Annotated in this window: 63 protein-coding genes (2 of these 63 cut by a window edge); 37 read left to right on the top strand and 26 right to left on the bottom strand. The window is 69.3% G+C overall.

Annotation, left to right across the window (positions count from 1 at the left end):
- A protein-coding gene (gene dapD / locus F9C11_RS01840) for a 2,3,4,5-tetrahydropyridine-2,6-dicarboxylate N-succinyltransferase (RefSeq protein WP_409183224.1) crosses the window boundary here: on the bottom strand, nt 1-216 show its start. The gene continues 765 nt to the left of window position 1, outside the view; only the first 216 of its 981 coding nucleotides appear in the window; the start codon lies at nt 214-216; its stop codon lies beyond the left edge, outside the window.
- A gap of 29 nt (nt 217-245) precedes the next feature.
- Nucleotides 246-686, bottom strand: a complete 441-nt coding sequence (locus F9C11_RS01835) for a hypothetical protein (protein WP_409183223.1) — start codon at nt 684-686, stop codon at nt 246-248.
- Nucleotides 687-728: 42 nt separating this feature from the next.
- Here F9C11_RS01835 and dapE point away from each other — a divergent pair, with 42 nt between their 5' ends.
- Nucleotides 729-1802: a succinyl-diaminopimelate desuccinylase gene (gene dapE, locus F9C11_RS01830; protein ID WP_409183222.1), complete on the top strand. Its 1074-nt coding sequence runs from the start codon at nt 729-731 to the stop codon at nt 1800-1802.
- 417 nt (nt 1803-2219) lie between these two features.
- On the opposite strand, the gene F9C11_RS01825 is transcribed toward dapE, so the two are convergent.
- Both F9C11_RS01825 and F9C11_RS01820 read right to left on the bottom strand, forming a co-directional pair.
- Nucleotides 2220-3272, bottom strand: coding sequence for a chitinase (locus tag F9C11_RS01825; RefSeq protein WP_409183221.1), 1053 nt, complete (start codon nt 3270-3272; stop codon nt 2220-2222).
- A 190-nt stretch (nt 3273-3462) separates the two neighbouring features.
- Nucleotides 3463-5553, bottom strand: coding sequence for a M4 family metallopeptidase (locus F9C11_RS01820; protein WP_409183220.1), 2091 nt, complete (start codon nt 5551-5553; stop codon nt 3463-3465).
- Nucleotides 5554-5912: 359 nt separating this feature from the next.
- Here F9C11_RS01820 and F9C11_RS01815 point away from each other — a divergent pair, with 359 nt between their 5' ends.
- Together F9C11_RS01815 and F9C11_RS01810 are read left to right on the top strand one after the other, a co-directional pair.
- Nucleotides 5913-6698: a TIGR00730 family Rossman fold protein gene (locus tag F9C11_RS01815; RefSeq protein ID WP_409183219.1), complete on the top strand. Its 786-nt coding sequence runs from the start codon at nt 5913-5915 to the stop codon at nt 6696-6698.
- A complete protein-coding gene (locus F9C11_RS01810; RefSeq protein WP_409183218.1) occupies nt 6698-7240 on the top strand; it encodes a TIGR00730 family Rossman fold protein in 543 nt (180 codons plus the stop codon). Before F9C11_RS01815 ends, F9C11_RS01810 begins: the two co-directional genes overlap by 1 nt.
- Nucleotides 7241-7244: 4 nt before the next feature.
- Here the strand turns inward: F9C11_RS01810 and F9C11_RS01805 are convergent, their stop codons facing one another.
- Entirely contained in the window at nt 7245-7919 is a 675-nt protein-coding gene (locus F9C11_RS01805) for a lysophospholipid acyltransferase family protein (protein WP_409186787.1), read from the bottom strand.
- A gap of 54 nt (nt 7920-7973) precedes the next feature.
- Between F9C11_RS01805 and F9C11_RS01800 the strand changes: the two genes are divergently transcribed.
- Nucleotides 7974-8879 carry a glucosyl-3-phosphoglycerate synthase gene (locus F9C11_RS01800; protein WP_409183217.1) on the top strand — a complete coding sequence of 302 codons (906 nt, stop codon included), beginning with the start codon at nt 7974-7976 and terminating at the stop codon, nt 8877-8879.
- Between the two features lie 531 nt (nt 8880-9410).
- Here F9C11_RS01800 and cydC read toward each other — a convergent pair.
- Genes cydC through F9C11_RS01780 form a run of 4 tightly spaced genes read right to left on the bottom strand, consistent with a single transcriptional unit; the run spans nt 9411 to nt 14716 of the window.
- The gene (gene cydC / locus F9C11_RS01795) at nt 9411-11054 is read right to left on the bottom strand and encodes a thiol reductant ABC exporter subunit CydC (protein ID WP_409183216.1); all 1644 of its coding nucleotides are present in this window, start codon (nt 11052-11054) and stop codon (nt 9411-9413) included.
- A complete protein-coding gene (cydD, locus tag F9C11_RS01790; RefSeq protein ID WP_409183215.1) occupies nt 11051-12550 on the bottom strand; it encodes a thiol reductant ABC exporter subunit CydD in 1500 nt (499 codons plus the stop codon). Before cydD ends, cydC begins: the two co-directional genes overlap by 4 nt.
- Before the next feature lie 12 nt (nt 12551-12562).
- Nucleotides 12563-13552, bottom strand: a complete 990-nt coding sequence (locus tag F9C11_RS01785; RefSeq protein WP_409183214.1) for a cytochrome d ubiquinol oxidase subunit II — start codon at nt 13550-13552, stop codon at nt 12563-12565.
- 3 nt (nt 13553-13555) lie between these two features.
- Nucleotides 13556-14716 (bottom strand): cytochrome ubiquinol oxidase subunit I, encoded by a 1161-nt coding sequence (locus F9C11_RS01780; protein WP_409183213.1) that lies wholly within the window; start codon nt 14714-14716, stop codon nt 13556-13558.
- Between the two features lie 140 nt (nt 14717-14856).
- On the opposite strand from F9C11_RS01780, the gene F9C11_RS01775 reads away from it, so the two are divergent.
- Genes F9C11_RS01775 through F9C11_RS01755 form a run of 5 tightly spaced genes read left to right on the top strand, consistent with a single transcriptional unit; the run spans nt 14857 to nt 17203 of the window.
- Nucleotides 14857-15174 carry a helix-turn-helix transcriptional regulator gene (locus F9C11_RS01775; protein ID WP_043831991.1) on the top strand — a complete coding sequence of 106 codons (318 nt, stop codon included), beginning with the start codon at nt 14857-14859 and terminating at the stop codon, nt 15172-15174.
- Nucleotides 15171-15869, top strand: a complete 699-nt coding sequence (locus tag F9C11_RS01770) for a permease prefix domain 1-containing protein (RefSeq protein ID WP_409183212.1) — start codon at nt 15171-15173, stop codon at nt 15867-15869. The genes F9C11_RS01775 and F9C11_RS01770 overlap by 4 nt, the downstream gene beginning before the upstream one ends.
- Nucleotides 15866-16195, top strand: a complete 330-nt coding sequence (locus F9C11_RS01765) for a DivIVA domain-containing protein (RefSeq protein ID WP_409183211.1) — start codon at nt 15866-15868, stop codon at nt 16193-16195. Before F9C11_RS01770 ends, F9C11_RS01765 begins: the two co-directional genes overlap by 4 nt.
- Nucleotides 16188-16643, top strand: a complete 456-nt coding sequence (locus tag F9C11_RS01760) for an SRPBCC family protein (protein ID WP_409183210.1) — start codon at nt 16188-16190, stop codon at nt 16641-16643. Before F9C11_RS01765 ends, F9C11_RS01760 begins: the two co-directional genes overlap by 8 nt.
- Nucleotides 16640-17203, top strand: a complete 564-nt coding sequence (locus tag F9C11_RS01755; protein ID WP_409183209.1) for a DNA-3-methyladenine glycosylase I — start codon at nt 16640-16642, stop codon at nt 17201-17203. Before F9C11_RS01760 ends, F9C11_RS01755 begins: the two co-directional genes overlap by 4 nt.
- Nucleotides 17204-17489: 286 nt before the next feature.
- On the opposite strand, the gene F9C11_RS01750 is transcribed toward F9C11_RS01755, so the two are convergent.
- Nucleotides 17490-18284 (bottom strand): enoyl-CoA hydratase-related protein, encoded by a 795-nt coding sequence (locus F9C11_RS01750; RefSeq protein WP_409183208.1) that lies wholly within the window; start codon nt 18282-18284, stop codon nt 17490-17492.
- Between the two features lie 202 nt (nt 18285-18486).
- On the opposite strand from F9C11_RS01750, the gene F9C11_RS01745 reads away from it, so the two are divergent.
- The 3 genes from F9C11_RS01745 (at nt 18487) to F9C11_RS01735 (ending at nt 20334) form a co-directional block, all read left to right on the top strand.
- Nucleotides 18487-18654, top strand: a complete 168-nt coding sequence (locus tag F9C11_RS01745; protein WP_005155393.1) for a DUF3117 domain-containing protein — start codon at nt 18487-18489, stop codon at nt 18652-18654.
- 88 nt (nt 18655-18742) lie between these two features.
- A complete protein-coding gene (locus F9C11_RS01740) occupies nt 18743-20182 on the top strand; it encodes a leucyl aminopeptidase family protein (RefSeq protein ID WP_409183207.1) in 1440 nt (479 codons plus the stop codon).
- Nucleotides 20183-20211: 29 nt separating this feature from the next.
- On the top strand, nt 20212-20334 hold the full coding sequence (locus F9C11_RS01735) for a hypothetical protein (RefSeq protein ID WP_409183206.1): 123 nt from the start codon (nt 20212-20214) through the stop codon (nt 20332-20334).
- 193 nt (nt 20335-20527) lie between these two features.
- Here the strand turns inward: F9C11_RS01735 and map are convergent, their stop codons facing one another.
- Nucleotides 20528-21316 carry a type I methionyl aminopeptidase gene (gene map, locus F9C11_RS01730; protein WP_409183205.1) on the bottom strand — a complete coding sequence of 263 codons (789 nt, stop codon included), beginning with the start codon at nt 21314-21316 and terminating at the stop codon, nt 20528-20530.
- An 82-nt stretch (nt 21317-21398) separates the two neighbouring features.
- Nucleotides 21399-22307 carry a LysR family transcriptional regulator gene (locus F9C11_RS01725; protein WP_409183204.1) on the bottom strand — a complete coding sequence of 303 codons (909 nt, stop codon included), beginning with the start codon at nt 22305-22307 and terminating at the stop codon, nt 21399-21401.
- 51 nt (nt 22308-22358) lie between these two features.
- Here F9C11_RS01725 and F9C11_RS01720 point away from each other — a divergent pair, with 51 nt between their 5' ends.
- Complete coding sequence (locus F9C11_RS01720; protein WP_409183203.1) at nt 22359-23549, top strand: MFS transporter; 1191 nt, start codon at nt 22359-22361, stop codon at nt 23547-23549.
- A gap of 32 nt (nt 23550-23581) precedes the next feature.
- Here F9C11_RS01720 and F9C11_RS01715 read toward each other — a convergent pair whose 3' ends face one another.
- Nucleotides 23582-24238, bottom strand: coding sequence for an O-methyltransferase (locus F9C11_RS01715; protein ID WP_409183202.1), 657 nt, complete (start codon nt 24236-24238; stop codon nt 23582-23584).
- 224 nt (nt 24239-24462) lie between these two features.
- On the opposite strand from F9C11_RS01715, the gene sigE reads away from it, so the two are divergent.
- The 5 genes from sigE (at nt 24463) to F9C11_RS01690 (ending at nt 28834) form a co-directional block, all read left to right on the top strand.
- The gene (gene sigE, locus F9C11_RS01710) at nt 24463-25077 is read left to right on the top strand and encodes an RNA polymerase sigma factor SigE (RefSeq protein ID WP_037353366.1); all 615 of its coding nucleotides are present in this window, start codon (nt 24463-24465) and stop codon (nt 25075-25077) included.
- A complete protein-coding gene (locus tag F9C11_RS01705) occupies nt 25074-25748 on the top strand; it encodes an anti-sigma factor family protein (protein ID WP_409183201.1) in 675 nt (224 codons plus the stop codon). Before sigE ends, F9C11_RS01705 begins: the two co-directional genes overlap by 4 nt.
- Before the next feature lie 354 nt (nt 25749-26102).
- Nucleotides 26103-27632 carry a S1C family serine protease gene (locus F9C11_RS01700; protein WP_409183200.1) on the top strand — a complete coding sequence of 510 codons (1530 nt, stop codon included), beginning with the start codon at nt 26103-26105 and terminating at the stop codon, nt 27630-27632.
- Between the two features lie 194 nt (nt 27633-27826).
- Nucleotides 27827-28246: a Sec-independent protein translocase protein TatB gene (tatB, locus tag F9C11_RS01695; RefSeq protein ID WP_409183199.1), complete on the top strand. Its 420-nt coding sequence runs from the start codon at nt 27827-27829 to the stop codon at nt 28244-28246.
- Between the two features lie 81 nt (nt 28247-28327).
- On the top strand, nt 28328-28834 hold the full coding sequence (locus F9C11_RS01690) for a hypothetical protein (RefSeq protein WP_409183198.1): 507 nt from the start codon (nt 28328-28330) through the stop codon (nt 28832-28834).
- A 58-nt stretch (nt 28835-28892) separates the two neighbouring features.
- Here the strand turns inward: F9C11_RS01690 and F9C11_RS01685 are convergent, their stop codons facing one another.
- Genes F9C11_RS01685 through F9C11_RS01670 form a run of 4 tightly spaced genes read right to left on the bottom strand, consistent with a single transcriptional unit; the run spans nt 28893 to nt 32818 of the window.
- A complete protein-coding gene (locus F9C11_RS01685) occupies nt 28893-30038 on the bottom strand; it encodes an Mrp/NBP35 family ATP-binding protein (protein ID WP_409183197.1) in 1146 nt (381 codons plus the stop codon).
- A gap of 25 nt (nt 30039-30063) precedes the next feature.
- The gene (locus tag F9C11_RS01680) at nt 30064-30561 is read right to left on the bottom strand and encodes a DUF1003 domain-containing protein (RefSeq protein WP_409183196.1); all 498 of its coding nucleotides are present in this window, start codon (nt 30559-30561) and stop codon (nt 30064-30066) included.
- Nucleotides 30554-31855, bottom strand: a complete 1302-nt coding sequence (locus F9C11_RS01675; RefSeq protein ID WP_409183195.1) for a magnesium transporter MgtE N-terminal domain-containing protein — start codon at nt 31853-31855, stop codon at nt 30554-30556. The genes F9C11_RS01680 and F9C11_RS01675 overlap by 8 nt, the downstream gene beginning before the upstream one ends.
- Nucleotides 31856-31912: 57 nt before the next feature.
- Nucleotides 31913-32818, bottom strand: a complete 906-nt coding sequence (locus F9C11_RS01670) for an aminoglycoside phosphotransferase family protein (protein WP_409183194.1) — start codon at nt 32816-32818, stop codon at nt 31913-31915.
- Nucleotides 32819-32913: 95 nt separating this feature from the next.
- Here F9C11_RS01670 and F9C11_RS01665 point away from each other — a divergent pair, with 95 nt between their 5' ends.
- Entirely contained in the window at nt 32914-33810 is an 897-nt protein-coding gene (locus F9C11_RS01665) for a slipin family protein (RefSeq protein WP_409183193.1), read from the top strand.
- Here F9C11_RS01665 and F9C11_RS01660 read toward each other — a convergent pair.
- Together F9C11_RS01660 and F9C11_RS01655 are read right to left on the bottom strand one after the other, a co-directional pair.
- The gene (locus F9C11_RS01660; RefSeq protein WP_409183192.1) at nt 33795-34370 is read right to left on the bottom strand and encodes a DUF4190 domain-containing protein; all 576 of its coding nucleotides are present in this window, start codon (nt 34368-34370) and stop codon (nt 33795-33797) included. The genes F9C11_RS01665 and F9C11_RS01660 overlap by 16 nt on opposite strands.
- Nucleotides 34371-34428: 58 nt before the next feature.
- Entirely contained in the window at nt 34429-34773 is a 345-nt protein-coding gene (locus F9C11_RS01655; RefSeq protein ID WP_409183191.1) for a DUF4190 domain-containing protein, read from the bottom strand.
- A 166-nt stretch (nt 34774-34939) separates the two neighbouring features.
- On the opposite strand from F9C11_RS01655, the gene F9C11_RS01650 reads away from it, so the two are divergent.
- From F9C11_RS01650 to F9C11_RS01625, 6 genes are all read left to right on the top strand, one after another.
- A complete protein-coding gene (locus F9C11_RS01650) occupies nt 34940-36130 on the top strand; it encodes an acyl-CoA dehydrogenase family protein (protein WP_409183190.1) in 1191 nt (396 codons plus the stop codon).
- Nucleotides 36131-36205: 75 nt separating this feature from the next.
- Entirely contained in the window at nt 36206-36733 is a 528-nt protein-coding gene (locus tag F9C11_RS01645) for a general stress protein (protein ID WP_167442160.1), read from the top strand.
- 249 nt (nt 36734-36982) lie between these two features.
- Nucleotides 36983-38302, top strand: coding sequence for an ABC transporter substrate-binding protein (locus F9C11_RS01640; RefSeq protein ID WP_409183189.1), 1320 nt, complete (start codon nt 36983-36985; stop codon nt 38300-38302).
- Nucleotides 38299-39246 (top strand): carbohydrate ABC transporter permease, encoded by a 948-nt coding sequence (locus tag F9C11_RS01635; protein ID WP_409183188.1) that lies wholly within the window; start codon nt 38299-38301, stop codon nt 39244-39246. Before F9C11_RS01640 ends, F9C11_RS01635 begins: the two co-directional genes overlap by 4 nt.
- Nucleotides 39246-40088, top strand: a complete 843-nt coding sequence (locus F9C11_RS01630; protein WP_409183187.1) for a carbohydrate ABC transporter permease — start codon at nt 39246-39248, stop codon at nt 40086-40088. The genes F9C11_RS01635 and F9C11_RS01630 overlap by 1 nt, the downstream gene beginning before the upstream one ends.
- Before the next feature lie 3 nt (nt 40089-40091).
- Nucleotides 40092-41267: an ABC transporter ATP-binding protein gene (locus F9C11_RS01625; RefSeq protein WP_409183186.1), complete on the top strand. Its 1176-nt coding sequence runs from the start codon at nt 40092-40094 to the stop codon at nt 41265-41267.
- A 55-nt stretch (nt 41268-41322) separates the two neighbouring features.
- Here F9C11_RS01625 and F9C11_RS01620 read toward each other — a convergent pair whose 3' ends face one another.
- Entirely contained in the window at nt 41323-42228 is a 906-nt protein-coding gene (locus F9C11_RS01620) for a hypothetical protein (protein WP_409183185.1), read from the bottom strand.
- 138 nt (nt 42229-42366) lie between these two features.
- On the opposite strand from F9C11_RS01620, the gene F9C11_RS01615 reads away from it, so the two are divergent.
- Nucleotides 42367-42861, top strand: coding sequence for a DUF4265 domain-containing protein (locus tag F9C11_RS01615; RefSeq protein ID WP_409183184.1), 495 nt, complete (start codon nt 42367-42369; stop codon nt 42859-42861).
- A 143-nt stretch (nt 42862-43004) separates the two neighbouring features.
- Nucleotides 43005-43199 carry a PspC domain-containing protein gene (locus tag F9C11_RS01610; RefSeq protein ID WP_409183183.1) on the top strand — a complete coding sequence of 65 codons (195 nt, stop codon included), beginning with the start codon at nt 43005-43007 and terminating at the stop codon, nt 43197-43199.
- Nucleotides 43200-43313: 114 nt separating this feature from the next.
- Here the strand turns inward: F9C11_RS01610 and F9C11_RS01605 are convergent, their stop codons facing one another.
- The 4 genes from F9C11_RS01605 to corA form a co-directional block, all read right to left on the bottom strand.
- Nucleotides 43314-43661, bottom strand: a complete 348-nt coding sequence (locus tag F9C11_RS01605; protein WP_409183182.1) for a ClpX C4-type zinc finger protein — start codon at nt 43659-43661, stop codon at nt 43314-43316.
- Nucleotides 43662-43715: 54 nt separating this feature from the next.
- Nucleotides 43716-44555: a chromosome partitioning protein ParB gene (locus tag F9C11_RS01600; protein WP_409183181.1), complete on the bottom strand. Its 840-nt coding sequence runs from the start codon at nt 44553-44555 to the stop codon at nt 43716-43718.
- Nucleotides 44552-45205, bottom strand: coding sequence for a metallophosphoesterase (locus tag F9C11_RS01595; protein WP_409183180.1), 654 nt, complete (start codon nt 45203-45205; stop codon nt 44552-44554). Before F9C11_RS01595 ends, F9C11_RS01600 begins: the two co-directional genes overlap by 4 nt.
- A 197-nt stretch (nt 45206-45402) precedes the next feature.
- A complete protein-coding gene (gene corA, locus F9C11_RS01590; protein WP_409183179.1) occupies nt 45403-46491 on the bottom strand; it encodes a magnesium/cobalt transporter CorA in 1089 nt (362 codons plus the stop codon).
- A 329-nt stretch (nt 46492-46820) separates the two neighbouring features.
- Here corA and F9C11_RS01585 point away from each other — a divergent pair, with 329 nt between their 5' ends.
- Both F9C11_RS01585 and F9C11_RS01580 read left to right on the top strand, forming a co-directional pair.
- A complete protein-coding gene (locus F9C11_RS01585; protein WP_409183178.1) occupies nt 46821-47324 on the top strand; it encodes a MaoC family dehydratase in 504 nt (167 codons plus the stop codon).
- A gap of 26 nt (nt 47325-47350) precedes the next feature.
- On the top strand, nt 47351-48457 hold the full coding sequence (locus F9C11_RS01580; RefSeq protein WP_409183177.1) for a DUF2332 domain-containing protein: 1107 nt from the start codon (nt 47351-47353) through the stop codon (nt 48455-48457).
- 269 nt (nt 48458-48726) lie between these two features.
- Here F9C11_RS01580 and F9C11_RS01575 read toward each other — a convergent pair whose 3' ends face one another.
- Nucleotides 48727-49128, bottom strand: coding sequence for an NUDIX hydrolase (locus F9C11_RS01575; RefSeq protein ID WP_409183176.1), 402 nt, complete (start codon nt 49126-49128; stop codon nt 48727-48729).
- A gap of 167 nt (nt 49129-49295) precedes the next feature.
- Between F9C11_RS01575 and F9C11_RS01570 the strand changes: the two genes are divergently transcribed.
- The 8 genes from F9C11_RS01570 (at nt 49296) to F9C11_RS01535 (ending at nt 54222) form a co-directional block, all read left to right on the top strand.
- A complete protein-coding gene (locus tag F9C11_RS01570; RefSeq protein ID WP_037815868.1) occupies nt 49296-49481 on the top strand; it encodes a hypothetical protein in 186 nt (61 codons plus the stop codon).
- Between the two features lie 22 nt (nt 49482-49503).
- Nucleotides 49504-50064 (top strand): PH domain-containing protein, encoded by a 561-nt coding sequence (locus F9C11_RS01565; RefSeq protein ID WP_009072960.1) that lies wholly within the window; start codon nt 49504-49506, stop codon nt 50062-50064.
- 57 nt (nt 50065-50121) lie between these two features.
- On the top strand, nt 50122-50994 hold the full coding sequence (locus tag F9C11_RS01560; protein WP_409183175.1) for a PHP domain-containing protein: 873 nt from the start codon (nt 50122-50124) through the stop codon (nt 50992-50994).
- Between the two features lies 1 nt (nt 50995).
- Entirely contained in the window at nt 50996-51625 is a 630-nt protein-coding gene (locus F9C11_RS01555; protein WP_409183174.1) for a MarC family protein, read from the top strand.
- Nucleotides 51626-51677: 52 nt separating this feature from the next.
- On the top strand, nt 51678-52553 hold the full coding sequence (locus F9C11_RS01550; protein WP_409183173.1) for a RecB family exonuclease: 876 nt from the start codon (nt 51678-51680) through the stop codon (nt 52551-52553).
- A 473-nt stretch (nt 52554-53026) separates the two neighbouring features.
- Nucleotides 53027-53209, top strand: a complete 183-nt coding sequence (locus F9C11_RS01545) for a hypothetical protein (RefSeq protein ID WP_409183172.1) — start codon at nt 53027-53029, stop codon at nt 53207-53209.
- A gap of 18 nt (nt 53210-53227) precedes the next feature.
- Nucleotides 53228-53404, top strand: coding sequence for a hypothetical protein (locus F9C11_RS01540; protein ID WP_409183171.1), 177 nt, complete (start codon nt 53228-53230; stop codon nt 53402-53404).
- Between the two features lie 593 nt (nt 53405-53997).
- Nucleotides 53998-54222 carry a hypothetical protein gene (locus F9C11_RS01535; RefSeq protein WP_409183170.1) on the top strand — a complete coding sequence of 75 codons (225 nt, stop codon included), beginning with the start codon at nt 53998-54000 and terminating at the stop codon, nt 54220-54222.
- 7 nt (nt 54223-54229) lie between these two features.
- Here F9C11_RS01535 and F9C11_RS01530 read toward each other — a convergent pair whose 3' ends face one another.
- Nucleotides 54230-54447: the 3' portion of a hypothetical protein gene (locus tag F9C11_RS01530; RefSeq protein ID WP_409186786.1), read on the bottom strand. Its footprint extends 1114 nt past the window's final position; only the last 218 of its 1332 coding nucleotides appear in the window; its start codon lies off the right edge, out of view; it ends in the stop codon at nt 54230-54232.

The following is a 54447-nucleotide window of genomic DNA, read 5'->3' as shown; positions in this document are numbered from 1 at the left end:
ACCGCGGTCGGTGTCCGGGCCGAGCAGCGCGGCCGCGGACTCGCCGAGCAGCTCGGCGGTCTGCTCCGCGGTCAGCCGTTCGGTGCCGCTGGCGCCTGCTTCGACCAGCTTGGGATGCGGGTACCAGGTGTCCAGCACGGTTCCGTCGGACGTGACGGTGGCCAGCCCGACGCCGACGGCGCCGGTCGTTTCGGGGTCAGGGGTCTGCTCGCTCACGCCGGTCACGGTAGCCGAAGCGGGCCGGATCAACCCGTGGTGGCCAGCTGGTTCACCTTCTGCTTGACCTCGGTCAGCGCGGCCGAGATGGAGACGAGCGCCTGCGTGCACGCCCCGCCCGGGGCCGGCACGGTGGTGCAGCCCGCCTGGCGGAACGCGCCGACCGCCTGGTCGATCGCGGTCGCGTCGCGGTCGAGCGGCTCGTTGACCGTCTTGCCCGCTTTCGCCAGCTTGTGCACCGAACCGGCGGTGTTGCCGACCTCGGTGACGTATTTCTCACAGCCCTTGGGCAGCTGCGTCTGCGGCCCGGTGAAGCAGGCGTCGGCCGACAGTGCGTCGAGCTTGATCGGCAGGGCGTCCGGACCCGGATCGCCGGCTCCGGGACGGGCCTTGGGCCCGGCCTCGTTGCTGCAGCCGGTGAGGACGAGGGCGAGGACGCCGAGAGCGACCAGGGAGCTTCGCGTGCGCACGTCCTCACGGTAGCCCCCGCGCCGGCTGGGTACGGTGCCGGTATGACCTCCCTTGACCTGCGCGCCGATCCGGCCGACCTCACTGCTGCCCTTGTGGATGTGTTCAGCGTCTCCGGGGAGGAGGGGCGGCTGGCTGACCTCGTGCAGGCGGCGTTGGTGGAGCAGGCTCCGCATTTGGAGGTGGTGCGGAATGGGGACGCGGTTCTGGCGCGGACCAATTTGGGGCGTCCGTCGCGGGTGATTCTCGCTGGGCATTTGGATACCGTGCCGGAGAATGCCAATCTGCCTTCTCGTCGTACTGGGGCTGGGGACGACGAGGTGTTGCACGGGCTGGGGTCGGTGGACATGAAGGGCGGGGACGCGGTGTTTTTGCATCTCGCCGCTACCTTGCCGGAGCCTCGGCACGATGTGACGTTTGTTTTTTATGACAATGAAGAGGTCGAGGCGGTTCGGAACGGGCTTGGGCGGATCGAGCGGGAGTTGCCCGAGTGGCTGGCCGGGGATCTCGCGATCGTGGGGGAGCCGTCCAACGGGGTGATCGAGGCTGGGTGCCAGGGGACCTTGCGGGTCGAGGTTCGTACGGCTGGGGCTCGGGCGCATACTGCTCGGGCTTGGATGGGGGTCAATGCGATTCACGCCCTTGCGGAGCCGTTGGCGCGGTTGGCCGCGTATTCGCCTCGGGTAGTGGAGATTGACGGGCTTACTTATCGGGAAGGGCTGCAGGCTACTGGTATCGCCGGTGGGGTGGCTGGGAATGTCGTTCCCGATGCGGCGGTGTTGACGGTTAATCATCGGTTCGCGCCGGATCGCAGTGCGGAGCAGGCGGAGGCTCACGTGCGGGAGGTGTTTACCGGATTTGACGTGACCTTGGTGGATATGTCGCCGGGGGCGTTGCCCGGGTTGTCCGCGCCTGCCGCGGCGGAGTTGGTGGCTGCGGCTGGGGGGTCCGCTGCGGCTAAGTTGGGGTGGACGGATGTGGCTCGGTTCGCGGCGTTGGGGATGCCTGCGGTGAATTTCGGGCCGGGGGATCCTGCTTTGGCGCATACGCAAGGGGAGAATGTTCGGGTTGGGGAGATTCGGGGGGTTGCGTCTGTGTTGAGGGCGTTTTTGGGGTGAGGCGGCTCGTCGCCTGGCGGCGACATTGCCGGTTAGTGGTTGCGTGGGGCACCCCGAAGCCCGATTGTGCTGACGGTCGGTGGGTGCTTGTCAAGGCGGGAAAGATGCCTTGACAAGCACCCACCGACCGCAGGGAGGCTTCGTATCGGGGTGCGGGGGAGGGGCTGGGTGCCTCGCTGTTTGGGTGCAGAGGCTGCGGTTTTAGGGCTTGGGTGGCTCGCTTGTTGGGTGCAGTGGTGCGGTTTTAGGGCTGGGTGCCTCGATGTGTTTGTGCATCGGCGGCGGTTTGGGGCGTGAGGGAATCAGGTGAGGGTTCCCTCACGGCGAAGGGCCGCCGGGGGTCTCCTGGCGGCCGTGCGAGTGTTGGGCTGAGGCCGGGGCGGCGACGTACGCAGCACCCCGGCCCACAGCAGCTTTTTAGCGGCCTTGCAGCGATTTCACGTTGTCGCCGAAGGTCCAGCCTCGGGAGCCGTCCCAGTTGATGGACCAGTCCATCAAGCCCTTGAGGCCTGGGACGCTTTGGTAGGCCTGCGAGACCAGGCCTGGGTCCATGTAGCCGCCGCCTGCGCCTGGCTGGGCGGGGAGGCCGGGGACCTGTTTGTCCACCGGGACGCGGATCGTAGTGCCTTGTACGGTGAGGCCCTTGTCCAGGCACTGCGTCTGCACGGTGAAGCCTTGCACGGTTCCCGCTTCGTAGCTGTCTCCGGAGCAGCCGTACATCGAGCCGTTGTAGTACTGCATGTTCAGCCACCACAGCTGGCCGTTGTCCGCGTACTTCTTGATGATCGGCAGGTATGCGCCCCAGATTGATCCATAGGTTACCGAGCCGCCGGTTACGTATGCTGTTTCTGGGGCCATGGTCAGGCCGAAGCCGGACGGCATTTGCGAGAGTACGCCGTCGATGATGCGTTCCAGGTTTGCTTGCGAGGCGGACAGCGAATTGATGTCGCCGCTGCTCGACAAGCCCGTTTCGATGTCGATGTCGATTCCGTCGAAATTGTACTTCTTCAGGATCGGCACGATGGTGCTCACGAACTTGTCGGCGACCGAGCTGGAAGACAAATCAATGCCTGCTGCCGCGCCGCCGATGGACATCAGGATGGTGGCTCCGGCGTCTTTGGCCGCGCACATTTCCGCGGGGGTGGAGACCTTCACCGTCGAGTCCATGCCGTCTTCCCACTGCACGGTGCCGTCGGAGAGGATCACCGGGAAGGCGGCGTTGATGACGTTGTACCCGTGTGCGGCGATGCTGGGGTCGTTGATCGGCACCCAGCCCATGCCGGGGTGGACGCCGTTCGCGGCTCCGTCCCAGTTTTCCCAGTAGCCCTGCAGCACCGGGCCGGATGGTCTCGGTTTTACCGCGCAGGTGTCCGAGTTCGGCGCCGCTGAGGCGGGCGCGATTCCCGTCAGCGGCAGTGCGAGCAGGGCCGCCGCGGCGGTCCAGAACCAGCGCGATTTCCGTCCGTTCATCACGGCTCCCGTCCCCGGTAACGGTGTTGCCGCAACGGTAAGCGGCGGGCCGGGGGCTGCCTACCCCCGATCGTATGGTCTAGACAAATTTCGGGCTGTTGGTCTGGACAAGTGCGCGAAACGCGGACCAGCCGGGCACGAGGCGCCGTGCCCGGCTGGTTCAGAGAACAGCTATCCCGCGGTTGCTGCGTCAGCAGGCCCCGTTGTCGGTCCAGACGGCCCAGGAACCGGGTGCGCCCGGCTCAGCGCCGACGGAGTACCACGTCGAGGTCCACTTGTGGTTGTTGTACGAGACCACGTCGCCGGGGCCGTAGAACGTGTTCGCGTCCCACGCCGCGATGCCGCCGCAGCCCGGCGGGTTGCCGCTGCCCACGGTCAGCGTGAAGTCCGACGTGTGGGTGGCGTTCGCGCCGGTCGCGGTGATCGTGATCTTGCTGGTGCCCTTCGGCGTGCTGGCCGTCGTGGCGATCGTGACGGTCGCGGTGGCTCCGGACTGGATGGTCGCCGGGTTGAACGTCGCGGTCGCGCCCGAGGGCAGGCCGCTCGCGGTCAGCTTCACCTGCTGCGCCGCGCCGTTGGTGATCTTGGTGGTCACCGTGGACGTGGCCGACTGTCCGGGCTGGACGGTCGCGCTCGTCGGCGACAGCGCGACGGAGAAGTCGTTGTCCTTGGGCGGTTCGCCCGAGCAGGTGGCCTCGCCGGAGACCGCGCCGACCGAAACCGCGTCCCACGCCGCCTTGGTGGCGTTGAACTCGGTGCAGCTGCCCGGGAACAGGTCGACCGCCGCCTGCAGGGTGGCCTTGCGGGCCGCCTTGTGGTTCCAGGACGACGTCTTGTGCAGCAGGCCGTTGTAGAAGATCTTGCCCGCCTTCTGGATGCCGACGCCGGTGACGCTGCTGTTGTTGCAGGTCGGGCTCGACGGCTGGCCGTCCGACGGCGAGCTGCCCTCGGCGAGCAGGTAGAACCAGTGGTTCTGCGGGCCCGCGGCGGCGTGCACCTCGGTGTTCGGGATGGACGACGAGTAGCAGTTCGGGTCGCCGATCTGGCCCGGGTTGTACATGTAGCGGATCGGGCCCTGGCCGACCAGGTTGACGCCCTCGCCGACGGTGAAGTCCGGCTTGTCGACCGGGTTGTTCGCGTAGAACTCGGTCAGCGCGCCGAAAATGTCGCCGGTGGACTCGTTGAGCCCGCCGTTCTCGTTGCCCGAACCCGCGCCGCCCGGCGTGTTCTGGAAGATGCCGTGGCCGAACTCGTGGCCCACCACGTCCATCGACGTCGCCTGGCGCTGGTTGTCCTGCGAGTGGCCGAAGTGCGTGGACGAGCCGTCCCAGTACGCGTTGACGTCGTTCAGCCCGACCGAGGCGGGGAACCCGCGGCCGTTGCCGTCGATGCCGTTGCGGCCCAGCCAGTCCTTCAGCATGTTCCACTCGGTCTGCACGCTGTACAGCGTGTCGACGCACCCGGTTTCGAGGTCGGTGCCGCTGCCGTTGCCCCAGTTGTTGCTGGACTTCGTGAACACCGAGCCGTTCTCGCGGCCGCAGCTGATGCCCGACCGGTTCGGGTCGCGCATCGAGTAGGAACTGCCGGAACCGGTGGTGTCGATGCTGACCTGGCCGACGTAGTAGCTGTTGCCGTTGCCCGCCACGGCGGGGGCGGCGGCGTTCGCGGCCGACTTGGCCGGGCTTTCGGCCTTCACGTCGTCGCGCTGGTCGAGGACCTTGCCGGTGGCGGCGTCGACGAAGACGTGCAGGTTGCTCGGCGCCTTCGCGGTACGGCCCTTGACGACGACCTCGTAGGCCAGTTTCGGCTGTGCGCCGCCGAGAACGACCAGATCAGGCTTGCTCACCGCGCTCACGGTCGGCAGCTGGCCGCGGGCGACCGAAGCCGCGCGCGCCGCGTCGACAGTGGGCTTGGTGCCCACGGTGATGGCCGCGCTCTCGGCGGAGTCGGTGCCGCGCACGCGGCCCGTTCCGTCGGCGACGATCACCGCATCCCCGCCGACGACCCGGAGGCCGTCGTAGGTGCGCTCGTAGGAGTTGTAATACAGCCCGGCGTCGCCCAGGGTGGTGCTGACGCGGTGCAGGCTTTCGGCCGAGCTCTTGCGGAGCCCGACGGCGCCTGCGGCGGCAGCCCGGTCGGCGGCCGCGATCGCGGTGGCCTGCGGGTCTGCGGAAGGTTGGGCGGGGGCCGCGGATGCCGGGGTCACCGGCAGCGCGAGCAGGGAAAGGGCGAGACCGGCGACACTTGCGATGCCGGTGGCGAGCCCTCTTCTGGACGTCATCGACAGTCCTTTCGGGGTACACGATGGGGAAAAGCGCAACGCGTTGAGCTGGGCTGATCAGGCCGCGGACACCGTGAGTAAAAAAGCGCTCACGGGGGCGGTCAATGCGCTGAACGGACCAGCGGGACCCCGGGGGCGATCAGGACTATTCCCCGCAAGTGGCCTCGTAGCAGGGAAAACGCCGGTTTGGGACGGTCCGGGCGACTTTCGTAGGTAGTTGCCGACAACCGGCCATTGGTAGGAGGACCGGAACCCGCTGGTGGTCCGCTTTCCCGCGTTCAGCCGCGGGCAACCGAGCCGTCACGCTCTGGTGCCGACGCGGGCGCCCGCCTCGGCCGAACGGCCCGTAGGCTTGGCTGGTGAGCCAACAGTCTGAGTTTCCCGACGGCCAGTACCCCGAACGTCCGGTGGAGCGGCACAAGGGCCCGGTGGTGCTCCGGCGCGATCGGCGCGACCAGGGCAGCACGACCGACCAGCGGCTGCTCGACTCGCGGGGCCCGAGCGACTGGGTGCACACCGACCCGTGGCGCGTGCTGCGGATCCAGGCCGAGTTCGTCGAGGGGTTCGGCGCGCTCGCCGAGGTTCCGCGCGCGGTGACCGTGTTCGGTTCGGCACGCACGAAACGCGACAACCCGGAGTATGAACTGGGCCGCAAGATCGGCGCCGCGCTCGCCGACGCCGGCTTCGCGGTGATGACCGGCGGCGGTCCGGGCGCGATGGAAGCGGTGAACCGCGGCGCGAACGAGGCCGGCGGGTTCTCCGTCGGGCTGGGCATCGAGCTGCCGTTCGAACAGGGCCTGAACCCGTGGGTCGACCTCGGCGTGAACTTCCGGTATTTCTTCGCGCGCAAGACCATGTTCGTCAAGTACTCGCAGGCGTTCATCTGCCTTCCCGGCGGATTCGGCACGCTCGACGAACTGTTCGAGGCGCTCACGCTGGTCCAGACCAAGAAGGTGACGAAGTTCCCGGTCGTGCTGTTCGGCACCGAATACTGGGGCGGGCTGTACGACTGGATCGCGAAATCCGTGCTCGGCGGCGGGAAAATCGGCGAAAAGGATCTCGACCTGCTGCACTTGACCGACGACATCGACGACGCGGTGCGCGTCGTGCAGGAGTCTTATCAGGCTTGGGAGGACACGCACTGATGCGGATCTGTGTGTTCTGCGGTTCGGCGCGGGGCTTCTCGCCGGAGTACGCCGAGGCGGCGGCCGGCGTCGGAAAACTGCTGGCGCAACGGGGAATCGGCCTCGTCTACGGCGGCGCGAGCGTCGGCACCATGGGCGTGGTGGCCGACGCGGCGCTCGCCGCGGGCGGCGAAGTGTTCGGCGTGATCCCGGAAGTGCTGTCGGACGTGGAAATCGCGCACGGCGGTCTCACCGAATTGCACGTGGTCCCCGACATGCACCAGCGCAAAGCGAAAATGGCCGCGCTGTCGGACGCGTTCGTCGCGTTGCCCGGCGGGGTCGGCACCCTCGAGGAATTGTTCGAGGTGTGGACGTGGGCGCAGCTCGGGATCCACCGCAAGCCGATCGGGCTGCTCGACGTGGCCGGGTATTACTCGCCGCTGGTGGAGTTCGCCGATCAGATGCTGGAAAAGGGCTTCCTGCGCCCGGAAACCCGGCAGCTGATCAGTGTCGCCTCGGACGCCGAGAAGCTGATCGACCTCATGGCCCGTTCGGCCGGATAGCGGTTCACGACGCTTTTTCGTCCGGTCGTTTGTGGTAGGTGTCGACGTATTCCTGCCCGGACAGTTCGAGAATGGCGTACATGATTTCGTCGGTCACCGACCGGCGGATGGCCGAGGACGAGTCCTGGCCCTCGTACCGCGAGAAGTCCAGCGGTTCGCCGAACCGGACCTTGATCTTGGCGAGCCGCGGGATTTTCGCGCCGTTGGGCTGGATGCCCTCGGTGCCGAACAACGCGACCGGGACCACCTTCGCGCCGGTGGACAGCGCGAGCGCCGCGACGCCGGTGTGCCCGCGGTGCAGCCGTCCGTCGAGCGAGCGGGTGCCCTCGGGGTAGATCGCGAACACGCCGCCGTCGGTGAGCACCTTGCGGCCCGCCTCGAGCGCGGCGAGCCCGGCCTGTGCGTTGCCGCGTTCGACCGGGACGTAGCCGAGCGCGTCGAGCGACTTCGCGATGAACCGGCCCTTGAGGCCCTTGCCGGTGAAGTACTCGGCCTTGCCGAGGAACCGGACCTGCCGCGGGGTGGTGAACGTGATCACACCCGTGTCCAGCGCCGCCCGGTGGTTGGAGGCGAGCAGCACCGGGCCGTCTTCGGGGATGTTCTCCACACCCTCGACCTGAGGCCGGTAGAGCGCGCGGACCAGCGGTCCGAGCACGAAACGGACGAGCAGCGGCAGCAAGGGTTCTCCCTCCGGAGGATCGGGCACCTGCTCCAGCATGGCACGATCGCCTCCATGAGCTGGTTTCACCGTCGCACCTGGCAGGAGCCCGGGTGGAGCGCCGCGGACATCCTCGCCGCCAAACGCGGCCGGACGGTGTCGGTCGTGCTGCCGGCGCTGGACGAGGAGGAGACGGTCGCCGCGGTGGTCGCGTCGGTGCGCCCGCTGCTCGGCGGGGTCGTCGACGAGCTGGTGGTGGTCGATTCCGGCTCCACGGACGCGACGGCCGAGGTCGCTGCGGCCGCCGGGGCGCGGGTGGTGCGCCGCGAGGACGTCGTCCCGGAGCTGCCCCCGCGTCCGGGCAAGGGCGAGGTGCTGTGGCGCTCGCTCGCCGCGACGACCGGCGACGTGGTGGTGTTCCTCGACTCCGATCTGGTCGACCCGGACCCGGCGTTCGTGCCGTCGCTGCTCGGCCCGCTCCTCACCGAGGACGGCGTGCACCTGGTCAAGGGCTTCTACCGCCGCCCGCTGCGGCTGGAGAGCACCGGCGGCGGCCGGGTGACGGAGCTGCTGGCGCGCCCGGTGCTGTCCGCGCTGCGCCCGGCGCTGGGCGAGCTGGTGCAGCCGCTGGGCGGCGAGTACGCGGGCACGCGCGAGTTCCTCGAGTCGGTGCCGTTCGCCGGCGGGTACGGCGTGGAGATCGGGCTGCTGCTCGACGCCGAGGAGCGCTACGGGCTGGACGGATTGGCGCAGGTCAACCTCGGGGTGCGCAAACACCGCAACCGCTCGTTGCTGCAGCTCGGCGTGATGGCCCGGCAGATCCTCGGCACCGCGCTGGCCCGCTGCGGGATGCCGAGCGCGGAGGCGGCGCGGTTCACCCAGTTCGTGCAGGTGTCCGGCGAGTGGGTGCCGGACGTGACGGAGGTGCCGGTGCTGGACCGGCCGCCGATGCGGGAGGTGCTGGCCGCCCGGCAGCCGTAGTGTCCACAGAGGACACCAGCCGGGTTTCATCGAGAAGTCATCGGCGCGCGCTACCTTCGGGGACCGATCCGATTCGACGCGCGGGGGCGATGGACGTGGCCGACAACCAGCTGGACGCCGGGACCGTGAACCGGGTGAAACTGCGCGGCCTGGTGCTCCGGCAACCGGACCGGAATACCGTGCGGGTCTTCGCCGACGACGGCACGCGGGAGGGCTGCGCGATCGGCTGGGCCGAACTGGCTCCGCATCCTGAGCGCCGCCGCCCCGCGTGGCAGACGTTCTACCGCAGCGTGCCCGGCGACGATTCCAGCTACTGGAGCGGCGGGATCGCCCGCCGGGCCGGATACCAGCCGTTGGAGTACGGGGGAAGCGACGAACTCCGCTTGGCGATCGACGAGATCCTCACGCTCGCGCGCTGGGGCGATGTCCTGGCCGACCGCGAAGTCCGCTCCGGCCGGACCGGGAGTTACACCGCGACGATGGATCCGGCGCAGGCCGAGTGGCTGGCCGGGCTCGACGCGCCGAAGGGGGTCACGCATCTCGGCGGCGGGCGGGTGCGGCTGACCGCTGTGGTGGTCGCGCTTTTCCGGGGTTCGCCGGATCCGCAGCCGCATGTCGACGCCAACGACCTCTTCCACCTTGATCCGCTGGACGAGCCGATCCGGCTGGTCCGGGAGCGGTGAGCGCGCGACGCCCGTCCTCCAAGACGAGTACCTGGTCGAACCCGGCGACGTGCTCCGGCCGGTGCGTTACCAGCACGACAGTTCCCCTCGCCTGAGCGAGAACCCTCGCCAAGACCTCGTCGCCGTGCGCTGGGTCGAGGCCTTCCACTGGTTCGTCGAGGACCAGGACCGGCGGTGCGGCGAGCACGGCGCGGGCGAGGAGCAGCCGTTGCCGTTGCCCGCCGGAGAGGGCGTCGCCGTCTTGGCCGGTGTCCCGGTCGAGCGGGAGGTCGAAGCCCGCGGTTTCGCAGGCTGCGCGCAGGTCGTCGTCGGTGGCTTCCGGCCTGGCCAGCAGCAGGTTTTCGCGGACGGTCGTGGCGAAGACATGTGCGTCGGCGAGGGCTCCGGAGATCACGGCGGGGTGTGGTCCGGCCACGGGACGGCCGTCGACGGTGATCGAGCCGGACGTGGGGGAGACGAAGCCGAGCAGGACGTGCAGCAGGGTCGTTTTTCCGGCGCCGGACGGGCCGAGGACGCCTAGGCGGGTGCCGGGCGGCAGGTCGAGATCGATGCCGTCGAGTGCGGCGCGGCGGCCGGGATGCTGGACGCGGACGTCGGTCAGCCGGAAATGTCCTGGGCCGGCGATCGGTTCTGGGGCTGGTTTTGGTGCGGCGAGAACGGCGCGTACCCGGCGCAGCGAAGCCCGGATTTCGGGGATCCGTTCGGCGGCGGTGAGCAGCGGCAGGACCAGCTCGAACAGCGCCATCGTGGTCAGGGTGAGGGCAGCGGTGACCGGGAGGCTCGCCGGGCTGAGCAGCGCGACCGCGGCGGTGGTAGCGAATTGCACGGCGATTCCGGCAGCGGTGGTCAGGGCGAGGCGGGCGCCGGCGCGGCGGGAGTCCGCGGCCAGTTTGCGGATGACCGTGGTGGCGCGGGCTTTTTCCCGGTCTTCCCAGCCGTAGGCGATCAGTTCGTCGCGGCCGAGGACGAGTTCTACGGTGCGTTCAGCGAGTTCCTGCCGCGGCTCGGGTGCTTTGCCGCGCGGAATGCACAGGAGGCTCGTCGCGAGCAGTCCAATGAGGACGATCCCGGCGAGCGGAAGGCTTACCAGCGCGGCGAAAATGACCACGGCGAGACCGACGGTGGCTGCCACGATGGCTGGTAGCGCGAGCCGGAGGATAGCGTCCTGTACAGCGTCCACATCGGACACCAGACGGGTGACCAGGTCCGCGCCGGAGTGTTCGGCGACCCGGCGGGGGAGAAGCGCCTGGTACACCCGCGTCCGGAGAGCGCCGAGGTAGCGGAGGACAACGTCATGTCCGGCAAGGCGTTCGGCGTAACGGAGCCCGCCGCGCGCCAATGCGAAGACTCGCACGGCGACGATTGCCAGGGTAAGCGCGGCGAGCGGGGGTTGTTCGGCGGCGCGCAGGAGCAGCCAGGCCGCGGTGCCGGTCAACCCGAGTCCGGCGAGTTCGGCACCGACGGCGAGCAGGGTCGCGCGGGCGAGTTTCATCTGGTCATCCCGTGTTTGAGTTCGACCGTCCGCGTCGCGAGCGCTGCCAACGCCGGTCGGTGCGCGACCAGGACCGCGGTGCGGCCGGGCAGCAGTTCCTTGGCACCGGCCAGCACGGTCGCTTCCGTTCGCGCGTCGAGGCGGGCGGTGGGTTCGTCCAGCAGGACCAGTCCGGCTTCGGTACGGGACAAGGCGCGCGCCAGGCCGACGCGTTGCCGTTGCCCGGCGGACAGTCCTGCGCCGAGTTCGCCGAGCTGTGTCGCGTAACCGTCGGGGAGGTCGGTGACGATGTCGTCGACCCGGCGGCCGCCGGTGTTTTCCATCAGGGAGCCGCGGAACAACGTCGGACGCTGGGGCAGCCACGCGGTGTCGCGCAGCCACGACGAGTGGTCGAGGGTGCGCAGGTCGACGCCGTCGATCAGGACCCGGCCGGAGGTCGGCTCGACAAAGCCCAGCAGTACCGCGAGCAGGGTGGACTTGCCGGAACCGCTCGGTCCGACCAAGGCGAGATGCTCGCCGGGCGGAATAGCCAGGTCTACTTCGGACAGTGCGCGGGTTTCGCCGTAGTACACGGAAACCTGGTCGAAAACGATCTCCGGCGGGCCAAGGCGACGGGTCTGCGTGCCGGATCGGCGGACTGCCGTGGGCGCGCTGAGGATCTCTTTCAGCGCGGTGAGTCCTTCGGCGGCGGCGTGGAACTTCGCTCCGGCGGCGCGCAGCGGCAGGTACGCCTCGGGAGCGAGAACCAGGATCAGCATCGCGGTGTGCGCGGTCATCGAACCGGACAACAGTCGGAACCCGATCGGTACCGCGACGAGTGCGATCGACAGTGTGGCAACGAGTTCCAGCACCAAGGCGGATAGGAAGGCGACTTTCAGTGTCCGGATGGTCGCGTCGGCGTGCGCATCGGCCATCTCGCGCACGACGCGGGTCTGGGCTTGTGCGCGGCCGAACAGCTTGAGCGTTGGCAGGCCGCGGACGACGTCGAGAAAGTGCCCGCCGAGCCGGGTCAGCAGTGTCCACTGTGTACGCGCCTTCGTGTGCGCGCCGATCAACGCGCCGAAGAGCGGGATCAGCGGAACGGTCGCGGTGACGATCAAGGCGGAAGTCAGGTCGGCGGCGAAAAGCCTGGCCAGTACTGCGATGGGCACTACCGCGGACAGCACCATCGCGGGCAGGTAGCCGGTGAGATACGTGGCGGTGGCGTCGACCCCCTTGGTGATTCGGGTGGCGGTCACGCCGGGGTCGCCGGTCGCGTCGAGCAACCGGCAACGCAAGCCCGCTTGGGCTGAAGCCGCGAAGCGACTGGTGAACAGGCCCTGCGCGACGACGAGCAGAAGCCGCGCACCGACCGCGACGCACAGTGCGACTGAAACGCCGCCGCCGGTGAGCAGGGTCGCCAGCCCGTCAGCCTGAACGAGCACGAGAACAGCGGTGCCGACGGCCAGCAGGGCGAGCGTCGCGAGGTAACCGCGGAGACCGGGGAGAGCGGGCATGGCGAGGCTCCTTCAGAAGTGCAGCAACGACTTCTCGGTGACCGGACGGCGATGGGCTCGCCAGGTCAGCCACTGCACGACGATCAGTACGAGGAGCGTGGGCGCGGCGAACCAGCCGAGCACCGCGGCCATGTCCGGGGTGGTGGCGGCCTGGTCGACGGTCAGCTGGTAGCCCGTGGTGGAGAACAACACGGTCGGGAATCGCAGCACGCCGACCAGCAACGCCGGGCAGGCGCTCAGCAGCATGGCCGCGGGCAAGGCCAATCGCGGGCTGCGGAGTCCGAAAAGGACGGTTAGGTATGCCGCGAAGGCGAGAACGACCACCGCTAACGCGGCCCACGAAGCGCCGGAAACCGAGAGAGCGCCCCAAACTGTCGCTGTCACCAGGAAAACCCCGACCGGGAACAGGAACGACCGAGCCAGCCGTCGAACGCGTCCGGCAATCTCCGCCGGACCGCGCACCGCGAGAAAAGCCAGGCCCTGCAAGCAGAACAACGCGACGAACCCGAGCCCCCACAACACCGCGTACGGATTGAACAACGCCAGCACGTCGTCCAGCGGGCGACCTTGCGCGTCCAGCGGCAGCCCGCGCACGAGATTGCCGAGGAACAGGCCCCACGAAACCGCCGTGACCAGCGCTCCCGCGGTAATGGCGAACGTCCACCCGCGCCGGTCGCCCCCGGGACGCCGGCTCCGCAACTGCACCGCCGCGGTGAACGTGACCAAACCCAGCAGCAACAGCACGACCAGCACGTAAGCCCCGGCGAACACCCGCCCTTCCAGATGCGGGAACGCCCCGAACAGCACGCCGACCGCCGCGACCAGCCACACCTCGTTGGCCAGGAAGAACGGCCCGACCGCGCCGAGCACGCGCCGTTGCCCGGCCTCGTCGCGCGAGCGGGAGAGCGCGGGCAGCAGCATTCCGACGCCGTAGTCGTAGCCCGCCAACGCGAAGTAACCGCCCAGCAGCAAACCGAGCACACCCCACCAGATCGTCACCACGGGTCACACTCCACTCAGGACAGGAAATTCAGTTTCGGCGGCGGCCGCCGGACCGCGTTTCGCGATCCGGGCGAGCAGCACCCCGTCGGCGATCGCCAGCACGAGGAACAGCAGCGTGAAAGCGATGAAGGAGAACAGGATCTGCCCGCCGCTGACGTCGGCGACGGCGTCCGCGGTGCGCAGCTTGCCCCACACCAGCCACGGCTGACGGCCGATCTCGCGGACCAGCCAGCCCAGGATCGCCGCGAGGAACGGCAGTGCGATCCCCGGAACCATCAGGAACAGCACCAGCCGAGCCCGCAGCAGCAGGTCGCGGTACAGCAGCACGGTGCCGATCAACGCCGCGAAGAACGCGAAAAAGCCGACGTTGATCATCATCCCGAGCGGCAGCCCGACGGCCACCGAGCCGGTGAACTTGCCCGGCTGATACCCGGCGACCTCGGCGAACTGCGAGAATCCGGCCTGGACCACCAGCACGCTGCCGAGCAGCGACGTCACGACGCCGATCCGCAGCGACCGGCGGAAGAAGTCGATCTCGCTGGTGCGCTTGAGAAAGTGGTACGCGCTGACCCCGGTCACGAAGAACCCGCCGGTCAGCAGCGCGGCCCCGAGGACGTGCGGCAGCGCCGCGACCAGCGCCGGATTGGTGAACAACGCGCCGAAGCCGTCCAGCCGCAGCACGCCGTTCTCCATCCGCGAGCCGACCGGGTTCTGCAGGAACGAGTTGGCGACCATGATGAACAGCGCGGAGGCGTACGCGGTCAGCGTGACCATCCACAGCACCGCCAGGTGCAGCCACTTGTTCATCCGGCCCCGGCCGAAGAGCCACACTCCGAGGAACGTCGATTCGAGGAAAAACGCCACCAGCGTCTCGATCGCGAGCGGCGCGCCGAAAACGTCCCCGGCGAACGCGGAAAGCCCGGTCCAGGTCATCCCGAACTGGAATTCCATCACGATTCCGGTGACGATTCCGAGTGCGTAGTTGACCACGTACAGGCGGCCCCAGAACGCGGTCATCCGGTGCGGCTGCTCGCCGCCGCGGAGTGTCGCGCGGGTCTGCAGGATCGCCACCATGGTCACCAAACCCAGGGTGAGCAGCACAAACAGGAAGTGGAACGAGGTGGTGGTCGCGAACTGGAGTCTCGCGATCGGCAGTGGGTCCATGCCGACGGAGCCTATAGGTAGCGAGGCTACATGTAGCGGGGAAACCCATGAGATCGGGGTGATCTCAGGGTTTTTCCCGGACGATCGTGCGGGCTTCGGGGATTAGCCTGCCAAGGTCAAGATGAGTAGACTGGCGACCTATGAAAGCGGACACGTTGCGCGGACACCTCGACGCGTTGCTGCTGGCGGTCCTCGACGGCCGCAAGCTGCACGGCTACGCGATCATCGAGGCGCTCGCGCTGCGCAGCGACGGAGCGCTCGACCTGCCCACCGGCACGGTGTACCCGGCGTTGCGCCGGCTCGAGCGCGCGGGCTGGCTGGCCAGCGAGTGGGATGTGGTGTCCGGCCGCAAACGGCGCACCTACCGGCTCACTCGCGCCGGGCAGCAGGCGCTGGCCGCGGAACGGGCGCAGTGGCGGGAGTTCACCACGGTGATCGGCGGAGTGCTGGAACCATGACCACGACAAGCCAGACCGCGCTCGGTCCCGTCGAGACCTACCTGGCCGAACTGGACCGCGCGCTGATCGGCCGCCGCGGCCCGAAGGCGGACCTGCTCGCCGAAGCACGCGACGGTCTGCGGGACGCGGCCCAGGCGTACCGCGAAGGCGGTTGGAGCGAACTCGAGGCGCAACGCCGGGCGATAGCGGATTTCGGTCAGGTCCGCGAGATCGCCGGTGACTACCAAGCGGAACTGAGCATGCACAACGGCGTGCGGACGCTGTGGCTGCTCGTGCTCGGAGTGCCCGCGATGCAGACGTCGTGGGAGCTGGCGCGCGTTTTCACCTACGGCGCCTGGTCGCGGCTGACCACGCCGAACCCCGGCTGGTACCTGTACGTCACGCAGTTCACCCACGCCGCGATCTACGCCGTGCCCGCGCTCGGCCTCCTCGCGCTGCTGGGCACGCGGTTCCTCAGCCGCCGCTTCGACGGGGTCCGCACGGCCAGGTTCTGCCGGGCGCTCGGCGCGATCGCGGTGGGCCTCAACCTGTTCTCCGTGCTGCTGCTGGTCGGAGCGACCGGGGTGGTCGACGCCGCGCGGCTGTTCCTCAGCGGTCCGTGCGGCCTGCTGATGGTCGCCTGGGTGGTCCTGTCGTTCCGACTTGTCGTGCTAGCGCGACGTTCCTGGCGGCGGTGTGCCACGATCGTCGCGTGACGACCGCGCTGATCTACCTCGTAGTCATGCTGCTGGTGGCCGCCGTGGTGTTCCTCCTGGCCGCTGTGGTGTTCGGCCGGGGCGAGGAACTGGCGCCGCTGCCGCCGGGCAGCTCGCCCACCCGCCTGCCCGCCGAGGACATCACCGGCGAGGACGTCCGCCAGGTGCGCTTCCAGCTCGTGTTCCGCGGCTACAAAATGTCCGAAGTAGACTGGGTGCTGCGCAGGACCGGGGTGGAACTGGACGAACTGCGCGAACGGGTCGCCCGGCTCGAGGCCGCGCTGCAGCCGCGCGAAGGGGCGCACCGGAGGCCGGCGGGTGAGTGACCTGGTGCTGTCGGTAGACGTCGCGGCACCGGCTGGCACGACCTGGCTCGCACTCACCGACTGGGCCCGCCAAGGCGAGTGGATGCTCGGCACGTCAGTACGCGTCATCGAGGGCAACGGCCGCAGCGTGGGCTCGAAGCTGGCGGCCTTCACCGGCTTCGGCGGCATCGGCTTCACCGACACGATGGAAATCACGACCTGGGAACCGCCGCTGCGCTGCACGGTGCGCCACCTGGGCAGCCTCGTACAGGGAACCGGAGTGTTCCAGGTGCTGGCCAAGGGTGCCGGACAGTGCACCTTCGTGTGGGCCGAACACCTCAAACTCCCGTTCGGCCTCCTCGGCCGCGCCGGCTGGCCCCTGGCGCGCCCGGCGTTCGCCCTGGGAGTACGCCATTCGCTGCGGCAGTTCGCGAGGTTCGCGGAAAACTATTCAATGGGGGAACAATGACGGATCTGCTGGGCGAAGACGGCGTCGCCCGCTGCAGCTGGGGCAACTCGGCCCCGGACTACGCGGTGTACCACGACGAGGAGTGGGGAGTCCCGCTCCACGGCGAGGCGGAGCTGTACGAACGCCTGTGCCTGGAATCGTTTCAGTCCGGCCTGTCCTGGATCACCATCCTGCGCAAACGCGAGAACTTCCGAAAAGCCTTCCGAGGCTTCGTGCCGGAGAAGGTCGCCCGCTTCGGCGAGAAGGACATCGAACGCCTGATGCACGACGCCGGAATCGTCCGCAACCGCGCGAAGATCGAGGCAGCGGTGAAAAACGCCCGCGCAGTAGCAGACCTGGACATCCCGCTGGACAAACTGCTGTGGTCCTTCGCCCCGGCAAAACACCGCCGCCCCCGCACCATGGCAGACGTACCGGCAATCACCGACGAGTCCAAGGCAATGGCAAAAGACCTGAAGAAGCGCGGCTTCGCCTTCCTGGGCCCAACCACCTGCTACGCCCTGATGCAGGCGACCGGCATGGTAGACGACCACGTAAAAGGCTGCTTCCGCGCAACCTAAAGGCCCGCGAGGCCACCCTCACGCCCGCGGAGCCCCCGAGGTTCCCCCCCAGGCCCCTAAAACCGCAGCCGCTGCACCCAACGAGCGTGGCACCCAGCCCCTCCCCCGCACCCCGATACGAAGCCTCCCTGCGGTTTGGGGGTGCTTGTCAAGGCATCTTTCCCGCCTTGACAAGCACCCCCAAACCGTCAGCACAATCAAGCTTCGGGGTGCCCCACCGCAACCTTCTTTTCCGCGGCGAAGCCGCTCATCTTTTCAGCGGCGAAGCCGCTGATCCTCAAAACCTTCACTCCCCCCGAAACTGAGGCTTCCTCTTCCCCACAAACGCCTCCACCGCCTCCGCATGATCCTTCGTCCCACCCAGCTCAGTCTGCGCAGCATCCTCCGCAGCCAACGCCTCCTCCAGCGAAGACTCCGCGGCCACCGCCAACACCCCCTTGATCTTCGCGTAAGCCACCGTCGGCCCGGCCGCGAGCTTCGCCGCCACCTTCTGCGCCCGAGCCGCCAGCTCCTCGTCCGGCACGACCTCCCCGACAAGCCCGATCCGCAACGCCTCGGCCGAGTCCACCGTCCGAGCCATCAACATCAGCTCAGCAGCCCGCCCGTACCCAATCAGCCGCTGCAACGTCCAAGACGCCCCCGAGTCCGGCCCCAGCCCCACGTTCGCGAAGGCCATCAAGAACGACGACGACTCAGCCGCGATCCGCAGGTCACTGGCATACGCGAACGCCGCCCCGGCCCCGGCCGCGGTGCCGTTCACCGCCGCGACGACCGGCTTCGGCATCCCGGTGATCGCCTTGACGATCGGGTTGTAGTGCTCGCTCACCGTGTGCAGCGGGGCCGGGTCGTTCGCCTGCAGCAGGCCGACGTGCTCCTTGAGGTCCTGTCCGGCGCAGAACGCCTTGCCGGTGCCGGTGAGCACCACCGCGCGGACGTCCGGGTCCTCGGCGGCCGCGCGCAGCTCGGCGAGCAGGCGCTCCTTGAGCTCGACGGTCAGCGAGTTGTACGCCTCCGGCCGGTTCAGGGTCAGGGTGCGCACGCCGTCGGCGTCGGCGGTCAACAGGACGTCGGATGTGGTCACGAAATGCTCCTCTGAAGCTGCGGCTCGGGTTCTCGGTACTGAGTCTCGCACCCTCGGCGGGCGGCATACCAGCACCGATGCGGCGGCAAATGATCGGTCCGCGTTCGCGCCCGGGCGCTGATGAGGGACAATGGGGGACGAGACCCGGCTGGCATGGGAGTGCGCGACCCGGGCGCGCCGGTTGAGACGGAGGGAGCACGCTATGGCGGCCATGAAGCCCCGGACCGGAGATGGTCCCCTCGAAGTGACCAAGGAGGGGCGGGGCCTCGTCATGCGGGTGCCACTGGAGGGTGGCGGCCGGCTGGTCGTCGAGCTCTCCGCGGAGGAAGCGAAGGACCTCGGAGCCGCACTGCAGGAGGTCACTGGCTGACCTGCGCTCTCCCCGCTCTGTCCACTGTGCACCCCGGTCTCCTCTTGGAGGCCGGGGTCGGTTCGTCTGCGCCCTAAGGTTGCTCGCTGTGCGTAACTCGCTACCACCCGTTCCCACGAAGCTGCCCGAAATCGAGGTCGTCGCCGCGACGCGCCGCGGAGTGCCGCGAGCAGTGCTGGTCGCGCCGGCCGAGGCGGAGGAAGGCGCGTCGTACGGGGCGAGCGGACGCACCGCCGAAGTACGCGAAGTGCCCGAAGACGGCGATGGTCCACGCTGGGTGGCCGGTATCGGCGAAGGCGCGCCGAAGGACTTTCGATCGACCGGTGCCGCGTTGGCGCGCGCGTTCCGCGAAGCGGCGGAGAACAGTCCGATCCGGACAGTCCAGGTCGTACTGCCCGAGGACGCGACAGCGGAGCACGCCGCGGAGTTAGCGGTGGGACTGTCGCTGGGCGGGTATCGGTTCGTGGTCACCACGACAGAGCCGAAGCCGCCGGTGCCCGCCGTACGCCTGGTTGTCGCGCACGAGCGCGCTGTGCCCGCGTACGCGGACGCTGTCGCTCGCGTACGCGTTCTCGCGGCGGCTGCTGCCTTTACGCGCGACCTCGCGAACACGCCGTCGAACATCAAGAACCCGGCGTGGCTCGCGAACACCACGGCGAAGGTGCTGGGCCGCACGGTCGACGTGACGGTGCGAGACGAGAAGTGGCTCGCGGACAACGGGTTCGGCGGAATTCTGGCAGTCGGCGGCGGTTCGGCTTCGCCGCCGCGGCTGATCGAAATGACGCACAGTCCGCGCGGCGCGACGAAGCACCTGCTGTTCGTGGGCAAGGGGATCACCTTCGACACCGGCGGCCTTTCGCTGAAACCGGCCGACGGCATGCACCTGATGCGCACCGACATGGCGGGCGGCGCGGCCGTGATCGCCGCGATGCGCGCGATCGGGGAGTTGAACCTGCCGGTGCGCGTCACCGCGCTGGTGCCCGCGGCGGAAAACCACGTCTCCGGCGGCTCGTACCGGCCGGGCGACATCGTGCGGCACTACGGCGGCCAGACCACCGAGATCGGCAACACCGACGCCGAGGGCCGGATGGTGATGGCCGACGCGCTCGCCTACGGAATCGCCCAGCACAAACCGGACCTGATCGTCGACGCCGCCACCCTGACCGGCGCGATGAAGGTCTCGCTCGGCCTGCGCACCGGCGGCTTCTTCGCGACCGACGACGACCTCGCCGAACGCCTGCTCAAGGCCGGGGCCCGCGCCGGGGAGTCGTGGTGGCGGATGCCGCTGGTCGAGGACTACGCGACCGGCATCGAAGGCGAACTCGGCGACGTCCGGCAGGCCCCCAACGGCCCAGGCGGCATCATGGCGGCCCTGTTCCTGCGCGAGTTCACGGCGGGGCTGCCGTGGGCACACCTGGACATCGCGGGCCCGGCACGCGCGGACAAAACGTACGACGACGTGGTGCCCGGTGCTTCAGGTTTCGCGGCGCGGACGTTGGTGGAGTTCGCGGCTTCGTACGAGGGTTGATCCTGCGGGTTGCCGGGCAGGTCCCGCGCGTGCGCGAGGGACGTATGACGACGTTGCGCGGTTTCCTGCGCGGGCTGATCCCGGAGCTGTTCTTGCGGGAGTTCACGGCCCGGTCTCCGGACGCACCTGGGCATCGCGGGCAAGACGTCTGACGACGTGGTGCCCCGTGCGCGGTTTCCGCGGGGCTGCCCTCGCTCCGGACGGGGGCACCATTCCTGCGGGCGCGGCGCATCCGGGTTCACGGCGCGCGGTTTCCTGCGCGGGCTGATCCCGGAGCTGCCCTCGCTCCGGGAGTTCGCCCTCCCCGGCCCAGGCTGGAGCTTCCGCCGCGGCAGTCCGCCCGTGCTACTTCTTCCCCGCCAGCTCGTCCTCGCGACGCGTCAGCACGATCGGGTCCCCCTCGGTGATCGCCACCGTGTGCTCCGAATGCGCGGTGCGCGAGCCGTCGGCGGAGCGGATGGTCCAGCCGTCCGGGTCGTAGACGATCTTGTCCGTCGTGGCGGCCAGCCAGGGTTCCAGCGCCAGCGTCAGGCCGGGGCGGAGTTTCATGCCGCGGCCTGCCTTGCCGCGGTTGGACACGTGCGGGTCGCCGTGCATCGTGCGGCCGATGCCGTGGCCGCCGAACTCGGTGTTGACCGGGTAGCCGTAGCTGGTCGCGACCGCTTCGATCGCGGCTGAGATGTCGCCGAGCCGGTTGCCCGCGCGCGAGGCCTCGATCGCGGCTTCGAGTGCTTCCTCGGTGGCCCGGATGATCCGCTGGTCCTCCTCGGCGGGCGTGCCGACGATGACTGTGCGCGCCGAGTCGGCCGCCCAGCCGTCGATGGTGACCGCGATGTCCGCGGTGAGCACGTCGCCGTCGCGCAGGGTGTAGTCGTGCGGCAGGCCGTGCAGGACGGCGTCGTTGACCGACAGGCAGATGACGTTGCGGAACGGGCCCTCGCCGAATGACGGCGCGTAATCCCAGTAGCACGAGACGGCCCCGCGCCGCTTGATCATGCCGCGCACGTGGTGTTCGAGGTCCATCAGGTTGACGCCGACGTCGGCGAGCTTGCCGACCTCGGTCAGCACCTCGGCGACGAACCGCCCGGTCACGTGCATGCGGTCGATTTCCGCAGGCGTCTTCAGCTCGATCACGACTACCCTCGCGTCTCAGGTTCCGGTATTTCTATACCGGAAACGGTAGCACGGCACCGGGATACAAATACCACCCTGGCCGCTAGCCCGTCCGGCCGAGCACGTGGTCGCGGAACGCTTGCACGGCGGGCGAAAGCGGTTCCCCGGCACGCCAGCCGAGCCCGATCGTCCGGTGCACCGGCGGGTGCAGCGGTACCTCCGCGACCCCGGCCGGCGAACCCGGCTCGAAGCGCGGCAGGAGCGCGACGCCCAGCCCGGCCCCGACGAGCCCGCGGACGGTGTCGGATTCCTGGCCCTCGAAGGCCACCTTCGGCGTGAAACCGGCGGCGGCGCAGAGGTCGTCGGTGATCCGGCGCAGGCCGTAGCCGTGTTCGAGGAGCACGAACGGCTCGTCGGCCAGCTCCGCCACGCGCACGCTGCTCCGTCCGGCCAGCCGGTGCCCGGCGGGAACCGACAGGTGGATCGGCTGCCGGTCGAGCACGACCGTCTCCAGGCGTTCGTCCTCGACGACCGGGGCGAGCAGGGCGAGATCCAGTTCCCCGGACGCGAGCCGGTCGACTATGTCCTGCAGCGAACCCTGCACGAGGGAGAACCGGACGGCCGGGGCCTGCTCGCGATACGCGCGCAGCAATCCCGGCACGAGAGACCGGCCGAGCAGGTGCAGAAACCCGAGCACGACGTGGCCGCTCGCCGGTTCGATCTCCTCGCGGGCGAGGCGGGCTCCGGCGTCGACCACCGGCAGTGCGCGTTCCGCCGCGTCGGCCAGCAGTTCGGCGGCGCGGGTGAGCCGGACGCCGCGGCCGTCGGGCACGGTCAGCGGCGCGCCGAGGGCCTGTCCCAGCGCGGCCAGCCGCCTGCTGACTGTGGGCTGCGGCACTCCGAGGATCTCGGCCGTGCGAGTGACGTTTCCGGTGTTTCGCAGCGTGGCCAGCAGACACAGGTGCGGGACGAGCTGCGCGGTGAGGCTCTCATTCGGCACGGTATGAATCATCGCAGATCGACGTATTAGACGTATTGATTAGCAAGGCTTACTTTCGGGCTCATGCTCTCCTCTGCTCGCCGGGTGAAGGTCGCGGTCGCCGCCGCGGGATTCACGTCGTTCGCCCTGCTCTACGCCCCGCAAGCGGTCCTGCCGCAGCTCGCCGGCCAGTACCGGCTCGATCCCGGCGGCGCGGCGCTCACGGTCAGCGTGGCGACCGGCGCGCTGGCGATTTCGGTGCTGCCCATCGCCGCGCTGTCCGAAGCGATCGGGCGGCGGCCAGTGATCATCGCGTCCGTGGTGCTCTCCTCAGTGCTCGGCCTTCTGCTGCCACTGATGCCGAACTACTCCCTGATGCTGGTGCTGCGCGCGGTGCAGGGTGTCGCGATCGCCGGTTTTCCCGGCGTGGCAACGGCTTACCTCGTGGAACGGCTCGGCAAGACCGGCGTCGCGGCCGCGGTCGGGGCGATGATCGCGGGCAACACCATCGGCGGCATGACGGGTCGGCTGGCCACCGGGTTCACCGCCGGTCCGTTCGGCTGGCGCGGCGCGCTGTACGTGGTGGCCGGGCTATCGCTGGTCTGCGCGGTCGTGACCGTGGTGCTGCTGCCGCCTTCGCCGGTCAAGACAGGGGAGCGGCAGGGCCTTCGCGACATCGGCGTCGGTCTGCTTTCCGCGGTGCGCCGGCCGGTGTTGCTCGCGCAGTACGCCGTCGCGCTGCTGGCCATGGGTTCGTTCGTCGCGCTCTACAACGCGGCCGGGTTCCGGCTGACCGGCGAGCCGCTGAACCTGTCGCCGGCGATCGCGTCGCTGGTGTTCGTGTCGTACGCGCTGGGCTCGGTTTCGTCGGCCACGGCCAACCGGCTGTCCGCGCGGATCGGCCGTCGGCAGGCGTTGGTCGTCGTGCTGGTGCTGACGGCGGTCGGCGCGCTGCTGACGATCCCGGATTCGCTGCCGCTGATCGTCGTCGGCTTCCTCGTGCTGACCACGGCGTTCTTCGCCGCGCATTCGATCGCGAACAGCTGGGCCGCGGCCGACGCCCCGGAGAACGCGCGCGGCCAGGTCGGCGGGCTGTACATGCTGATGTACTACCTGGGCAGCAGCGTCGGCGGCGGGATCGGCAGCGTCGTCTACGGGAGGGCCGGGTGGAGCTGGCTGATCGTGGCCGTCGCGGGGTGGCTGGTGCTGGCCGTGGCGGCGGTGCTGGTGGGCACCAAGGCGCGGTGGAGGGAGCGGGTGCTGGTGGGGTCGTGAGTGCTCATCGCGGTTCTAACCGTGATTGCCGCTCACGAGCACGCCGTGGCCACCAGCAGGCCTCCGCCGACCGGCAGCAGCGCCGGGATCAGCCGGGCGTCCTCGCGGACGGCCCGCGCGACCTCGCGCAACGCCATCGTCTCCGGATCGCGCCGGGACGGGTCGGTCAGCCGCCCGCCCGCCAGGACCTGGTGGAACACGATCACCCCGCCGCGGCGCAGCAGTGCGACGCCCTGTTCGTAGTAGCCGGGGTACTCGATCCGCGCGGCGTCGACGAACACCAGGTCGTACCCGCCCGGCGTGAGCCGCGGCAGCACGTCCAGCGCGCGGCCGACGATCAGCCGCATCCGGCCCGGCGGATAGCCCGCTTCGAGGAAGGTCTTGCGCGCCGCCCGCTGGTACTCCGGCTCGACGTCGATCGAGGTCAGAACGCCGTCGGGAGCCATCCCGCGCAGCAGGTACAGCCCGCTCACGCCGGAGCCGGTGCCGACCTCCACGACCGCCCGCGCGGCGACCGTCGCGGCGAGAAACCGCAGCGTCGTGCCTGCTCCGGGGGCCAACGGGGCGCAACCGAGGTCCGCCGCGCGCATCCGCGCCGCGGCCAGCACGTCGTCGTCGGGCAGGTACCCGTCGACCTGCTCGGCGCCGACCGCCCCGGTCTCGGCCGCCGCCTCTGTCCCCGAACTCACGCGCGAAGGTTAGCGCTGGTTGTCGATAAATCAGCGAAGGCTCCCTGGTATGCGCCTTCCGGCCCCGGTTAAGCCCCCGAAAACCGGGTAAAGGCCAACTTCTCAGGCTGCTCTCAGATCGGTCTCATGAGTTCCATAAGGAAGGCCGACAAACTGAGTCTCAACCGCACGGGAACACCGTGTGCCCGGCCCGCGTTGGCAGAGGTGAAGAGGAGTTGACCCAGATGGAGGTGCCTGCTCCCCTGATGCAGAACGCCGAACTGCCGGAAGCCGCTCCGGTGACCGTGGACGCAGCCGAGGCGGCCTGGACGCCGCCCTCGTGGGACGAGGTCGTGCGCGAACACGCCGACCGCGTGTACCGGCTCGCCTACCGCCTCACCGGCAACACGCACGACGCCGAGGACCTGACCCAGGAGACGTTCATCCGCGTCTTCCGGTCGCTCGCGTCGTACAAGCCCGGCACCTTCGAGGGCTGGCTGCACCGGATCACCACGAACCTGTTCCTCGACATGGCGCGCCGCCGCTCGCGCGTGCGCATGGAGGGACTGCCCGAGGACACCGACCGGATCGTCGGCGACGACCCGAGCCCGGAGCAGCACTACAGCGACACCCACCTCGACCCCGACCTGCAGGAGGCGCTCGACGAGCTGCCCCCGGAGTTCCGGGCCGCGGTCGTGCTGTGCGATGTGGAAGGACTGTCGTACGAGGAGATCGGGGCGACGCTGGGCGTCAAGCTCGGCACCGTGCGCAGCCGCATCCACCGCGGCCGCTCGGCGCTGCGCGCGTCGCTCGAGCGCCGTCGCGCGACCCGGGAGGAATCTGCGAAGGTGTCCGTATGACCGGCTGGCGTTTCGCCGAATCCCACCTCATGCCCGACGCGGTAGTCGCACTGGTCGACGGCGAGCTGACGCCGGCCGCCCACGACCGTGCCCTCGCGCACCTCGCGCGCTGCCCGGACTGCGCGGCCGAGGTGACCGCGCAGCGGCAGGCGGTCGCGGCGGTGCGGGAGGCCGGTGCGCCGTCGATGTCGGCTGGGTTCCTGGCCAGTCTCCGCTCGATTCCGGAGCACACCGAGCTGCCGGGGTCGCCGGACAATCTCGCGGTGACCGCCGACGGCCAGCTGGTGGCTATCCAGCGGCCGGACCGGGTGGCTGGGCTGCGGGACGCCGGCGTGCTGGGAGGTGCGGCGCCGTTGGGAACAACCGCGCCGCTCGGGCAGTCGGCGACCGTGCTCGGCGGCGGGAGGTTCGCTTTCAGCCGGAAGCGGGCGGCGCAAGGAGCCGGGGTCGTGGTGTCCGGGCTCGTGCTGAGCGCGCTCGCGCTCGTCGGGACCGCGGCGGATAGCGGGGAAGGGACTGCGGGGACCGGGCCTGCTCGGGTGCCCAATGCGAATTTGCTGCCGGCGCGGATGGCTGTGCCTCAGGGCGGGGCTTCGGCTGAGGAGTCGCAGGCGCCGGGTGCTGGGGAGTCGGATGTGGTTCGGGCTGGGGCTGCGTTTGCTGGTCGGTGAGTCTTTCGGCTCGTCGCCTGGCGGCGACATTGCCGGATTTAGCGGGTGCGTTGGCCCCCCGATTTTTTAGTGTGACTACGGCGCTGGGGTGCTTGTCAAGGCGGGAAAGATGCCTTGACAAGCACCCCAGCGCCGTGTTTTTGGCTGTGTATCGGGGGTGGGGGAGGGGTGGGTGCCTTGCTTGTCGGGTGCATTGGTGCGGTTAGTGAGGGCGTTTGGGTTCTTGGGGGCTGACGCCCCAAGCGGTATGGGTCGGGCGGGGCAGGCAACAGGCATTTCACTGCGGTCTGGGCACACTCTCCCTAGGCTTGGGTATCGTCGTCCCAGCCGAACTGAACCGCATCCCGGGGAATGATGACCGACCAGCCGAACGCTAATTCTGATCAGTCCGGTGCCGTCGGAACGGACCGGCTGGGGCCTCGGCCGCTTGAGCGGCCCGCGGTTGACCAGCAGCAGGCTGCCGTCTTCGGGCGTCCGCACGGGGTCGAGGGGGCGTTCGACAAGCTTTACACCCCGGTGCCCAACGGGAACGGGCAGAAGCTCAATCTCGCGCCGCCCACGCCGGAGTCTCTCGCGGAGGCGTTCAGCCGTCCTCCGGGGGCGGAGGGCGTGCGGTTGCAGCGGCCGCTCGAGGCTTCCGGGGACAGCGCTGCTTCCGAGGATCCGTTGTGGACTGACCCCAGCGATCCTTGGCGGGATCCGGCGTCCGGGGCGGTGCTGGCGGGGCCCGCGGTCGTTCCCGAGGAAGACAAGTCTGAGGGGCCGAAGCTGCCCAGCGGGGCGCGGTTGAGCCTGCCGGAGGTGTTGTTCGGGCGGCGCGTGCAGCCGAAGGCGCTGGCCATGCTCGGCGTCGTCGCGTTGCTGATCGGCGCGGTGGGCGGGCTGGTCGGCTGGTGGGTCGCGGACACGGGATCCGCGTTGACCGGCAGCGCCACGATTTCCGAGGCCGAGGCGGCCAAAGAACGGCCGCCGGGATCGCTCGCGGACATCGCGCGGCGGGTGGCGCCGGCGGTGGTTTCGCTCGAGGTGGTCAAGCCGGGCGCGGACAGCGGCGAGCAGGGTTCTGGCGTCGTGATCGACCCGCAGGGGTACGTGCTCACCAACGAGCACGTGGTCGCGAGCGCGGTCGGCGACGCGGCCACGAAGATCACCGCGGTCTTCAACGACGGGACGCGCACCGAGGCCAAGATCGTCGGCGCGGATCAGAAGACCGACCTCGCCGTGGTGAAGGTCAACGTGACCAACCCGGTCGTGATGCAGGTCGGGAAGTCGTCCAACCTGCAGGTCGGGGACGCGGTGATCGCGGTCGGCTCGCCGCTGGCGCTGCAGAACTCGATCACCGCGGGCATCGTCAGCGCGCTCGACCGGCCGGTCACCGCGGGCGGCGACAACGGGGCCGCTCCGGTCACCTATTCGGCGATCCAGACCGACGCGGCGATCAACCACGGCAACTCGGGCGGGGCGCTCGTCGATTCGACCGGCGCGCTGGTCGGCATCAACTCCGCGATCCGCTCCTCCAGCTCCGACGGCGGCAGCATCGGCATCGGGTTCGCCATCCCCAGCGACTACGCCATCAAGATCGCCAAGGCGCTGATCAAGGACGGCAAGGTCAAACACGCCGACATCGGGATCAACGCGGCCTCGACGGTCGCCGGCTCGTCCACGATGGGCGCGCAGGTGCGCAACGTCGCGCCGGGCGGACCGGCGGCGTCCGCGGGGATCAAGGAAGGCGACGTGATCACCAAGGTCGGCGACCACGTCGTGCGCGACTCCGCCGAGCTGACCGTCGCGGTGCGCAGCCACGACCCCGGCCAGGTCGTCCCGGTGCAGCTGGCCCGCGACGGCGCGCTGCTGGTGGTGGACGTCACGCTCGGGGCGGACTGACACTCGTTCTTGCTGACCCGGTCACAGGCAGGCCGACCCCCGCGCGGCACGCAACCGGCGAAGCCATCCGGCCGGGACGGTGGTCGGATCAGCAACGATCGGCACAGCAGCTGTCGTGCGACGTTCGGGCCTGCCCGGACCCCAAACGGCCCGGGTAGTCTTGGGCGGGGCAGCACCGAGCGGAGGTTTCACGGGTGTTCGACAGTGTCGGCTGGGGCGAGATCCTCGTGCTCATCATCGCCGGGCTTTTCATTCTCGGACCCGAACGGCTGCCCGAGGCGGCGGCCTGGATGGCGAGGAGCGTCCGCAAGGCCCGCGACTTCGCGACCGGCGCGCGCGAGCAGCTGCGCGAGGAAATGGGGCCTGAGTTCGACCAGTTGCGCAAACCCCTCGAAGACCTCCGCGGCCTGCGCAACCTCGACCCGAAGCGCGTCGTCACGCAGCATTTGTTCGACGGGGATTCGGATCCGCTCGGCCTCAACGGATTCAAGAACGACCTCAACGGATCGAACGGCTCCCACGGCACGCCGACGATCAAGCCGCAGACCGCGATCCCGCAGCCGGAGCCGCTGAAACCGGGCGAGCGGCCGCCGATCGACCCGGACGCCACCTGAGCGGCGAAGCCGACGCGCGACGCGCTGATCAGGCTGGGTAGCCTCAGGGCATCAGCTCAACCGACCCTGGAGGTTCCCGATATGTCACGCCGTGCGGCTGCGCTGGCCGGAACGATCGCTGCGGCCGCCCTCGCCGTCGCCGGGTGCAGTGCCGACGACGAGCCCAGCACCAAGGCGCCCGCTACCTACACTTCGGTGCCCGCCCCGGCGATGCCGTCCTCTTCGGCCCCGTCGAACGCTCCGTCGAGCGCTCCCGGCAACGGCGGAGCCACCGGCGAGCAGCCGAACGTGAAGCGCGGCGCGGAGACCGGCGAGGCAGGCGTCGACGTGCTGGTCACCGTCTCCTACCAGGGCGGGAAGGTCACTCCTCCGGCCGGGGTCGTCGACGTCAAGGTCGGCAACAAGGTGAAGATCAAGGTGACCTCGGACAAGTCGCAGAACATCGACGTCCAGGGCCTGCCGGACAAGTCGGCCGACGTGTCCGCGCAGAAGCCCGAGGACATCGACTGGACGGTGACGAAGCCGGGCGACACCAAGGTGACGCTGCGCGAATCCGGCACGCTGCTGGTGACGGTGCACGCTTCCTGAGCGCACGAACAGAGGCGTGCACCTGGAGAAGGTGCACGCCTCTTGTGCTGCGGGAGAATCAGCGCCCGGCGGGGCTGACGTTCAGCATCATCCCGGCCAGCCCGCGCGCCCGGACCGACAGCTGCTTCGCCGCGTCCTTGAGCACCAGCGAAGCCGGCGCGTCCGGTTCGGCCAGCACGATCGGCGTGCCCTCGTCGCCCTGTTCGCGCAGCCGCGGGTCCAGCGGGACCTGGCCCAGCAGCGGCACCGTGGAGCCCACCGACTTCGACAGCGAATCCGCCACCGTCTGGCCGCCGCCCGCGCCGAACACCTCGATGCGCTCGCCGGCCGGGGTCTCCAGCCACGACATGTTCTCGATCACGCCCGCCACGCGCTGCCGCGTCTGCATCGCGATCGCTCCGGCGCGCTCGGCCACCTCGGCGGCGGCCTGCTGCGGCGTGGTCACCACGAGGATTTCCGCGTTCGGGATCAGCTGCGCCACCGAAATCGCGATGTCGCCGGTGCCCGGCGGCAGGTCCAGCAGCAGGATGTCCAGGTCGCCCCAGAACACGTCGGCGAGGAACTGCTGCAGCGCGCGGTGCAGCATCGGCCCGCGCCACACGACCGGCGTGTTGCCCGGCGTGAACATGCCGATCGAGATCACCTTCACGCCGTGCGCCTGCGGCGGCATGATCATCGTGTCGACCTTGGTCGGCTTCTCGCGCGCGCCCAGCATGCGCGGCACCGAGTGGCCGTAGATGTCCGCGTCCACCACGCCGACCGACAGCCCGCGCTCGGCCATCGCCACGGCCAGGTTCACCGTCACCGACGATTTGCCGACGCCGCCCTTGCCCGATGCCACGCAGTACACCCGCGTCATCGAACCCGGCTGCGCGAACGGAATGACCGGCTCCGCCGCGTCGCCGCGCAGCGATTTGCGCAGCTCGGTGCGCTGCTCGTCGCTCATCACGTCCAGCTCGACCCGCACGTCCGCGACGCCGGGGAGCTTCGAGACGGCCTTCTTGGTGTCCTCGGTCAGCGTCGCCTTCAGCGGACAGCCCGCGACCGTGAGGTAAATCCCGACGGTGACCAGCCCGTCGTCGCCGACCGCCACGTCCTTGACCATGCCGAGGTCGGTGATCGGTTTTTTGATTTCCGGGTCGTACACGTCCTTCAGCGCGGTGCGGACGTCGTCAACGCTGGGGAGCTGCTGTGTACCAGTCACGCTTCCATCGTACGTACTGCCCAGTTCAGCTTTGCTTCGCCTTGCGCGGCTTGGGGTCCACGTCGAGATCGTCGCGCAGCCGGTCGAGTTCGCTGCGCAGGTAGTCGCGGGTCGCGACCTCGCCGATCGCCAGCCGCAGCGCCGCCAGTTCGCGGGCGAGGTACTCGGTGTCGGCCTTGGTCTGCGCGACGCGCGTGCGGTCCTCCTCCAGCGACACCCGGTCCCGGTCGTCCTGGCGGTTCTGGGCGAGCAGGATCAGCGGCGCGGCGTACGCGGCCTGCGTCGAAAACGCCAGGTTGAGCAGGATGAACGGATACGGGTCCCACCGCAGCGACACCGCGGCCAGGTTCAGCGTGATCCAGACGACCACGATGAGCGTCTGCCAGAACAGGTACTTCCCGGTGCCGAGGAACCGCGCGATCCGCTCGGTGAACCGGCCGAAGGTGTCCGGGTCGATGTTCAGCCGCAGCCGGGCCTGGCTGCGCGGCTGGTCGAGCCTGCGGCCGGTCCTGAGTTCAGCCACGGTCGGCCTCCTGGAGATCAGCACCGTCGGCGACGTCGTGCAGTCCGGTTTCGCGCCAGTCGTCGGGCAGCAGATGGTCGAGGACGTCGTCGACGGTGACGGCGCCGAGCAGGTGGTCCTCGGCGTCGACGACCGGGCCGCACGCCAGGTTGTACGCCGCGAAGTACCGGCTGACCTCGGACAGCGTCGCCTCCGGGCGCAGCGCGGTGAGGTCGGTGTCCACCGCGCTGGCCACCAGTTCGGCGGGTGGTTCGCGCAGCAGCCGCTGGAAGTGCACGACGCCGACGAACCGGCCGGTCGGCGTTTCGGTCGGCGGACGGCACACGAACACCATGCTGGCGAGCGCGGCGGGGAGGTCGGCGTTGCGGATGTGCGCCAGCGCCTCGGCGATCGTCGCGTCCGGCGTGAGCACCACCGGTTCCGGCGTCATCAGGCCGCCGGCGGTGTCCGCCGAATACGCCAGCAGCCGTTTGACCGGCGCGGATTCCTCCGGCTCCATCAGCTCCAGCAGCCTGCTCTGCTCGGCCGGGGCGAGTTCGGCGAGCAGGTCGGCGGCGTCGTCCGGGTTCATCGCCTCGAGGATGTCGGCGGCGCGTTCCTCGGCGAGATAGGCCAGCAGTTCCTTCTGGTCGTCCTCGGGCAGCTCCTCGATGACGTCCGCGAGCCGCTCGTCGTCCATCGCGTCGGCGACCTCGTGCCTGCGCTTGATCGGCAGGTCGCGCACGGTCGCGGCGACGTCGACCGCGCGCATCGTGTCGAACAGCATCAGCAGCTGGGCCGCGCCTTGCGGCTGCCCGGTCAGGTCGGTGAGGCCGAGCCCGGAGACCTCGCTCCAGGGCAGCACCCGCATCGCGGTGCGCCGCCTGCCCAGCGCGAGCCGGGTCGACCGCTCGCGCACGGCGAGCTTGGCCAGCACCCAGTCGCGGGTGCGGGTCGGCTCCATCGCCGCGTCGACCACGGTCACCCGGGTGTCCGCGCCGGTGAGCGTCGCGTGCGCGTCGAGGAGCTGGCCGCACACGAGAACCTCGTTGGGCCGCTGGTGGAAATGCCGCATGTTGACCGAACCAGTGGCCAGCGTCACGGCGTTCGGTTCGATCGAGGTGACCCGCAGCATGGGCACGAAGACCCGCCGCCGGGTCGCCAGCTCCACGACCATGCCGAGGATCCTCGGCGGCTGCTGGTCCAGCCGGAGCCCGGCGACGACGTCGCGGACCTTGCCGATCGACTCCCCGTCGGGCCCGAACACCGGCAGACCCGCGAGCTGTGCTGCGTAAACCCGGTTTGTGCCTGCCATGGGGCCGACACTATCGGCTGGCGCCCGAGTGCGCTCGCGCCGCGACTCGGCGAATTCTCAGCCGGCCATCGCCCATCGGGTCAGCACGGGCAGCGCGTCGGCGGAGGGACCGTCGTCGTCCTCGGGCAATCCGCCGAAATCCACCAGATCCTGGGCGTGCCACAGCCGGTTCTGCACCGCGCGGACGAGCGTCCAGGCCTTGGCGCGGTCGCGGTCCAGACCGCTCGCGGCGAGCTTCGAGTCCAGTGTGGATTCGCTGAACCGGTTCCACAGCAACGAAAGCGCGCCGAATTCGAGATCGCCCGCGATCGGCTTCGGGTCGATCACCAGCCACGGTTCGCGCGTGCCGGACAGCACGTTCTCGTAGTGCAGATCGTCGTTCACCAGCGCGTTTCCAGATTCCGGACCGAGATCGCGGCAGACCTCCAGTGCCGCGTCCAGCTCCCGCCGGGGGAGCGGTTCGCCCAGGTCGCGCCACGATCGCGGCAGCTGTTCGAGCAGTTCCTCCGCGACGCCGGACAGCGTGCGGGTGAGCGCGGCGGGCGCGGGCACGGCGAGCCGCCGCGCGAGTTCGCTCAGGATTTCGACGGCGGGCAGCAGCGGTTCGCCCTCCAGCGTCCGGCTGTCGTCGAGCCGTTCCAGCAGCATCGCGCCGTCCTCGGGCGCGGATTCGTGCAGCAGCACCGCTCCCCGACCGGCCCACGTGGACAGTGCGAGCGGCTCGTCGCGGGATTCTTCTTCCACCCAGCCGAGTTTCAGCACGACGCGGGAGCCGTCCGCGCGCCGGGCGGGCTGGACGACGCCGACGTAGCCGTGCCGGGCGGTGTCCTCGAACTCCAGCTCCCACTTCCGGGCGTACCGCCGCGCGAGCGAGGGCAGCGACGCGAGCCACGGAACGGCTTCCGGACCGAGCACCTTGGGGGCGCGTTCAGCGAAGGCGGGCGGGATTTCCAAAACGGTCACAACGCCCATCCTGGTCGGCCGCGCAAACCGTTTCCGGGGCTGTCGCGCGCGCGTACAGTGAACGGACAAGGGTTTTGGCGAACCCGGGAGCTGCCATGATCGTCGAGGTTGCCAGCGCAGTGGCCGTCGCGGGCGGGGTCTGGCTCGCCTCCGCGGTCCGCGTGGTCAAACAGTACGAACGCGGGCTGGTGTACCGGTTCGGCCGGGTGCGGCCGCTGGTCCGCGAGCCGGGGCTCGCCTTCCTGCTGCCGGTCGCCGACCGCCTGCAGAAGGTGAACATGCAGGTCGTGACGATGCCGGTGCCCGCGCAGGACGGGATCACCCGGGACAACGTCACGGTCCGGGTGGACGCGGTCGTGTACTTCAAGGTGGTCGACCCGGTGCTGGCCGCGGTTCACGTGCAGGACTACCGGTCGGCGATCGGCCAGGTCGCGCAGACGTCGCTGCGGTCCATCATCGGCAAGAGCGACCTGGACGACCTGCTGTCGAACCGCGAGCGGCTCAACGAGGGCCTCGAGCTGATGATCGACAGCCCGGCGCTGGACTGGGGCATCCACATCGACCGGGTGGAGATCAAGGACGTCGCGCTGCCGGAGTCGATGAAACGCTCGATGTCGCGCCAAGCCGAGGCCGAACGCGAGCGCCGCGCCCGCGTGATCTCCGCGGACGGCGAACTGCAGGCGTCGCACAAACTCGCCCAGGCCGCCGCGACGATGGCGGACACCCCGGCGGCGCTGCAGCTGCGGCTGCTGGAGACGGTGGTGCAGGTGTCGGCGGAGAAGAACTCGACGCTGGTGCTGCCGTTCCCGGTGGAGTTGCTGCGGTTCCTGGACGCGCGGACCGACCCCGCGGCGAAACCGGCCGCGAAACCGGCCGCGAAACCGCCGGAACCGCGGACGTCCGCGGAGTCGGAACCGGAGAAGGTCGGCAACGGCCAGGTCGCCCCGCGCGAGGGCGAGGCCAGCGACGTGCCGGATCAGCTGTCGAGGTAGCCGTTGAGGCCGAGGACCAGCAGCGTCCCGAAGAATCCGACCCACAGCGCGAGCGCCACGTAGCCGAGCACGACGGCCGCCAGCGCCATGGTGCGTCCACCGGCTTCGTTGCGGCTGGCCTTGGCCAGCGCGACGTGTCCCATCGCGAGGCCGGGGACCGCGAGAACGAAGGTCGCCAGGCCGAGCAGCGAGCACACGAGCGCGCCGGTCGCGAGCCCGCTGTCGCTGGTGCGCGGGTACGGCTGGTAGGCCGCGCCGTACGGGGGCGGGGCCGGGAATCCCTGGTACGCGGGCGGCGGCGCGAACGGATCCGGTTGCGGCGCAACAGCCTGCGGCACCGCGGCGGGAACCGGTGGTTCGCCGGGCAGCACCGCGACCGGGCCGGGGTCGGGCGCGGTCCAGCCCGGCGGCGGAACGGGCGAGCCGGCCTCCGCGGTGGGCGAGAGAGCGTCCGCCGGGGCCTCGTACGGCGCGGGCTCGGCCGGCGGCTCGTACGGAGCGGGGTCCGCGGTCGGCGGCGGGTCGTACGGCGCCGGATCGCGGTCGGACGGAGTGGTCATCGGGGCTCCCTCGGGGTGCCGGGTTCGAAGGACGACGCTACCGGGAATCGCGGCGGCATCAGTCGAAAATCCCGGACTGGACCAGTGCGCGCACGATCAGCGGAGTGACGATGCTCCAGACGATCAGCGCCGCGTAGCCGATCACGAATCCGGCGAGCGCCAGCGCGCCGCCGGCGCCGCGGCCGCGCCGGGCCCGGTGGAACGCGACGTGCCCCATCACGATCCCCGCGACGGCCATCGGCGCGCACAGCACGAATCCGGCGATCGAGCAGATCAGCGACCCGAGGGCGAGCCCCGCGCCGGGCGCTGGACCCCGCGGCGGATAGGGCTGATGCTCGTAGGACGGGTGCACGTAGCTGTCGCGGCCGGAGGGCTCGTCCCGGTCCTCGCTGGCCTCGCTCATCGGGATCCTTCTCGCGGTTTCGGGTGGATCAGCGCCTTGTCCGCACCTTAACGGGGGAAACCGGGGCGCGGCGTGAGCACCCTCATAGCCGCTCCGGCGGGAACCAGTCATACTCCCCGGTAACCCAGCGCCGGGAGCCGGCGTCGCCGCCGAAGGGAGCCCAGTGATGGCCCGTCTCGCCCGGACCGCCGGCCTGACTGACGTGCAGCAGGAGATTCTGTCCACGGTGCGGTCGTTCGTGGACAAGGAGATCATTCCGCACGCGCAGGCTTTGGAGCACGCCGACGAGTACCCGGCGGAGATCGTCGAGGGCATGAAGGAGATGGGCCTGTTCGGGCTCACCATCCCGGAGGAGTACGGCGGCCTTGGCGAATCGCTGCTGACCTACGCGTTGGTGGTGGAGGAGATCGCGCGCGGCTGGATGAGCGTGTCCGGTGTGATCAACACGCATTTCATCGTGGCGCACATGATCACCCGTCACGGAACGCCGGAGCAGAAGCAGCATTTCCTGCCCCGGATGGCGACCGGCGAGGTCCGCGGGTCGTTCTCGATGTCGGAGCCGGACCTCGGTTCGGACGTGGCGGCGATCAAGACCCGGGCGCGGCGCGACGGCGACGATTACGTGATCGACGGCGCGAAGATGTGGCTGACCAACGGCGGTTCCTCCAACCTGATCGCCTTGTTGGTGAAGACGGACGAGGGCGCGGAGAAGGCGCACCAGAACCTCACCACATTCCTGGTGGAGAAGCCGTCCGGGTTCGGCGAGGTGCTTCCGGGGCTGACGATCCCGGGCAAGATCGACAAGATGGGCTACAAGGGCGTCGACACCACCGAAGCGGTGTTCGACGGCTTCCGCATCGGCGCGGACAAGGTCCTGGGCGAGGCTCCGGGGAAGGGCTTCTCGTACATGATGGACGGCGTCGAGGTCGGCCGGGTGAACGTGGCCGCGCGGGCGTGCGGGATCGCGATCCGGTCGTTCGAGCTGGCGATCGCGTACGCGCAGCAGCGTTCGACGTTCGGCAAGCCGATCGCGCAGCACCAGGCGATCGCGTTCAAGCTGGCGGAGATGGCGACCAAGGTCGAGGCCGCGCACCTGATGATGGTGAACGCCGCCCGGCTCAAGGATTCGGGTGCGCGCAACGACGTCGAGGCCGGGATGGCGAAGCTGATCGCCAGCGAGTACTGCGCCGAGGTGACCCAGGAAGCGTTCCGGATCCACGGCGGCTACGGCTACTCCAAGGAATACGAGATCGAACGCCTCATGCGCGAGGCCCCGTTCCTGCTCATCGGCGAGGGCACCAGCGAAATCCAGAAAACCATCATCAGCCGCGGCCTTCTGCGGGATTACAAAGCCTGACCCCGCTTCGCCGGAGTTCGCGCGCTCCGCCGGTTCTTGACAAGATGGAACCCTCGGACCGGACGAGCGCAGGTGATGATGGTGAGCAGTCCCTTTGGTGGCGGTCAGGGCCCGGCCGGGCTGCCGCGGCTCCCGACGCCGCCCACCGGCTGGCCGATCGGGTCGTACTCGACCTACGGCGAGGCGCAGCAGGCCGTCGACTTCCTGGCCGAAAGCGAGTTCGCGGTCACCGACGTGACGATCGTCGGCGTCGACCTGATGCTGGTCGAACGCGTCATCGGCCGGCTGTCGTGGGGCCGGGTGCTCGCCGCGGGCGCGATGTCCGGCGCGTGGTTCGGCCTGTTCGCCGGACTGCTGCTGGGGATGTTCGTCAACCAGGGCGGATTCACGCTGCAGCTGCTGACCGGGCTCGTGCTGGGCGTGCTGTCCGGGCTGGCGTTCTCCGCGATCGGCTACCGCGCCTCGCGCGGCCGCCGCGATTTCTCGTCGGCCAGCCAGCTGGTCGCCGGCCGGTACGACGTGCTGTGCCAGCCGCGCAGCGCCGAGCAGGGCCGCGAGCTGCTCGCGAAGCTGGCGCTGCGCCCGCCGCCCGCGACGGCATAACCGCCCACGGGACTTTTTCACCCGTCTTCCCGATGGTTCGCGCGCACCTGGCTGAATCGTTACCGACCCTGCTTGCGGCCGGTGATCGCCGGGCATAGGTTGACCGACACCGGTTGGCCGGTCGTGTCCTCCAGCGCGGCCTGCCGGCAACTGGCACGTCGGGGTGCTGGCTCGGGTCCGCCTCGCCGCGGCGTGCTTTCTGGGGGCGGTGTCGGAAGACGCCGGGTGCACATGGGCGAGGAGGCTTGGATGGGGAAGAAACGGCCCAGCGGAAAGAAACGGGGGCCTACGCGCGCGGCGGCACTGCTCGCCGCGGGCTTGGTGAGCACCGGCCTGGTGGCGGGGTGCGGAACGGCTTCGGGGACGACGATCAACGTCTACTACTCCCCGGAGGACCATTTCCAGACGGTCGTCGACAACTGCAACAAGACCGCCGCCGGGCGGTACCGGATCGTCTACAACAAACTGCAGCGCGGTTCGGACGACCAGCGGATCCAGATGGCGCGCCGGCTCGCCGCCGGCGACACGTCGATGGACGTGCTCGGCCTCGACGTCACCTGGGTCTCGGAGTTCGCCGAGGCGGGCTGGATCGACGAGTGGACCGGGGAGCACAAGGCGGCCGCGTCCGAGGGCGTGCTGAAGGGCCCGCTGGAAACCGCGACGTATCAAGGAAAGCTGTACGCCGCGCCGAAGAACACCAACGTGCAATTGCTCTGGTACGACGACCGCATCACCCCGTCCCCGCCGAAGACGTGGGACGAGATGATGCAGATGTCGCAGCGGCTCAAGAGCGAGCACAAGCCGTATTCGATCGTGTTCACCGGCGCGCAGTACGAGGGCCTGGTCGTCATCTACAACACGCTGGTCGAATCGCTCGGCGGGCACATCCTGTCCGACGACGGGAAATCCGTCGTGATGGACGAGGGCGCGGTGCAGGCGCTGGAGCTGCTGAAGAAGATCACGTCGTCGGGCATCACCGACGCGTCGCTGACGAACCAGAAGGAGGACGACGTCCGGCGGACGTTCCAGCGCGGCGACGCCGCGTTCGAGCTGAACTGGCCGTTCGTGTACGCCTCCTACGCCGAGGAGAAGCCGAAGGACCTGTCGCACTTCAAGTGGTCGGTCTATCCGCAGGCGAAGCCGGGCATTCCGGCGAAGAGCACGATCGGCGGGTTCGACCTGGCGGTGAGTGCCTACTCGCAGCACAAGCCCGAGGCCTACGAAGCGGCGTTGTGCCTGCGCAGCAAGGAAAACCAGAAGGTGTCCGCGATCAACGACGGGGTGCCGCCGACCATCGAGTCGGTGTACCACGACGACACCCCGGTGGACCCGGCCAAGCCGGTGTCGGCGGACAACCCGAACATGGCCGAGAAGTACCCGATGCGCGACGCCATTCTGTCGGCGCTGAAAACCGCCGCGGTGCGCCCGCTCACTCCGGTGTACCAGAACGCGTCCACGGTGATGTCGAAGATCCTTTCCCCGCCGTCGGCGATCGATCCGCAGACGACCGCGCAGAAACTGCGGGAACAGCTCGATGACGCGCTCCAGTCGAAGGGAGTGATCCCGTGACCGTCCAGGATCCCGCCGCGCCCGCCCACGAAGCGGCGCACCGCAAGGGAAAGCCCGCGCTTTCCGAGGGCAAGAAGGCCGAACGGCGGCTCGGGCTGTGGCTCTGCGCGCCCGCGTTCCTCGTGATGATCGCGGTGACCGGGTACCCGATCATCTATTCGGTCTGGCTTTCGCTGCAACGCTACGACCTGCGGTTCCCGGCGAAGCACGAGTTCATCGGCTTCGACAACTACGCCGCGGTGCTCACGAATTCCTACTGGTGGACCGCCTTCGGCACCACGATGTTCCTCACCGTCGTGTCGGTGGCGATCGAATTCGTGCTCGGCATGGGGCTCGCGCTGATCATGCACCGCACGCTCGTCGGCCGCGGACTGGTGCGCACCGTCGCGCTGATCCCGTACGGCATCGTGACGGTGGTGGCCGCGTTCTCGTGGTACTTCGCCTGGACGCCCAAAACCGGGTACCTGGCGAACCTGCTCGGCGAAGGCGCCGCGCCGCTGACCGACCAGTGGCCGTCGCTGTTCATCATCATCCTCGCCGAGGTGTGGAAGACGACGCCGTTCATGGCGCTGCTGCTGATGGCCGGGCTGGCGCTGGTGCCGGACGACCTGCTGAAGGCCGCGGCGATGGACGGCGCGACCGCGTGGCAGCGGTTCACCAAGGTGATGCTGCCGGTGATGAAACCGGCGATCCTCGTCGCGCTGCTGTTCCGCACGCTCGACGCGTTCCGCATTTTCGACAACATCTACGTGCTGACCGGCGGCGCGCAGGACACCGGATCGGTGTCCATGCAGACCTACGACAACCTGGTCAAGGGGCTCAACCTCGGGATCGGCTCCACGATGGCGGTGCTGATCTTCATCACGGTGGCGATCATCGCGTTCCTCTTCATCAAGGTGTTCGGCACCGCCGCGCCCGGCACGGACGACGGGGGGAAGCGCTGATGGCCATCGGAGGTGCGGTCACCACCGGCCGCAAGGTCGGCTGGGGCCTGCTCGACATCCTGGTGCTGGTGTTCGCGATCGTCCCGGTGCTGTGGGTGCTTTCGCTGTCGTTCAAGACGAAAGCGACGCTCACCGACGGCAATTTCATCCCGACGGAATGGACGCTGCAGAACTACGCGGACATCTTCCAGACCACGGAGTTCCTGCACGCGCTGGTGAACTCGATCGGCATCGCGGTGATCTCCACGGTCATCGCGGTGGTGCTGGGCACGATGGCGGCGTACGCGATCGCCCGGCTGGATTTCCCCGGCAAGCAGGTGCTGGTCGGGCTTTCCCTGCTGATCGCGATGTTCCCGCAGGTCTCGCTCGTCACCCCGCTGTTCAACATCGAACGCGGGCTCGGCCTTTTCGACACCTGGCCGGGGCTGATCCTGCCCTACATCACGTTCGCGCTGCCGCTGTCGATCTACACGCTGTCCGCGTTCTTCCGGGAAATCCCGTGGGAGCTGGAAAAGGCGGCGAAAATGGACGGCGCGACACCGGCCCAGGCGTTCCGGAAGGTGATCGCGCCGCTGGCCGCGCCGGGCGTGTTCACCACCGCGATCCTGGTGTTCATCCTCTGCTGGAACGACTTCCTGTTCGCCATCTCGCTGACGTCCACCGAGTCGTCGCGCACGGTGCCCGCCGCGTTGTCGTTCTTCACCGGGTCCTCGCAGTTCGAGGACCCGACCGGCCAGGTGTGCGCGGCCGCGGTCGTGATCACGGTGCCGATCATCCTGTTCGTGTTGTTCTTCCAGCGTCGCATCGTGGCGGGGCTGACGTCCGGTGCGGTGAAGGGCTGACCCATGGCTGAAATCGTTCTCGACAAGGTTTCCAAGCGCTATCCCGACGGCGCGCTCGCGGTGTCCGAAGTGGACATCACGATCGCCGACGGGGAGTTCATCATCCTGGTCGGCCCGTCCGGCTGCGGGAAGTCGACCACGCTCAACATGGTCGCCGGCCTGGAGGACATCTCCTCGGGCGAACTGCGCATCGACGGCAAGCGGGTCAACGAGAAGGCCCCGAAGGACCGGGACATCGCGATGGTGTTCCAGTCGTACGCGCTGTATCCGCACATGAGCGTGCGGGAGAACATGGCCTTCCCGCTTCGGCTGGCCAAAGTGGACGACAAGATCGTCCGGTCCAAAGTGGAGGAAGCGGCGAAGATTCTCGACCTGACCCAGCATCTCGACCGCAAACCGGCCAACCTGTCCGGCGGGCAGCGGCAGCGCGTGGCGATGGGCCGGGCGATCGTCCGCAACCCCAAGGCGTTCCTGATGGACGAGCCACTGTCCAATCTGGACGCCAAACTGCGCGGGCAGATGCGGACATCGGTGTCGAAGATCCAGAAGCAGCTCGGCACGACCACGCTGTACGTCACGCACGACCAGACCGAGGCGATGACCCTCGGCGACCGCGTCGTGGTGCTGCGGGCCGGATACGTGCAGCAGATCGGTTCGCCGCAGTTCCTCTACGACAACCCGGCGAACCTGTTCGTGGCCGGGTTCATCGGCTCGCCGTCGATGAACTTCGTTCCCGCGACGCTGGAGAACGGCCAGCTGCGCAGTTCGCTGGGCATCACGCCGCTGACCGACCGGATCCGCCGGATGGCCGAGGCGGCGAACGCCCCGCGCGAGGTGATCATGGGCATCCGCCCGGAACACTTCGAGGACGCCGCCCTGGTCGAATCGGGCCGCGAGGGCGCGACCTTCACCGCGCACGTGGACGTGCTGGAGTCGATGGGTTCGGAGAAGTTCGCGCACTTCACCGTGGACGGCGAAACCGCGACCTCGGCCGAACTCGCGGAACTGGCCGCGGACAGCGGTTCGGCCGACGTCCCCGGCGCGGAATCGCTGATCGTCGCCCGGCTGTCGGCCGAATCGGCGGCCGCGGAGAACCAGGACCTGCAGATCTGGTTCGACGCGGACAAGGTGAAACTCTTCGACCCGTCCGACGGCCGGAACCTCACCTACTCCGACTGACCTAGCGGTCCGGGAGGGGCTCCTTGAAGGAATTCACGGAGCCCTTCCCGGACGCTCAGGGGATCCGCGAAAAGATCGTCGCCGCGGCGGTGCGGGCGGCGGGGCAAGCCGCCTCCCCGCCGGCGCCGCTGGTGTCGACCACGCTCACTGTCGCCTGCTCCGCGCGCCCCGGCGTGGCGGGGGAGGGCTGCACCGTCCGCACCCGGCAGAACGCCCCGTCTGCCGCCACCCGGGCCACCCGGTTGCCGAGCGTCTCCGCCGGCCCCGCCGGAGCCTGCCGCACCACCGCGAACTCCAGGCTCACCTTGTCGAGGATGCAGGAATGCCCGGCGAGCCCGGCCGTCGCGTCGCCGCCCTGCGCCCCGGACGCGCTGAGAATCGCGCACGAATCCACCCGCCCCCACGAGCGGTCCGGCAGGTGCGGATGCCGCACCCGGTTGCCGGTCACCGCGTCGAGCACCCCGCCGACCACGTCGTCCGCGGCGGTGCACCGGTCCTCGGCGCTGCCGCGGTCGTCGCCGTCGGTGATCGAAACGGCCAGCCGGACCCCGTCGGCGAACGTGATGGCCCGCCCGCACGTGCGTTCCGGCACGAAACCGGCCTGCTGCACGGAAACGCCGTCCGGCACCTTGCCCGGATACGCGTAGGCCTGCACATTGGGATCGCGTTCGGCGGCGAGCGGACCGATGGTGACCGTCCGGGGGCGCCCGGCCTGCACGAAATCCGCCTGGCACGCGGTGAACGACGAATCGGGCGTGTCGGCGGTGGAGTTCTTGAGCCGCTTCGGGTCCAGCAGGCTGCAGTAGTCGAGCGTGGCGAAGTCCCCGAGCGCCGAGATCGCGGTCAACGGCACCGGCGCGGACTGCGCCTGCTCCGTCGTCGGGGCAGACTCCGCGGAACATCCGGCTCCCGCGAGAAGCACCGAACAGCCGACGGCGAGGACTCCGAGTGGGTTACGCACGGGGTGCAGTATCACCGTGAGTGGCGAAAAATCCAGCCCCCGCCGGGAAATCCCACACTTCGCTGAGTCATCACCGCTGGTGGGAGAGGTGCCGACGGAACCAGTTTCGCCGCACGACGGCGATGGCAAGCTGCTGCGGTGCCCCGTGCTCTCGATCAGCCGTCCCCCGTCAAGGTCGTGTTCCACCTCCCTTCCGAGGACGACGATTGGCCGCCGGTGAGCCGGGAAGGGCTGTGGGCGGTTCCGCTCGACCGCCCGGACCACGTCCGGCTGGCCAACGTTCCCTGGTTCGCCCGGAACGCCGCCGAGGGCGACGTTTTCCGCGTCGAACGGGACGAGGAGGGCGTGCTGCGGCCGGTCGAACGGGTGGAGTGGTCCGGGAACTGCACGATCCGGTTGATTGTCCGGGCGGACGGCCCGTTCGCGGGCGACCTGGGCCGAGTGATCGACCACTTCGCCCCGTTCGGCTTCGAGGGCGAAGGGCTCAGCCAATTCGCCATGGTCGGGTTCACGGTCCCGCCGGGAGCGGACCTCGCCGGCGCGAAGCGCGCGCTCGAAGCGGGCAAGGCGGACGGTTCCTGGGCCTACGAGGAGGGCTGCGTCAGTGAGGAATGGCTGGCGGCAGGCCGCTGACCTGCGAGTTCCCGCATCGACCCCGAGGTGCTCCCCCTACCGGACCCCACCCCCTTAGGGGTCCGGATCGTCCCGCGGAGCGATGTGCCCGGCCGCCGCGCGTGGTGACATAGAGGTACGAACCCAAACGGGAGGGGAACACGATGTCCGCACCTGTCACCAACCGGCTGAGCCGGCCGCGAGAGGGGCGCATGATCGGCGGCGTCTGCGCCGGGCTCGCCCGTCGCTTCGGGACCACGCCGGGCAAGGTCCGGGTGCTCGCGCTGCTGTCGTGCCTGCTGCCGGGGCCGCAGTTCGTCGCGTACCTGATCCTGTGGGCCGTCATCCCCAGCGACTGACCTGCCGACGCGAGGCCGGGCGAGCTGCCTTGAGGGGGGACGGCTCGCCCGGCTGGCCACCAGCCACTGAGAACGATCGGCCCTCTTCCGCTGACACACGGGAGGGGGCCGGTCTCATTTCCGCTCGGCGGAGAACCGCTCCCAGGCCGATTGCCGCGTCACCCCGAGCGCCTCGCCGATGCGTGCCCATGCCACGCCGCGCGTCCGCAGCAAATCGACCTGCTCCTGGATCCGCGCGTCCGTCTGCGCGCTGACCTTCGCCATCCGCGGGATGCTCTCGAGGATCTCCTCGTCCGATTTCCGCTCCCAGAGCGTCACCTCGGGCGTCCCCGGCTCGTGTTTCCCGGCCAGGATCTGTGCGCAGAGTCCGACGCAGCCGTCGCAGATGTAGACCCCCGCGCCGGCGATCAGTTTGGCCACCTCGTCGGCCGGTTTGAGGCAGAACGAGCAGTACGAAGTCATCGCGAACCTCCCAGTGTCAGGACTAGCCTGACACGTCAAGGTCAGCCTGACAAGTCACTGCTGGGACCGCAGCGTCTCGATGACCTCCTCGTCCCAGCGGTGCGTCCGGATCAGCCGGTACCGCTCGCACGCGACCCACAGATACGCCTCGGCCTCGGTGCGGTCGCCGATCAGATCGGCCTGCCGCAGCATCGCCACCACCGGCGTGAATTCCTCGTCGAACCAGCGTTGCGCGATGGTCGCGCGGTCGGTGAACCGGCCTTCGTCCTGCATGAGCCGGAAACCCCACGCTTCGACGTGCTCGCCGAGCTGGGCGTAGTTCCACGGATCCGTCATCAGCACCGAGGCGCGGGCGTGCCCGGACAGCGGGACTCGTTCCAGGAACAGCCGCCGGTAGTCCTTAACGATCAGGTCGCCGCGATAGCGGATGCCGCTCGGGTTCAGCTTGGTGCGCACGACCGTCACCGAAGCTTCTATTGTGGACAGTCCCTGCGCCAGCGCGACCGAAACCCGGTGGTGGCCGTCGATGATGAAGTGCAGTTCGCCGACCCGGTACACCTCGATCGGCGGGATCGCCTCGCCGCGGCGGGCGGCCAGCGCGAGGCGTTCCCAGCGTTGCCGGACGCGAGCGGAGGTCGGGCGGAAGCGGCGGTCGAAATCGCGGCTCCGGTCGACGGTGCCGACGATCGAGTCCAAGGCGATCACCCGGGTCCCGATTCGCGCCTCGCTGACGTAACCGAGCGCCTGCACCACTTCGTGGAACGGCAGCATGATGTTGACGTCGTCGGGTTCCCGGCGCAGCCACGTGGAAAGCCGGGACAGCACCTGCCGACGGCGGGCCCGGAGGAAGTCGTTTTCGGCGTCGGCGCGCGGGAAACCGGTCGGTCGGGTCATCGCGGGAACTCCATCACCTGATAGCCCACCACATTGCGGATCCGGGTGCGGCCGGCCACGCGGTCGGGCACCGGTTCGCCGTGCGGATGGATGTGTCCGTGCAGCAGCCACTGCGGCCGCAGGGTCTCGATCGTGCGGTGCAGACAGGTGAAACCTTGGTGCGGCGGGTCTTCGCGGTCGCCGAGATGCCGCGGCGGCGAATGCGTCAGCAGGATGTCGATTCCGTTGCCGTCCCGCCATTTCCGCCACCGGAACCGCCGTTCCAGCCGCCGGGCGCGGCGTGCCTGCTGCCGTTGCGTCCACTGATTCGGGCCGTCGCGGTAGCGGATCGAACCGCCGAGTCCGGCGATCCGCAGCCCGGCGACGTCGACGATCCGGCCGTCGGCGTTGATCCCGCCCGCGGGGCCGGGCCATTCGGTCGGGAAACCGTCCTTCATGGACAGTCCGCCGTAGCGGGTGAAGCCGCTCAGGTCCGGGTCGTGGTTGCCCGGGACGAACACGCACGGCACGTCGAGCATGCCGGCGAGGAACTCGAGATACGCGAACGGCAGATCGCCGGCGGCGACGACGAGGTCGACCCGCAGCGAGCGGACCGCGGGGGTCCACAGCCGCTCGTCGGCCTCGTCGGCCACCACCAGCGCTTTCGGCATGCGCCAAGGTTACGGCGCGCGCGGCGTCACTTCATGCCGTGCGCGAACCCGGGGTTGAGCGCGATCATCGCGACGATGCCGACGATCCAGACGAGGCACAGCGCGAGAGCCCAGAACTTGAGGTTGGACAGCAACCGGGACATGACGAGACAAACCTCCTGCAACCGGGGGAAGAAAAGGGGGACCGCGAGGGGCGGCTACAACCAGCCGTTCTTCCGGAATATTCGGTACAGCAGCAGACAGATCGCGAGAATGACCGTGACCACGATCGGATAGCCGAACTGCCAGTGCAGTTCGGGCATGTAGTCGAAGTTCATGCCGTAGATGCCCGCGATCATCGTGGGCACCGTGATGATCGCCGCCCACGCGGTGATCTTGCGCATGTCGGTGTTCTGCTGCAGCGAGATCTTCGCGACGGTCGCGTCGACCAGGGTGCTGAGCAGTTCGTCGAACGCCGCCACGCGTTCGGACACGGTGGCGAGGTGGTCGGCGACGTCGCGGAAATACGACCGCACCTCGTCCGGCACCAGCCGCGTGTAGCCCTCGGCGAGCCGCGACACCGGCGTGGCCAGCGGGACCACCGCGCGCCGCAGTTCGAGCACTTCCCGCTTCATCAGGTAGATCTGCTCGGCGCTCACCGACGAGCGCGGCGCGAAGACCTGCGCCTCGATCTCGTCGATGTCCGCCTCGATCCGGCTGGTGACCTCCAGGTAGTGGTCGACCACGTGGTCGGCGATCGCGTGCACGACCGCCGCCGCGCCGAGGGACAGCCGCTCCGGATCCTCGTCGAGGTCACGGCGCAGCCGGGCCAGGCCGGAGTGGTTGCCGTGCCGGACGGTGATCACGAAATCGCGGCCGAGGAACACCATCAGCTCGCCGGTTTCCACGATCTCGTTCGCCGTGGTCGGCGACTGGTGCTCGACGTAGCGGACTGTCTTCAGCACCAGGAACAGCGTGTCGTCGTAGCGCTCCAGCTTCGGCCGCTGATGTGCCTCCAGCGCGTCCTCGACGGCCAGTTCGTGCAGGCCGAAGGTGTCCGCGATGCCCTGGATCTGGTCGGAATCGGGCTCGTGCAAGCCGATCCAGACGAAACCCGCGTGCCGCTTGCGCACCTCGCGGATCGCCTCGGCGTGCGTCCAGCGTCCGGGCAGCCGCTTGCCGTCGACATACACCGCGCAGTCGACGACATAGGCCGACAGCGGCACCGGGATCGGCCGGTCGAGATTGGCCTTGGCCCGGTTGTTGCCGCGGCCGCGAAGGCCGCCTAGCGAGGGAATGGCAGGCATGGGTTCTCCTGGGCAGACGTCGTGAAGCACGAAGACGACGGCCAGGCGGACTGCGGCGTCCGTCCGGCGGCACCGTGAGTTCCCGGACGCGGGCCTACCAGGAGGAAAAACGGCCGGCCGGCGAGGCGGGAACGCACGTACTACTAGGGAGCGGACTATCACCACTGCTCATGAGCGGTCCCTCACCTCCTTTCGGCCGGGGCACGCCAAGGCGTGCGAAGTGGCAGGGGTCGCGTTGACGCGCGATCACCGATGGTCGAGGGTACTCCTCACCACGGATACGTGTCGCACCTGGTTCGGCAGGTGTTACCCGGACAGGAGGCGCAAGCGTGCAATTCGGCCGGTATTACGAGGAGTTCGAGGTCGGCGCGGTCTACAAGCACTGGCCCGGCAAGACCGTCACCGAATACGACGACCATCTGTTCTGCTTGCTCACGATGAACCACCACCCGCTGCACCTGGACGCGCACTACGCGGGCGAGACGACCGATTTCGGCAAGAACGTCGTGGTCGGCAACTACATCTACTCGCTGCTGCTCGGCATGTCGGTGCCCGACGTGTCCGGGAAGGCGATCGCGAACCTCGAGGTCGAATCGCTCAAGCACGTCAAGCCGACGTTCCACGGCGACACGATTTACGGCGAGACCGAGGTGCTCGACAAGACCCCGTCGAAGTCCAAGGACGACCGGGGAGTGGTGTACGTCGAGACGCGAGGGTACAAACAGGACGGCACCATCGTGTGCATTTTCCGGCGCAAAGTGATGGTCCCGAAGCGGTTCTACGGCGACACCCGCGGCGGGGAGCAGCCCGGCCGTCCGACGCCGCACGAGTGATCGATCCGCCGCGAAGAGGAGCACGGGTGGCTATCGCCCTGGAAGAGATCAAGCGCCGGTTGCGCAACTTCGCCGAGGTGGAGGCGCGCGGGGTTTCGCCGCTGTATGACCACCTCGCGACGCACGCGGCCGAGGACGACGACGTCGCCGCCCTGCTGACCGACGCCCGCGACGGCGAAGCGCGCGGCACCTTGCTGTTCGCCGCCGCGCACCGGCTGGTGCAGGCGGATCCGATCCACCCGCTGTCGCGGTACTACCCGTCGGTCGGCGGGTTCGACGGCGTCGACGGCGAGACCTGGCCGTTGTTCCGCTCGTTCCTGCTGGAGCGCGCGGGCCAGGCCCGCGAGATCATCTCGACGCGCTACACGCAGACGAACGAGGTGCGCCGCGCCGCGCTGCTGTACCCGGCGGTCGCGGCGGCGGCGAAGGAGGCGGGCGGCAAGATCGCGCTGCTCGAGGTCGGCTGCAGCGCGGGCTTGCTGCTGGGGCTCGACCGGTTCGGCTACCGCTACCAGTGCGACGGCGGCGAACAGCTCACGGCCGGCCCGGCGAAGGCCGCGGTCGGGCTGCACTGCTCGATCGACGTCGCCTCGGACGCTCGGTTGCCGAAGCTGCCCAAGAAGGTCGCGGTGGCGGCCCGGGCCGGGCTGGACCGGGCTCCGGTGGACCTCTCGGACGAGGACGAGCTGGCGTGGCTGGAGGCGTGCGTCTGGGCGGATCAGGTCGACCGGATCCGGCTGCTGCGCACGGCCGCCGCGGAACAGCGGAAGCACGCCCCGGAGCTGATCGCCGGTGACGCGGTGGACGACCTGGCTTCGGCGGCTTCGCGGCTGCCCGCGGAACTGCCGTTGGTGGTGCTGACGAGCCACGCGCTGGCGTACGTCGGAGACCGGCGCGCGGATTTCGTGGCCGAACTGGCGCGGCTGTCCTCGACCCGGCCGGTGTGGTGGGTGAGCCAGGAGTTCTACCGGGCCGGGCTGGAGACGGTTCTTCCCGGCCGGGACGACCTGTCCTCGATCGGCGAGCCCGCGATGGCGGTGCTGGGGCTGACGACCTGGGCGGACGGGAAGCCGCAGGCCCGCGCGCTGGCCCGGACGGCTCCGCACGGCCAGCGGATGACCTGGCTCTCGTGAGCGGCGATCCCGGTTAGAACCGGGATCGCCACTCACGACGCCGTCCTGCACCGTGCGTAACCTGTGTCACACTCGCCCCGTCAGTCACACCGCTCCGCGGCGGCCGGGCTGGGGCTACCGATGCGCGTCCGGCAATATCGAATACGCGTTCCGCGCATTTTCCGTGCTCATCGCGGATGCTTGAACGCCTGCGAAACTTTCTGCCAACTCCGCAATCCGTTCCGAATCGCGGACGCGGCCCCGGGCAATACGGAATTGACCGCTCCGGGCTACGCGGCGGGCAACGCATTCCAGTCACGCAACGTCACCAGGAGCTGGTCCACCAGGTGGCCCGCTTCGTCTAAATTGACCAGTTCGGCCGAGTTGACCCACCGCGCGTCGGTGGCGTCGTCGCCCGCGGTGAGGGTTCCGCCGGTCCACGTGCATTCGTAGTCGTGGATGTCGTAGGAGCCGCGGACGACCGAGCCGGTCAATGTGTGCGGTCTCACGTCGAGCCCGGTCTCCTCGCGGAGCTCCCGGATGACGGCTTCGTGGTCCGTTTCGCCCGGTTCGACCCGCCCGCCAGGCAGCGACCACTGGCCTTTCCCCGGGTCGTGCGCGCGCCGGATGAGCAGGAGTCTGCCCTGGTCGTCGAACACAATGCCGCCGACGCAGCGCTCGAGGCCGTCCATCCCGCGACGGTAACCGACCCCGGGCGCACCCCCTAGCGTTCGGGAACCTGTACACGGAGAGTAGCCGTACGGTACACTTCGAGCGCCTGGCTGACCCATGCGCGGGACTTTCCTCCCGCGTGAGTGGTCAGTGCGGTACAACGTAGAAAGTCAGTTTTCCGGGTGTCATGGAAGAGACGGGATTGATCGCTGTGAACGCGAAGAAGCTTGCGGGACTCGTGGGTATCGCGTTGGTGCTGTTCTTCGTGATCGCCCAGCCGGGCCATGCTGCCGGTCTTGTCAGCAACATTGTTGACTTCCTCCGCAGCTCGGCCGAATCGGTGATCACGTTCGTCAGCAACATCTTCCACTGACGGCAGGGGATACCCTCGGACCATGTTCGCGCCACGCGACCCTGACGAGTACCTCCTCGACACCGAGCGGCGGGTCATCCGGATCCGCCGCCACTGGGCGGTGCTCCTCTGGGACACGTTCGAGGCAGCGGCGCTGCTGATCGTGTGCGTGCTGGTGTCGTATCTGCTGCCGCCCTCGATGTGGGTGGTGCAGAACATCCTCTGGTACGTCGCGCTGGCGGTGGTGCTGCGGTTCGCCTACGTGATCATCGAGTGGTGGGTCGAACGGCTGGTCGTCACCGACAAACGGTTCGTGATGACCACCGGCGTCTTCACCACCAAGGTGCTGATGATGCCGATCAGCAAGGTCACCGACCTCACCTACCAGCGTTCGGCCTGGGGCCGGATGCTGGGCTACGGCACGATGGTCGTCGAATCGGCGGGGCAGATCCAGGCGCTGAACCGGATCGACTACCTGCCGCGGCCCGAGGAGTTCTACGACACGATCTCCGAGCTGGTGTTCGGCGACAAGCAAAAGCAGGCCGAACGGTTCTCGATGATCAAGGCGCAGCGCGCGGCGCGGGGCAAGAAGCCGGTCGGCTGACGCCGGAGCGCGTCGGCACTGGTCCCGGCGCCGGGGTGACGCAGCGCATCGTTGAGAATGAGTCCGATGCGCATCGACCTGCACGCCCACTCCACGGCCTCCGACGGTACCGACAGCCCTGCCGAGCTCGTCGGCGCTGCCGCGCGGGCCGGTCTCGACGTCGTCGCGATCACCGACCACGACACCACCGCGGGCTGGGAACCGGCCGCCGCGGCCCTGCCCGCCGGGATGACGCTGGTGCCGGGTGCGGAACTGTCGACGGTCTCGATCGACCCGGAAACCGGCTACGAGATCAGCGTGCACCTGCTCGCCTACCTCTTCGACCCGGCCGCGCCCGCGATCGTCGAGGAACAGACGCGGCTGCGCGTCGAACGGCGCACCCGGCTGCGGCGGATGGCCGAGCGGATGGCCGCCGACGGCCTCCCGGTCGACGCCGACGAAATCCTGGGCCTGCTGCCGGAGGACTCGCCCGCCGGCCGGCCGCACCTCGCGCAGGCGCTCGTCCGCGCCGGGCTGGTCAGCTCCGTCGACGAGGCGTTCGGCGACTACCTGCACAGCCGCCGCGGCTACTACGTCGCGCGCCGCGACACGCCGGTCGAGGAAGCGATCGACATGGTCACCGCGGCCGGCGGGGTGACCGTGATCGCGCACCCCTTCGCGTTCAGCCGCGGCGCGACGATCAGCGAGGACACGCTGCGCGACCTGGCCGCCCGCGGGCTGACCGGCGTCGAGGTCGACCATCCCAACCACGATCCGGCCACCCGGGCGCGCACCCGCGAACTGGCCGACGAGCTGGGCCTGGTCCGCACCGGGTCGAGCGACTACCACGGCACGAACAAGACCATCGGGCTCGGCCAGGAAACGACCGAACCGGACCAGCTGGAGGAATTGGTGGGGCGGGCGACCGGCTTCCAAGTGGTGAAGGGCTGAGATGGCCGTCTCGGATTTCTTCGACGCGAAGCTCTTCATGAGCGCGACGATCACCCTCGTCGTGATCATGGACCCGCCGGGCACGGTGCCGGTGTTCCTGAGCCTGGTCGGCCGCAAACCGATGGCGACGCGGGTCAAGGCGGCCCGGCAGGCGGTGCTGGTGTCGCTGCTGGTCATCTCGCTGTTCGCGGTGGCCGGGCAGGCGATTCTGGCGTATCTGGGCATCGGCATCCCGGCGCTGCAGGGCGCGGGAGGGTTGCTGCTGTTGCTGATCGCGTTGCAGCTGCTCACCGGCAACGCGGGCAGCAACGAGCCCGAAGCGACCGAGGACGTCAACGTCGCCCTCGTCCCGCTCGGCACGCCCCTGCTGGCCGGGCCGGGCGCGATCGCGGCGACCATCGTGTTCGTCCGGCAGGCGGACGGTCATGTCGGCGCCTACATCGCGCTCGCGCTGGCGATCGTGACCGTGCATTTCGTGCTGTACACCTGCATGCGGTTCTCCGGCGTGGTCATCCGGCTGATCAAGGAAAGCGGCATCACGCTGCTGGCGAAGATCGCCGGTCTGCTGCTCGCCGCGATCGCCGTCGAACTGGTCGCGAATTCGGTGCAGGGCTTCATCGCGGGCGGCTAGCTTGGCGGCCCACGCCGGAAAGTGTCGGTGGGGGTGCGTAGCGTGGGCGGCGATGGAAGGGGGCGGCGTGAAAGAACAGCTGGGGTTCGACTTCGGCGTCGAGCAACCGCAGCGGCTCACCAAGGTGTCGCCGGCGCGGCTGAGCACCTTTGACGATTGTCCGCGCCGGTACCGGCTGGCGTACCTCGATCGGCCGACGCCGCAGCGCACCGGGCCGTGGGCGCACAGCACGCTGGGCGCGGTGGTGCACAACGCGTTGCGGGCGCTTTTCGACCTGCCAGTGGCGAAACGGACGCCGCAGCGGGCGATCGCGCTGGTGGCCGAGCACTGGAAGGACGCCGGTTTCGCGGACGACGACCAGGCCGCGCGCTACCGTGCGCGCGCGAAAGGCTGGGTCGCGGAGTACGTGGAGGACAACGACGTCAGCGACGATCCGGTGGGCCTGGAACGCTGGGTGTCCGCGCCGGTCAGCACGACCGGCGGCCGCCCGACGATGATCATCGAAGGCCGAGCCGACCGAATCGACCAGCGCGGCGGCGAACTGGTGATCGTGGACTACAAAACCGGCCGCCGAGCGCCGGACGAACACGAGGCCCGTGCTTCGCAGGCCTTGGCGATGTACGCCGTGGCGGCCAGCCGCACCTTGCGCATGCCGTGCACGAAGGTCGAGTTGCACCACCTGCCGTCCGGCACGATCGCCGCGGCGGAACACACGCCGGAAACCTTGAAGCGGCACCTGGAACGCGCCGAGGAGACCGCCGGAGATCTGCGGTTGGCAGCAGATACCCTGGACGCGGGCGGCGACGGAGACACGTTGTTCCCCGCCCGCCCCGACCGCCGCTGCGCATGGTGCGACTTCCGCCCGAGCTGCGTGGCGGGACAGCAGACCGCCCCTGCCGCGCAACCGTGGGATTTGCTTGCGCCGTAGGGGTTTCCCGAGATGTGGATTGGACCCGAGGATCGTGGCGGCACCGAACATGGAGGAACCGGCCCACGGTGAGGCTGCTACTGCCCCGGGTGGTGATGCCAGGGGCGCCGGGGTTCGCGGTGCGGGGATTGAAGATCGGGACGCTCACTGGGCGGCTCAGGAGCGGGGCGTTCGCGGTGCCGCGGGGGAGGATCTTGCCGTGGTGAGAAATGGCGGTGAACTTCGTGCGGAGGGCCGTGCTGGTGATGCGGCGGGTCGTCGCACGGCTGCTGGCCGTGCGGCGGTGAGTGGTGGTGCGGGGGACGGGGTGGCGGGTCAAGTTCGCGGGGTCGCTGCCGGTGTGGTGGGGGATCGCGGTGTGCGTTCTGGTGGGGGTGCGAGGGGTGTCGGCGGCTCGGTGGAGGGGCGTGCTGATGCTGCGGGCTTGAGTGATGGCTCGGCTGTGGACGGCGGTGCTGCGGCGGTGAGTGGTGGTGCGGGGAACGGGGCTGCGGCTCAAGATCAGGCGGCTGCCGCCCGTTCGGCAGGGGACCGCGGTGTGCGTTCCGGTGGCGTTGCAAGGGGTGTCGGCCCCGCGGCGGGTCGTTCTGATGCTGCGGGCGGGAATGGTGCTTCCGCTGTGGACAGTAGTGCGGTGGCGGATCGTGCGGCTGTGAGTGGTGGCGGCGCGGAGAATGGGGCTGCGGCTCAAGATCGGGCGGTCGCTGCCGGTGCGGCGGGGAACTGCGGTGTGCGTTCCGGTGGGGTTGCGAGGGGTGTCGGCGCGGCGGCGGGTCGTTCTGATGCTGCGGGCGGGAATGGTGGTTCCGCTGTGGACAGCAGTGCGGTGGCGGATGATCGTGCGGCTGTGAATGGCGGAGCGGAGAACGGGGCTGCAGCTCAAGTTCGCGCGGCCGCTGCCGGTGCGGTGGGGGATCGCGGTGTGCGTTCCGGTGGCGTTGCGAGGGGCGTCAGCGGCGCGGCGGAGGGTCGTGCCGACATCGCGGCCACCAATGGCGGTTCGGCTATGGACGGCGGTGCGGCGGCGGATCGTGCGGCTGCTGGTCGTGCGGCTGTGAATGGCGGAGCGGAGAACGGGGCTGCAGCTCAAGTTCGCGAGTCCGCTGCCCGTGCGGCGCTCCGCGAGTCGGCGAATGATCGTGCAGCTGCGAGGCGCACCGCTGCGATTATCCATGACTCAGCGGCAAACAGTCACACCGTGAGCGATGCGGCGGAGGCTCAGCGTGCCTCGGCGGGGGATGCTGCGGTTATCCATCACTCGGCGGCCAACGGTGCGGGAAGCAACCACGAGGCTGCGGTTATCCAGGAAACCCGCGCGCACGATGACGCGACCGGCGGTGATGCGGCGTCAGCCAAGGCAGCATCTGAGCACTTTGGAGCGTCCGCGAGGCGCAAACCCCGCGGGCGGTGGTGGCGTGGGTTCACCGGGTCGGTCGCTGCGGGGATGGCAGTCTTGGCCGTCGGGGTGCTTGTCGTGGGCTTGTTGTGTCTCGTGAACGGGGCACCCGGGCCTGGCTTGCTCAAGGTGGTCGGGCATCCGGTCGCGGCCGTCGGGATGCTTGCGCTGCAACGGATTGCCGACCACCGCACCGGGAAAGTGGCGGTGGGGGCGGGGGTTGGCGTGCTGGTCGTCGCGGGAGTGGCGTTCGGGGTGTTGTGGTGGTTCTGACGCCAGGTCAGCGCAGGGCGGCCAGGGTCGGGCCGCGTTGTTCCAGCAGTATCGGGCCCAGCGCGGTGAGGCGGACTGGGCCGGTGTAGGCGCCGCGGTCGACGCCTACTGTGCGGAGGGTCGCGCCGTTCGTTTCGTTCAGTACGGCCAGTCCGCCGCGGATCGGGACTACCAGTTGGGTCGCGAAGGTGATTCCTGGGCCTAGCGTGCCGTCCAGGGTCCAGC

This window comes from Amycolatopsis sp. VS8301801F10 (assembly GCF_046195355.1).
Classification (GTDB): domain Bacteria; phylum Actinomycetota; class Actinomycetes; order Mycobacteriales; family Pseudonocardiaceae; genus Amycolatopsis.
This window is presented reverse-complemented; position numbering and strand designations above follow the sequence as displayed.

Coding starts and splice junctions, on each gene's coding strand:
- F9C11_RS01720 (WP_409183203.1), top strand. CDS start 22,359: ATGCTCTCCTCTGCTCGCCGGGTGAAGGTCGCGGTCGCCGCCGCGGGA.
- F9C11_RS01650 (WP_409183190.1), top strand. CDS start 34,940: ATGGCCCGTCTCGCCCGGACCGCCGGCCTGACTGACGTGCAGCAGGAG.
- F9C11_RS01810 (WP_409183218.1), top strand. CDS start 6,698: ATGCGGATCTGTGTGTTCTGCGGTTCGGCGCGGGGCTTCTCGCCGGAG.
- F9C11_RS01655 (WP_409183191.1), bottom strand. CDS start 34,773: ATGAGCGAGGCCAGCGAGGACCGGGACGAGCCCTCCGGCCGCGACAGC.
- cydC (WP_409183216.1), bottom strand. CDS start 11,054: ATGAAACTCGCCCGCGCGACCCTGCTCGCCGTCGGTGCCGAACTCGCC.
- F9C11_RS01640 (WP_409183189.1), top strand. CDS start 36,983: ATGGGGAAGAAACGGCCCAGCGGAAAGAAACGGGGGCCTACGCGCGCG.
- F9C11_RS01550 (WP_409183173.1), top strand. CDS start 51,678: ATGGAAGGGGGCGGCGTGAAAGAACAGCTGGGGTTCGACTTCGGCGTC.
- F9C11_RS01645 (WP_167442160.1), top strand. CDS start 36,206: ATGATGGTGAGCAGTCCCTTTGGTGGCGGTCAGGGCCCGGCCGGGCTG.
- F9C11_RS01705 (WP_409183201.1), top strand. CDS start 25,074: ATGACCGGCTGGCGTTTCGCCGAATCCCACCTCATGCCCGACGCGGTA.
- F9C11_RS01570 (WP_037815868.1), top strand. CDS start 49,296: ATGGAAGAGACGGGATTGATCGCTGTGAACGCGAAGAAGCTTGCGGGA.
- F9C11_RS01605 (WP_409183182.1), bottom strand. CDS start 43,661: ATGACTTCGTACTGCTCGTTCTGCCTCAAACCGGCCGACGAGGTGGCC.
- F9C11_RS01535 (WP_409183170.1), top strand. CDS start 53,998: ATGGCAGTCTTGGCCGTCGGGGTGCTTGTCGTGGGCTTGTTGTGTCTC.
- F9C11_RS01800 (WP_409183217.1), top strand. CDS start 7,974: ATGAGCTGGTTTCACCGTCGCACCTGGCAGGAGCCCGGGTGGAGCGCC.
- F9C11_RS01625 (WP_409183186.1), top strand. CDS start 40,092: ATGGCTGAAATCGTTCTCGACAAGGTTTCCAAGCGCTATCCCGACGGC.
- F9C11_RS01745 (WP_005155393.1), top strand. CDS start 18,487: ATGGCGGCCATGAAGCCCCGGACCGGAGATGGTCCCCTCGAAGTGACC.
- F9C11_RS01690 (WP_409183198.1), top strand. CDS start 28,328: ATGTCACGCCGTGCGGCTGCGCTGGCCGGAACGATCGCTGCGGCCGCC.
- F9C11_RS01675 (WP_409183195.1), bottom strand. CDS start 31,855: ATGGCAGGCACAAACCGGGTTTACGCAGCACAGCTCGCGGGTCTGCCG.
- F9C11_RS01770 (WP_409183212.1), top strand. CDS start 15,171: ATGACCACGACAAGCCAGACCGCGCTCGGTCCCGTCGAGACCTACCTG.
- F9C11_RS01825 (WP_409183221.1), bottom strand. CDS start 3,272: ATGAACGGACGGAAATCGCGCTGGTTCTGGACCGCCGCGGCGGCCCTG.
- F9C11_RS01600 (WP_409183181.1), bottom strand. CDS start 44,555: ATGACCCGACCGACCGGTTTCCCGCGCGCCGACGCCGAAAACGACTTC.
- F9C11_RS01660 (WP_409183192.1), bottom strand. CDS start 34,370: ATGACCACTCCGTCCGACCGCGATCCGGCGCCGTACGACCCGCCGCCG.
- corA (WP_409183179.1), bottom strand. CDS start 46,491: ATGCCTGCCATTCCCTCGCTAGGCGGCCTTCGCGGCCGCGGCAACAAC.
- dapE (WP_409183222.1), top strand. CDS start 729: ATGACCTCCCTTGACCTGCGCGCCGATCCGGCCGACCTCACTGCTGCC.
- F9C11_RS01725 (WP_409183204.1), bottom strand. CDS start 22,307: ATGATTCATACCGTGCCGAATGAGAGCCTCACCGCGCAGCTCGTCCCG.
- F9C11_RS01775 (WP_043831991.1), top strand. CDS start 14,857: ATGAAAGCGGACACGTTGCGCGGACACCTCGACGCGTTGCTGCTGGCG.
- F9C11_RS01565 (WP_009072960.1), top strand. CDS start 49,504: ATGTTCGCGCCACGCGACCCTGACGAGTACCTCCTCGACACCGAGCGG.
- F9C11_RS01575 (WP_409183176.1), bottom strand. CDS start 49,128: ATGGACGGCCTCGAGCGCTGCGTCGGCGGCATTGTGTTCGACGACCAG.
- F9C11_RS01665 (WP_409183193.1), top strand. CDS start 32,914: ATGATCGTCGAGGTTGCCAGCGCAGTGGCCGTCGCGGGCGGGGTCTGG.
- F9C11_RS01610 (WP_409183183.1), top strand. CDS start 43,005: ATGTCCGCACCTGTCACCAACCGGCTGAGCCGGCCGCGAGAGGGGCGC.
- cydD (WP_409183215.1), bottom strand. CDS start 12,550: ATGCCCGCTCTCCCCGGTCTCCGCGGTTACCTCGCGACGCTCGCCCTG.
- F9C11_RS01755 (WP_409183209.1), top strand. CDS start 16,640: ATGACGGATCTGCTGGGCGAAGACGGCGTCGCCCGCTGCAGCTGGGGC.
- F9C11_RS01820 (WP_409183220.1), bottom strand. CDS start 5,553: ATGACGTCCAGAAGAGGGCTCGCCACCGGCATCGCAAGTGTCGCCGGT.
- sigE (WP_037353366.1), top strand. CDS start 24,463: ATGGAGGTGCCTGCTCCCCTGATGCAGAACGCCGAACTGCCGGAAGCC.
- F9C11_RS01540 (WP_409183171.1), top strand. CDS start 53,228: ATGGGGCTGCGGCTCAAGATCGGGCGGTCGCTGCCGGTGCGGCGGGGA.
- F9C11_RS01630 (WP_409183187.1), top strand. CDS start 39,246: ATGGCCATCGGAGGTGCGGTCACCACCGGCCGCAAGGTCGGCTGGGGC.
- F9C11_RS01560 (WP_409183175.1), top strand. CDS start 50,122: ATGAGTCCGATGCGCATCGACCTGCACGCCCACTCCACGGCCTCCGAC.
- F9C11_RS01555 (WP_409183174.1), top strand. CDS start 50,996: ATGGCCGTCTCGGATTTCTTCGACGCGAAGCTCTTCATGAGCGCGACG.
- F9C11_RS01700 (WP_409183200.1), top strand. CDS start 26,103: ATGACCGACCAGCCGAACGCTAATTCTGATCAGTCCGGTGCCGTCGGA.
- F9C11_RS01780 (WP_409183213.1), bottom strand. CDS start 14,716: ATGGACCCACTGCCGATCGCGAGACTCCAGTTCGCGACCACCACCTCG.
- F9C11_RS01595 (WP_409183180.1), bottom strand. CDS start 45,205: ATGCCGAAAGCGCTGGTGGTGGCCGACGAGGCCGACGAGCGGCTGTGG.